Consider the following 57,223-nt stretch of genomic DNA (forward strand, 5'->3'; position numbering starts at 1 on the left):
CCGAGGAGCTCCTCGCGGCGTCGCACTCGTCGTGCTTCACCATGGCGTTCACGAACGAGCTTGGCGGGGCAGGCGCCACGCCGGAGCAGATCGAGGTCACGGCCGACGTGACCCTGGGGCCGGACCCGGCCGGCGGCGTCCGCATCACCAAGAGCGCCCTGACGGTACGCGGGTTCGCGACGGGCATCGACGAGGCCGGCTTCAAGGCCGCCGCAGAGGCCGCCAAGGCCGGCTGCCCGATCTCGAAGGCCCTCACGGGCGTCGACGCGATCACGATTGACGTCACCTTCGAGGGCTGACCCTCCTGCTGGAGCCTTCCCGCTGGTCGAGCGTGTCGAGAGCATTGGGTCTCGACACGCTCGACCAGCGAGGGGAGCGTCGTCCGTGAACGCCTGGCGCGATCCGCCGCCTCGTGGTGCGAGAATCGCGAGGTGCCCTCGCAGACTCACGACGCCCCGTCCCGGAACGGTATGAACGACGACGAACGCGCTGCGCACCGCTCGACGGGCCACACCGCTGACGCCGCCGAGGCCGCCCGCGCGGCCCGCGAGAAGGCCGAGGTCCGTGCCGCCGAGGAGGCGGAACGCCGCCGCGCCGAGAGCGAGGAGCGGCGCAAGGCCGCGCGCCGCGAGGCGGACCACGCCGCCGAGGCCGCGCGTGAGGCGGTCGCCGACGCGCTGCGCACGGCCATGGACGGCGCCGTCGACATCAGCACGCGCCGGCGCGCCGAGTACTCCACCGACGCGTCCAACTACCGGGTGGTCCCCGAGGGTGTGGTCTTCCCTGAGACGGTCGACGACGTCGTCGCCGCGCTCGAGGTGCTGCGCGAGCTCAAGGTCCCGATCACCGCACGCGGCGCGGGCACGTCCGTCGCGGGCAACTCGGTGGGGCCCGGCGTCGTGCTCGACCTGGGGCGCAACCTCAACCGGGTGCTGAGCATCGACCCGGAGCTTCGCACGGCGCGGGTCCAGCCGGGCACCATCATGTCCACCCTGCAAGGGGAGGCCAAGGCCCACGGGCTGCGCTTCGGGCCCGACCCGAGCACCCAGAACCGCGCGACCCTCGGCGGCATGATCGGCAACAACGCGTGCGGCCCGCACGCCGTCGCCTACGGGCGCACCGCCGACAACGTGGTCTCGCTCGACGTGATCGACGGCGCCGGACGCCGGTTCACCGCGGGCTCCGGCGACCCGGAGTTCGTCGACGTGCCCGGCCTCAAGGAGCTCGTCGCGGAGAACCTGGCGCTGATCCGCACCGAGTTCGGCCGGTTCGGCCGGCAGGTCTCGGGCTACTCGCTGGAGCACCTCCTGCCCGAGAAGGGCTCGAACCTCGCCCGCGCCCTGGTGGGTACGGAGGGCACGCTCGTCACGGTCCTGGAGGCAGAGCTCAACCTGGTGGAGACGCCGGGCGCACCCACCCTCGTCGTCCTCGGCTACCCCGACATGCCCACCGCCGCGGACGACGTGCCTCGGCTCCTCGGCCACAAGCCGCTCGCGATCGAGGGGCTGGACGCGCGCCTGGTCGACGTCGTACGGCGTGCCAAGGGCGCGGAGTCAGTCCCGGCGCTGCCCGACGGCGCGGGGTGGCTCATGATCGAGGTCGGTGGCTCGTCGCAGGCCGAGGCCCTGGGGCGCGCGGACGCCATCGTCTCGGCGGCGACGGCGCTGGACTCCGTGGTGCTGCCCGCGGGCTCGGACGCCACCAAGATGTGGCAGATCCGGGCCGACGGCGCCGGGCTCGCCGGCCGCACGCCCGCGGGGGAGCAGGCGTGGCCGGGCTGGGAGGACTCGGCGGTGCCGCCCGAGAAGCTGGGCCCGTACCTGCGTGACCTGCAGGCGCTCATGGACCGCTACGGCGTCGACGGCCTGCCCTACGGGCACTTCGGCGACGGCTGCGTGCACCTGCGGATCGACATCCCGCTGGAGACGTCGGGATCGGTGCTGCGCACCTTCATGATCGAGGCGGCGGAGCTTGTCGCGAGCTATGGCGGGTCGCTGTCCGGCGAGCACGGGGACGGGCGCGCCCGCTCCGAGCTGCTGCCGCTCATCTACTCGCCCGAGGCGATAGCGCTGATGGAGCGGTTCAAGGCCCTGTTCGACCCGAAGGACCTGCTGAACCCGGGCGTCGTCGTGCGGCCGCGGGCCGTGGACGACGATCTGCGCCGCCCCCAGGCCGCGCCGGTGCGGACCAAGCTGCCGCTGGCGGGCAAGGGTTCGGGGCACGGCGTCCGGCGCAAGGCCGGCTACGAGGGGTTCTCCTTCGCGCACGACCACAACGACCTGTCGACGGCCGTGCACCGCTGCGTGGGCGTGGGGAAATGTCGCGTGGACACCACTGCATCGAACAATGTGTCGGGCGATTTTATGTGCCCGAGCTACCAGGCCACGAAGGACGAGAAGGACGTGACGCGTGGGCGCGCCCGCGTGCTGCAGGAGGCGGTGAACGGGACCCTCGTCGGGGGTCTCGCGGCGCCCGAGGTGCGCGAGTCGCTGGACCTGTGCCTGTCCTGCAAGGCGTGCTCGAGCGACTGCCCGGCGGGCGTCGACATGGCGCAGTACAAGTCGGAGGTCCTGTACCGGACCTACCGCGGCAAGCTGCGGCCGGTCGACCACTACGCCCTCGGCTGGCTGCCGCGCTGGGCCCGGCTCGCCGGGGCGGTCCCCGAGCTGGTCAACGGCCTGCTGGGCGTGAAGTGGATAGGCAAGGCGGTGCTGTGGGCGGGCGGCATGGACACCCGGCGGTCGATGCCGAAGTTCGCCGAGGTCCCGTTCCGGCAGTGGTGGGCACGCGGCGGCGCGACGCACGGCGTCCCGGGGCTGCCGGTGGTGACCGACGACGGGCTCGGCGTGCCGGGCCGCGAGGGCGCCACGGCGGCGCGGCTCGCCACCAAGCCCAAGGTGGTGCTCTGGACCGACTCGTTCAGCGACACCCTTTCCCCCTCCGTCCCGCAGGCGGCGGTGAAGGTGCTGACCAAGGCCGGGTACTCCGTGATCGTCCCGGACGAGCAGGCGTGCTGCGGCCTTACCTGGATCTCGACCGGTCAGCTCGACGGCGCCCGGCGCCGGCTCCTCAAGCTGCTCGAGGTGCTCGGGCCCTACGCGGTGAACGGCATCCCGATCATGGGGCTGGAGCCGTCCTGCACGGCGGTGCTGCGCTCCGACCTGCTCGACCTGTTCCCGGACGACCCGCGCGCCCAGGCGGTCGCCCGCATGACGCGGACGGCGGCGGAGCTGCTGACCTCTGACGACGTGCCGGACCAGTGGGAGATGCCGTCACTGGCGGATGTCTCCGCCGTCGTGCAGCCGCACTGCCACCAGCACTCGGTGATGGGGTTCGAGGCGGACCGGAACCTGCTCGAGAAGGGCGGGGCGAAGGTCGAGGTCCTCGCGGGCTGCTGCGGCCTGGCCGGCAACTTCGGCATGCAGAAGGGCCACTACGAGACGTCGGTGGCGGTCGCGGAGAACGCGCTGCTGCCCGCGCTGCGCGAGGCCGCCCCCGGGACCACCTACCTGGCCGACGGCTTCTCGTGCCGCACGCAGGCGCTCGACCTGATGGGCGTGGAGGGCAAGTCCCTGCTGGAGGTCATCGCGGACCGGCTGTAGCAGGTCAGCGTGGGCGGAGGCTGCCGACCTTGTCCCGGATGAGCTCGCGGATCGCCTCGTGGTCCTCGAGCGGGAACATCTGCTTCGGCAGGATGCAGACCGCAGTCGACAGGCCCTGGCCGACGACGAGGTGGAACCTCGACCGGGTCTCGACGGCCCTACGGACCAGGAGCCAGCCGTAGGACACCGACGTCTCCTGGCTGGTGCAGGCGATCCGCTCGGCGTCGAGCCGGACCGTGGCACCGTGCCGCAGCGGGGAGGTGCGCGCCATGCGCCAGGCGAGCAGGTCCGGGATCCACCCGATCACGATGCTCAGTCCGATGAGAGGCAGCCATCCGGTCGCGAGCCGGTACTCGTCGTCCCCGGACTCGCTGCCGAGGTAGGTCAGCGTGAGAGCGGCGAGCAGGACGAGCGCGGCGAGCCCGTGGAACGCCCACAGCAGGGGGAGCCGCAGCAGGCCCTCGCGGTAGTCCGCCGTCGTCAGGTGCGGCTCGGCCTCGAAGACACGCCGGGAGGAGACATCGGCGGCTGGTTCGGTCACGCCCGGAGTCTGGCACGTCTGCCCGGTCGGTGTCCGCTTGAGGGCACTCCGCCCCAGGTGGGAGCCATATCCACCCGGCGGGTGATCCGCGCGAAGGGGTCCGCCGACAGGATGGGAGCACAGCCCAGACGAAGGAGACTCCCATGGAACGCACAACCCGCCGGGCGACGCTCGCCCTGAGCGCGGCGCTGGCGCTCGCGGCACCGCTGGTCGTCGCAGGCTCCGCGCACGCAGTGGACACCGACCGGCCGGCCCCCGCCGTCGCTGCCGTCGTCCCCGACACCGTGTCCACGATGGTGGCCGACGCAGCCCGCCAGGCCCAGCGCGAGGTCGCCACGAACCGGACCCTTGCGCGAGGCGCGAACGCACCGGCCGGCGCCGCCCTCGACGCCGCCCTCGACGACCTCGTGGCGGACGGGGCGATCGCCGTGACGGCGCGCGTCGAGAAGGGGGCGCGGACCTGGAGCGGATCAGCGGGGACCCGGGAGCGCGAGGGTCGGGCGAAGGCCCGGCCGTCCGACCCGTTCCGGGTGGCGAGCAACACCAAGCCGATGATCGCGACGCTCGTGATGCAGGAGGTCGAGAAGGGCACCTGGACCCTCGACACGCCAGTCGAGGACGTGCTGCCCGGCGTCATGCCCGCAGGCGTGACCATCGAGCAGCTGCTGAGCCACCGCTCGGGCGCCCCCACCGCCACCGACTGGATCCTCACCTCGCGCGCGGCGGACCCGTCGTCGTTCGACTCGGTGTTCGCGGTGATGGGCCAGGAGGTCACGGACGCCGACCACGTCGAGGCACTGCAGTCCGCGCCGTGGGTGAACGAGCCGGGGGCCGCCTACTCCTACTCGAACGCCGGCTACGTGGTGCTCGGCATGATGCTGGAGGAGGTCACCGGGCGCAGCGTCGAGCGCCTGCTGGAGCACCGGGTGTTCGCCCCGGCACGGATGTGGCAGAGCGCCTACCCGGACGACCCGGGCGTGCGCGGCCCGTTCCTCCACGAGTCGGCGTACACGGGCCCGGCGGAGGCCGGCTGGTACGACCTCGATCACTTCGACCCGAGCCTGTTCGACGCCGCAGGCGCGGTCACCAGCACCACCGAGGACCTCGCCGACTTCACCGAGGCCCTGGTCACGGGCCGGCTGGTCGATGCGGAGACCACCGCCGACATGCTGGAGCCCCGCACCCTGGGCCAGGCGGACGCCCCCGAGTACGGCCTGGGCGTCTACCGTGTCCCGGACCCGTGCGTCCCCGACGGCTGGCTCTACGGTCACGACGGCGCGTCGTTCGGCACCATCTCGATCAACCTGACGTCGCCCGACGGCGCGCGGCAGGTGTCCCTCGGCATCACCGGGCGGGACCTCGTCTTCCCCGTGCTGACGGACGAGCCGCTGTACGACCCGAGCGAGCTCTTCGTGGGGATGCTGCAGGCTACGTGCTGACTCGCGACCTGCCGACCTCAGAGCCGCTCCCGTAGCCACTCGGGGTTCAGGATCGCGTCGAAGGCGATCTCGGCAGCGCCACGCAGCGGGCCGAGGTCGCCTACCGTCGCCGCCAGGATGCGGGGCGGTCGGGCACGTCTGAACTCCATCAGCCCGTCGGCGCAGGCCTCTTCGATCAGGCCGCGCCGCAGCCGGACCAGCTCCACGCCGAGTCCGGAGAGCGTGATCGCCTCGGGGTCGAGGGCATTGGCCAGGGCGCCGAGCCCTCGCCCCAGGGCAGCGGCGTTGTCGTCGACCGCCCGGCCGGCCTCGGCCTCTCCGGCCTCGGCGCGGGCCAGGACCTGACGCCCCAGCTCCCGCCCGGCCGCGTGCCCTGGCTCCGTCCCGAACCGCCGCACCAGCGCGTTCGTGCCCACGTCCAGGCTCCAGCAGCCCTTGACGCCGCACATGCAGCGCAGCCCGGAGCCGGTGAGCGGCATGTGCCCGAACTCCCCGGCGATGTTGTGCGCGCCGCGCTGGGCGTCCCCGGCCAGCAGCAGGGTCCCGCCGATGTCGAAGTCGATGTGGAAGTGCAGGGCAGTCCCGGTCCCGCGCAGGGCGCCGCGCCGAGCCTCGGCGAGCCCGGCGAGCCTGGCGTCGTTGTCCACCACCGTCGGCGCCCACCCGGCGCCGATGTGCTCGTCGAGGTCCACCTCGTCCCAGCCGAGGTGCGAGATGTGCAGGCGACGGCCGCCCCGGACCGGCCCGGCGACGGCGATGCCGAGCGAGGCGAGCCGGTCGTCGGAATGCCGCAGCGTCGCCCGACGGATCTCGTCGAACACTGCGGGCGTCCGGTCGTGCTCACCGGACTCCAGCTCCGTCAGCTGCCCCCCGAGCTCGATCCGCGCGAGGGTCCAGGAGTCCTCCCGGACATCGGCGGCGAGGACCACCGGGCCCTCGGGGTGGGCGAGCAGCAGGGTCGTCGGCCGGCCGCGACCGGTGCTCTCGGCGCCTACCTCGTGCAGCAGCCGAGCTGCCTCCAGCTCGCCGACGAGCGCTGCCGCGGTGTTGCGGCCGATCCCCAGCAGGCGCGCGGCGGCGGCGCGGGTGAGCGGCTCGTCGGCGTCGTGGACCGCGCGCAGCAGCCGCGCCTGGTTGTGGACGCGGAGGTCGGCGCTCGTCTTCAGCTGCTGCATACCCGGCATTATTCCGGCCCGCGTCCCGCATGTCGCACCTTATGTGCCCGGCGAGGACAAATTTGACGCCACCAGATCCGGGCTATTAGGTTCTCGCCGAGAACAAAATGATCTGACCCCAAGGATGGATATGAATCCCGACAACGTGGCGCTGCGCCGCGCCCGCATCGGAGTGTTCGGCACCTTCGCCACCTCCGGCTTCGTCATGGGCGCGTGGGCGGCCGCCCTCCCGTCGGTGGACGGCCGGCTCGGCCTCGGCGAGGCCCGCCTCGGCATGCTGCTCCTGCTCATCCAGGTGGTCGGGCTGGTCACGATGTTCGCGGCCGGCCGGATCGCCGACCGGATCACGACCCGAGGCCTGCTGCGCTGGACCGGTCCCGCGACGCAGCTGGTGCTCATCGCTCCTGCCCTCGCACCGAGCTACGAGACCCTCATGATCTGCGGCGCGCTGTACGGCGTCGGCGTCGGCTTCGTCGAGGTGGGCCTCAACGCCCACTCCGTCGAGCTCGAGCGCTACTACAAGCGGCCGATCGTCTCGTCCTTCCACGGCTTCTGGAGCCTGGGCGGCGCCATCGCCGGTGCGCTCACCTCCATCGGGCTCACGCTCGGGCTGGGGAACCAGGCGATGCTCGTGATCGCCGCGGTGGCCTGCGCCGTTGCATTCGCGGCCTTCACCCGTCCGCTGCTGCCCCCACCGCCCGCCCCGGCGCAGGACGGCGGAACGGGCGCGCCGGCGAGGGCCGTCCGGATCGGCGCCGTCGCGCTCGGCGCGATGTTCGTCCTCGGGCTCGGCGGTCACCTCGTCGAGTCCGGCGCGATCGACTGGGCCAACCTGCACGCTGCCCGTGTCCTGCATGCGGACGACGTGCTCGCGCCACTGTCGTACACGGTGTTCGCCTGTGCGATGACCGTCTTCCGGTTCCTGGGTGACCCGATCCGGTCCCGGCTCGGGCCCGGACGCGCCATGCTGTGCGCGGGAACGCTCGCCGCCGCGGGCTACGCCCTGGTCCTCGTCTCCGGCTCGGTGGGCGGACTTCCCCTCGCCTGGGCGGGCTGGATCCTGGCGGGCAGTGGCATAGCGCTGATCGTCCCGGTGCTGTTCAGCGCCGTCGGCGAGGCCGGCGGATCGTCGTCGAACATCGCGCTGATCTCGATCTCCGGATCCGCCGGCCTGCTGCTCGGCCCGGCAGCGATCGGGTACATCGGCGAGGCCGCCGGCCTGACCGCCGGCCTGCTGGTACCCGCGGTGCTTGCGGTCTTCGTCGCGGTGGCCGGCCCGATCACCCTGCGCAGCCTGCTGAAGGGACGGGCGCCCGAGCCGAGCGAGGTCGCCGCACCGGTCACCGGGGCAAGTTGATCATCCGGCGCTCAGCGGGTGAGCGGTAGCTCGAACCCGGCTGGTCCGGTGTCTGCGAGGCTGGCTCTCCAGTGGGCCCGACGGCGTCCTTCGTCACCCCTGGGATACGTCAGTCCGGCGTCCCTGGCGGCGTTCTCTATTCCCCGCATGGTGGCTCCGGTCCCGGTGGGTACCGGCGCGTGCCGAACCCAGGTGCCGTCCCGGAGACTCCAGACCTCGCAACGGCTCAGCTCGGCCCGGGGGCCGTGCCATACCCGCAGTACGACGCCGGAGCCGGGTGCGGTGTGGACGGCAGTCTTGAGCTGGGCTGCCAGCCGGGATATCGCCGTCGTGTCGACACCGGCGGGGAGCAACGAGTGGAGGACGGCGACGGCGCCCTGCTGGGCGATGGTGCCGGTGACCTCGTCGGCCGCATCACGCACGCTCTGCTGGGCGTGACCCATCGCGACGGCGCGGGCAGCCCACCGAAACATGTCGACGTCGTTGGCGCCGTCGCCCACCGCGACCGTGGCCGCAGGTGGGATGCCGAGGCGGGTGCGGAGTTGTTCCAGGGCGGTGGCCTTGCTCGTCCTGGGCGCTGTCACATCCGCCCAGTCGGGACCAGCGGGGGTGACGGTCGCTCCGGTAGCGCGGAGCGTGTCGAGGTGGCGGCCGATGCCGGGGGCGTGCACCGCGACCCGGGTCGCGGGCGCGGCGCACAGGTCGGTGACCGGTGTTTGCTTCTGTTCGCCGTTGAGCAGCCCTGCAGGGAACACACGGTTCACGGCCCAGCCCCAGCCGACGTCCTCGACGCCAACGTGGGCCCGCGGTGCCATGGCCAGGACGCGGTGGATGACATGGCTGGGATCGAATCGGCGGGCGTCCTCGATCACGTACCCCGCCGGGACCGCGGGTTCCAGGCGGACGGTCATGGATCCGTTGGAGGACACTGCGTACCCCTCGACCAGACCGAGCCGGATCGCCACCGGCATCAGACCGACCAAGGACCTGCCCGTCGCGAGAACTGCCTCGTGCCCGGCTGCGCGCACCAGGTCCAGGGCGTCGACGGTCCCGGTGGGGATCCTCCGGTCCCGGCCCAGGAGTGTGCCGTCGATATCGAGGGCGATCAGTTTTCGGGTGGTCGTCGATGTCGCAGTTCTCATCGGACCGCCCCATGGTCATGGTGCTGAAGCCCAGTCCCCATCACTTCCCCCTCTGCCCATGGCTGACTGTTCGTTGCCATCGATCTGTCTAGTTCCGCGGCTCCCATCGGCCACGTCGCCAGAAAGTGGAGTACTTCCGCAGATCAAACCTTACTGCGTTTTGAGTAAGGCATCAAGGATGGCGACACGACGAGGTGGACAGGTATCAGCGCTCGGCCACGTAGAGTGAGTGCGCGCCGGCTCTTCGCGCAGGCCGGAGCACGTGAGAACCGGAGCAGAGGAGCAACCCAGAATGAGCGGCCACGAGCAGTGGACCAGCGTGTCGCTGCCGTATGTCACCGGTGAGCCTGGTGATGCCTGGGCTGCCGAAGCCAAGGCCCAGGGCGGCAAGGGCACGCAGCGGCTGGTGACCGTCAGCGAACAACCCGCCCCCGAGCCCGTCGCCGACGCACTGGGACTCCAGCCGGGCGAACAAGCAGTGCTTCGCTCACGCGTGATGCTCCTCGATGAGCGTCCGGTTGAGCTGGTCGACTCCTACTACCCGGCCTCGATCGCCCACGGCACCCGCCTGGCCGAGATGAGCAAGATCCCCGGTGGCGCCGTCGCGCACCTGGCCTCCCTCGGCCACCCGCCCCGGCGCGTCGTCGAGGACGTCACCGCCCGCCTCGCGACCTCGGACGAGGCTCAGAAGTTCGGCCTCGCTCTTCCCGCCGCCGTCGTCGAGATCTTCCGCGTGATCCTGTCCGACGACGATCTGCCCGTGGAAGTTAGTGTGATGACCTCACCCGCTGAGTCCCGCCGCCTGCGCTACGAGATCACTCCGTGAACCATGGCGCACGAGCGGGAGCGGGCCATGCCCCGAGGCGCTGACCAGCGGCCTCGCCACGAGCAGGTTGCCGCCGAACTGCGCGAGCAGATCCTCAGCGGCGACCTGGCACCGGGCGCTCAACTTCCCTCGACCGCTCAGCTCATGGACCGGTTCGACGCGGCAAACGCCACGGTCCAGCGCGCGCTGAAGTCCCTCAAGGACGAGGGCTTCCTTGATAGCCGCGTCGGCAAGGGTGTCTACGTCCGCAACCAGCCGCCGCTGGTCATCGACACTGGCGCCTACCTGCCACCCGACGGCTCGTTCTCCTACCAGCTTCTCGACGTCGGGATCGTCGCTCCGCCAGCCGACGTCGCCACCGCCTTGCGCCTCACCGACGGAGAGCAAGCCGTGCGCCGCCGCAGGATCCTGCTGCACGACGGACAGCCTCTTGAACTATCGGCCTCGTACTACCCGTCGAGTTTCGCAGAGGGCACGCGGCTCGCCGCATCCGGCAAGATCCCGGGCGGCGCACCCAAGATCCTCGCCGACCTGGGTATGCCTCCGCGCGCGTTCGTCGACCGCGTCTCCGCGAGGCCACCGACCCGCGACGAGGTCGAGACGCTCGACCTCCCCGTACGCACCCCGGTGATCCGCCAGCTCCGCGTGGTGCTCTCCGACGACGACCGACCTGTCGAAGCATCCGTGCTGGTCAAGGGAGCCCACCTGTACGAGCTGCAGTTCCGGCGGCTAGTAACCGAATGAGCACCCGTCGGATCGGCTACTGGCATGACCCTGCCGCGCCCAAACCCACCAGCCGCAAGACTTCAGCCTCGGTCTTCGTGCGCAACGACGACGGACATCTGTTGCTGCTCAAGCGGGTCGACAACGACCTGTGGACCATCCCCACCGGCGGAGTCAAGAAGGGCGAGACCGTCGGGCAGGCAGGCGTGCGCGAATGCCTCGAAGAGACCGGCCTCGAAGTTGAGGTCACCGGCCTGGTCGGGGTGTTCTCCACCCCGGACCACGTCATCGTGTACCTGCACGGCGACAAGGTCGACGAGGTGCGCCAACCCATCAACATCTGCCTGCGCGCCCGCCTGATCGGCGGACAGATCACACCCGAGCCCTCCGAAGCCGCAGAAGTGCGGTGGATCGCCCCCGCAGACCTTGACGACTACCCGATCCACCCAGCCCTCCGTCGCCGCATCGACCACGGCCTGAGCTCAACAGAGCCCTACGTCAGTTGAGGTCGACGTCGACCGCGGCAGTGCGCTGATGGCGACGCCTCCAGCCGGCCGTTACTCCAGCCACTCCGTCACGAACCGGTCGTTCGCGTGGACGTGGATCGCCTCGTAGAGATCCGCGCCGACGGTCTTGAACTTGTGCGGCACCATCGCCTCGACCACGAGGATCTGGCCGCCGACGGCCTCGAACTCCCTGCCGTCAACGGTGAACAGAACCCGGCCGGACCGGATCACGAACGTCTCGGAGTAAGGGTGCCGGTGCAGTCGGGGACCCGTACCGTCCTGGGCCACCCGCTCGAAGATCACGGACACCTCCGAACCGTGGAGGTATCCCTCGAAGTTGCCGTGCGGCAGCGTCGCCTGCTCGATCGCCTGGAGAGTCATGCGTCCAGGCTGGCGGGCGCGCCGCCGTCGGGCAACGAGGTTCGTGTTCCGCCGAAGGTCACCTGGCCGAAGGTCGACAATGAGCCCCATGGAATTCCAGGACGTCGTCCGCAAGCGCCGGATGCACCGCAAGTTCACCGCCGAGCCCGTGTCGGCGGCGGCCGTCGACCGGATCACCCGCAACGCCGTCCGCGCCCCCAGTGCGGGGTTCAGCCAGGGGTGGGCGTTCGTGGTGCTGGAGACGCCGGAGGATCGCGACCGGTTCTGGGCGGTGTCGGCGCCGGACGCCTCGGAGCGGTCCGAGCGTGACATGTCGGCCTGGCTCGCGGGGATGCGGACCGCCCCGGTCGTTGTCCTCGCGCTGGCGTCCAAGGCCGCCTACCTGCGGCGGTACGCGGAGAAGGACAAGGGCTGGGCGGACCTCGACGAGGCGCGGTGGCCGGTCCCGTTCTGGCACGTCGACGTCGGCATGGCCTCGCTGCTCATGCTGCAGACCGCCGTCGACGAGGGGCTGGGCGCGTGCTTCTTCGGCGTCCCGCCGGAGCATGTGGCGGCGGTCCGGGGCGAGCTCGGTATCCCCGACGAGTTCGAGATCACCGGCGTCGTCGCCATCGGGCATCCGGCGGACGGCGGGGCGAAGGGCTCGCCCACCCGCCGCCGCCGGAAGCCCGAGGCCGAGGTGATCCACCGAGGCGGCTGGTAGGTCAGGCGTTGTCGAGGCGGGCGCGGGTCTCCTCGTCGAGGACCAGGTCTGCCGCACCGAGGACCTCGTCGAGCTGCGCCACGCTGCTGGCGCCGAACACCGGGATCACCGGCACCTCGCCGCCCAGCAGCCAGGCGAGCGCCACCTGGTTCGGCGTCGCGCCGATCTCGGCGGCGACGGCGCGCAGCACCGCGATCCGTTCCCGCGAGCCGGCGTGGTCCGCCCCGTTGAACAGCGACTTGTCGTCCCGCGTGAACACGCCCTGGTGCAGCGGGGAGTACGCCATGACGGCGAGTCCGGGGCGGTCGGCGGTGCCGGTGGACCGCGCGTAGTCGAGCAGCTCGGCCGTCGCCCAGCCGGTCCGGATCGGCTGCGGCCGCGGGTACGGCGCTGCCGCCCAGCCGGGCGCTCGCCGACACCCTCGGCATCTCACGCTGGGTGGTCACCGAGACGTACGGGCACCTGGTGAACAAGGGGGTCCTCGACGCGCGGACGGGTTCGGCCACGCGGGTCGCGGCGTCGGCGGGGGGCGCCGTGCCGGGGGCAGTAGCTGCGCCGTCGGCCGAGCCCCGGTCTCGACCAGATCGACCTCCGGGGGCGGGTGGGGCGCCCGAACGTGTCCCGCGCCGGGCGACGCACGACCTCGCGCCCGGGGTGCCCGACCTGCGGCACGTCCCCCGCGAGGCCTGGCTACGGGCCGCACGCGACGCGCTGGCTGCGGCGACCAACGAGGACCTGGGCGGGCAGCCGGCCGGCGGGCACCCGGCGGCGCGCGAGGCGGTGGCGGCCCATCTGCGGCGCGCGCGCATGACCGCCGGGCCGGACCGTGCGGTCCTGCTCACCCGGAGCGCCACCGACGGGATGTCGCGGATCGCCGCCGCACTGGCCGACGCCGGCCACACCCACCTGCTCGTCGAGGACCCGAGCTGGGCCCCGCTGCGCGACGTCGCTGCGGCCGCCGGTCTCGTGCCGGTCCCCGTCCCGGTCGACGACGGCGGCATCTCCACCGACCGGCTGCGCACGGAGGCCGCCCGCACGGGGGCCCGGGCGGTGCTGCTCACTCCCGCGCACCAGTTCCCGCTGGGCGCGGCGCTGTCGGACGACCGCCGCGCCGCGGTTCTCGCCTGGGTGCGGGAGGTGGACGGCCTCGTGATCGAGGACGACTACGACGCCGAGTTCCGCTACGACCGTCGTCCGGTGCCCGCCCTGCAGGGGCTGGACGAGGAGCGGGTGGTACTGCTCGGCGCGACGAGCAAGACGCTGTCACCGGCGTTCGGGATCGGCTGGATGGTGGTGCCGGAACGGTGGCGCGCCGCGGTCCTTGGCGTGTCCGTGCGGCGTGGGCCCACGCCCGGCCCGGCGACGCTGGACCAGCTCACGCTCGCACGGTTCGTCGCGGACGGCGCGTACGCGCGGCACCTGCGCGCGGCCCGCGCCCGCTACGCCCGACGCCGGTCCGCCCTGCTGGCCGCCCTCGACGACCAGCTGCCCGGCGCGCGGGTCGGGGGGATCGCCGCCGGGATGCACGTGACAGTAGACCTGGCGGGCCTCGACCTGCCGGGGGTGGACCCGCGAGGCATCGACGCCGCAGCCGTCGCCCGCGAGGGCGCCGCCCGGGACGTCGCGCTGGTCGACCTCCGCCGGTACCAAGCCGCGCCGTCGGCCAGGTCGACGGTGCTCGTGATCGGCTACGGCAACCTGGCCGACGCGCGCCTGGAGGAGGCGGTCCGGAGCCTGCGCGCGGCGGCCGAGGCCGCCGCGCGCTGACCCGGTACAGCAGGCCGGATCACAGCAGGCCGGGCACCTGCTGGCCGACGGCGGCGCGAACCTCGTCCGGGAGCTGCGACCAGTCGTCGGCGGTATCCAGGTCGACGGCGGTGCCGGGCCGGTGCACCACCGTCACCTCCAGCCCGTGCGCCTCCGCCTCCACGACGTGCGCGGCGAGCGAACCGACCCCGAACCGGAACCGGAAGCCGCCCACCTCGGAGGGCTCGGACGGCTCGAAGGCCCCGGAGGGCTCCGCGGCGAGGAGCAGGAGGTTGGTGCCGGACCGGTAGCGGTCCGTCGCGATCACCACCGGCGCGTCCTCGGCCAGGAGCGCCGCGACATCCTCCGGGGTGAGGGCGGGCAGGTCGGCGTGCGCCACGAGCAGCGGCCCGGAACCACCCACCGCGAGCACCTCCCGCGCATGCTCGAGCGCGCCGTTCAGGCCCGGCCGGTCGGCGGGCTGCTCCAGCACCTCCACCTCGAGCCCCGCCAGCGTCTCGCGCGTGAAGACCGGGTCGGCGGTCACCACGACCACCCGCCCGATCCCGTCGGACGCCAGCAGCGTCGTCACCACGTGCCGGGCGAGCACCCGGACGAGCCGCCGCCGCGAGTCGCCGTCGAGCACCGCGGCCAGCCGCGACTTGCCGGAGACGCCGTCGCGGAGCGGCACCACCGCCGTCGTGCCCCGGCCGGACCGCCGGACGCCGGTCACACCAGGGCCAGCAGCTCGCGGGCCAGGCGCTCGCGGCCGGGTGGGCCACCCATGACGGTGTCGGTGACGTGCACGGCCAGGCCGAGGTCGGCGATGGGGCCGGCGAGGGCCGCGTCCCGCTCGTCGATGACCATGACGTCGACGAGGTCCGCGTAGATCCGGGCCACGCCGAGTGCCGAGACCTCGTGGCCGAGCGTCTCCAGGATCTGGGCGGCCGGACCCTTGATCGCCTGTCCGCCCACTATGGGGCTCACCGCCACGCGGCGGCCGGGCGCCGTGGCCAGCGCCTCGCGCACCCCCTGCACCGCGAGCAGCGGCTCGATCGACAGGAACGGGTTCGACGGCGCGAGCACCACCAGCTGAGCCGCCAGCGCGTCGAGCACGCCGGGGGCCGGGCGGGCGGCGTCGGCCCCCTCGAAGTGCAGGCCGAGGACCGCGTCGGCGTGCTGCCTGCCCACGAAGTACTCCTGGAACCCGAGCCGGCCCGACGGGGTGTCGACGAGGGTCGCGAGGTGGTCGTCGGTGACCGGCACGATGCGCGGCCCGACACTCATCGAGGCGGCGAGGTGCGCGGTGACCGCGGACAGCGGCTCGCCGCGGCGCAGGCGCTGTGTGCGGACGATGTGGGTGGCCAGGTCGCGGTCGCCGAGCGTGAACCAGGTGTCCTCGCCGAGGTCCTTGAGCGCCGACAGAGTCGCGTACGACTCGCCGCGCAGGCCCCAGCCGCGGTCCTCGTCGTTCAGCCCGGCGAGGGTGTAGACGACCGTGTCGATGTCGGGGGAGATGGCGAGGCCGTGGAGCTCGGTGTCGTCGCCGACGTTCACGACGACGGTGAGGGCTTGCGGCGAGGTGCCGGCCTGGGCTGATGCGCTGACGGGGGCCGCGCCGAGCGCGAGATCGAGGCCGTGCGCGAGCCGCGCACCGCCGACCCCGCCCGCGAGAAGGGTGACGTTCACGCGTCGAGCCTACGTGTGGGGGCAGACTGGGTACATGGCTGTCTTCGCGTTCTCCGTCGCCCCCATGACCGCAGGCGAGTCCGTCGCCGACCAGGTCGCCGAAGCCGTGCGCATCGTCAGGGAGTCCGGCCTCCCGAACCGCACCACCTCGATGTTCACCGAGATAGAAGGCTCCTGGGACGAGGTGATGCCGGTGATCCAGCGCGCCACCGACGCGGTGGGCCGCGGCGGGCACCGGGTGTCGCTCGTCATCAAGGCCGACATCCGCCCCGGTGCGGCAGACGGGCAGATCAACAGCAAGATCGCCCGCGTCGAGGAGCGGCTCGCGGCCGACCAGTCGGAGACCGGGCACTCCTGATCCCTGTGGTCCGGTTCGCCAACCCCGCGTGAACATTTGTCAGGAGTTATTGACAAGCCCCGACTTTCCGGGACCCTTGTGCCTATGACTCTGACAGACGTTAACGTCAACAGACGGAGCTTTCTGCGCGGTGCGGCCTTCGGCGCCGGCGCGCTCGTCGTCGGGCCGGCCGTCGTCGGCCTGCCCTCGGCGCAGGCGGCTCCCGCCCCGGCGACAGGCAACGCTGCCTGGACGCCGTTCGTCGACTGGTACACCTCGAACGCCCCGGCCAACGTCACCGCCGACACCAACGCCGTCGTCCAGGCACTGTCCGGGATGTCGGACCTGTGGCGGACCGGTGGTGAGTGGAACACCGGGTTCGCCCTGTCCCCGCGGGTGCTGCAGGACAACGTCCGGTACGTCGCCGACGTGACGCGGCGCCGTACCGACGAGGAAGCCAAGCAGTCCTTCGTCTACGACCGCAGGCACCAGAGCTACTCGGTCATCGCCGGTCTCGGCCCGTTCGCCGAGGCGTACCGGGCGGGCTCGCTCGCCGTCACCTCGATCACCACCGCCCCGGACGGGACCCCGCCCACCACCGTCAGCGACGCGGTGCCCGCCGGCGCGCCGGCCGGGTCCGCGATCGGTGCGGGCTCGGACACGTCCGAGCTCGGCGAGATCGTCCGGCTCGTGAACACGGTGCGTGGCAACTACTCGTCCGGCAACCCGGCCAAGGCGGCCTTCCAGTACCCGCGCCCGTGGCGGATGACGGACCGGAGCACCGTCGTGGACACGGGCCGGGTCGACGACCTCGGCTACCCGGTCTACGAGTCCCGCGTGGTGGTCGCACCGCAGCTCCTCCGGCAGCGCAGCACCGATCCGACGACGGACGGCGGCTTCCCCAGCGGCCACACCAACGCCGCCTGGCTGGCCGCGCTCGCCTTCGCGTACGCGGTACCCGAGCGGTTCTCCGAGCTGATGGTCATGGCGGCGGTGCTCGGCGACAGCCGGATCACCGCAGGCATGCACTCGCCGGTGGACGTCATGGGCGGCCGGATCATGGCCACCGCGCTGGCCGCCGCGATCCTCGCCGACCCGGTCAACGCCGAGCTGAAGGCCGCCGCCCGCTCCCGGGCCGTCGAGTACTTCACGGCCGTCACCGGTACCAGCGACCTGTACACCGCCGCCCACACCGGCCCGGACGAGTACGGCGACCGGGCGGCGAACCAGAAGCAGATCCGTTCGTCGCTGACCTACGTCCTGCGCCGCCAGGGCGGGTACTCCACCGACCTCGAGGTGCCGAAGGGTGCGGAGGTCCTGCTCGAGACGCGCTTCCCGTACCTGTCCCCGGCCCAGGTGCGCGACGTGCTGCGCACGACCGCGCTGCCCTCCGGCTACCCGATCCTGGACGGGCCCGAGCAGTGGGGGCGTCTCAACCTGTTCGCCGCCGCCGACGGGTACGCCCGGTTCGACCGGACGGTCGCCGCCGAGCTCGACACGGCCCAGGGCGGCCTGGCCGCTCAGGACATCTGGCGCAACGACATCGACGGCCGGGGCGGCCTGGTCAAGACCGGCACGGGCGTCCTCACGCTCGCGGGCTGCAACTCCTACCGCGGCGGCACGGTGGTCCGGGGCGGCACCCTGGTGGCTGGTTCGGCCGACAGCCTGGGCCGCGGCGCGGTGGCTCTCGGGCAGGGGACGACCCTGCGCTCGAGCCTCGCGACGACCGTCGAGGTACGGGGAACCGTCGAGATCGCGCCCGGTACGACTCTCGAGCTGACCGGCGACGGAAGCCGACAGGGCGGCCGCCACACCGTGCTGCGCGCGTTCCGGGTGGCGGGCAGGTTCGCCCAGGTGCTGGTCGACGGCCGTCCGGCACGCGCCTCCTACCTGGGCGGCAGCATCGTCGTCCACCTCTGACGGGACCCGGCGGCGCCGTCCTGAACCCGCTTCAGGGCGGCGCAGCCGACGCCGGAGAACTCACCCAGCTCGTGACAACTGTCACCACACCTTCACCGGCGTGTTTCCGGTCCCTTGCCCCCGGCCTTTAGGCTAAGGCGGACCAATGCCGCAGGACCCCGGGAGATCACGAGATGCCACTGTTCGAGGTCGATACCCAGCGGCCCCTCCTCGTGACGTCCGCGAACGGCGTGAAGGGTTCGGAACCAGGACTCAAGACCACCGCCAACCAGGTGGTCGACTCGCACATCGACGGGCTCCTCGGTGAAGAGGTGTTCCCGATCGCGCAGGGCTCCGGCCCGGACGAGCCGCACCTGCTCGCGCTCGACGCGTCGGGCTCGCCGGTCGTGGTGGAGCTGGTCGCGGATCTTGACCGCGAGAACCTCGCCAAGGCCCTCGACCACGCCGGAGCGGCCGGCCGGCTGACGCGGTCCGACCTCGCCGCGCGCTACAGCGGCGGCGCGAGCTCCTTCCAGCACGACGTCGCGGCGTTCTACGACAGCGTGCCCATCACGCGAACGCAGGCGGGCAAGAACAGCGGCAACGGTGCGCGGCTCATCATCATCTGCCAGAACGCGCCCGACGAGATCCTCAACGCCGTCGACTTCCTGCGCCAGCCCACGATGCCGGTCGAGGTGCTGAAGATGGGCGTCGTGAACTCGAACGACGGCCGCAAGTTCCTCGACGTCTCGCCGCTCGTGGTGCACCTTCCGCCGGGCCTGCCCGCGGCCAAGTCCGCGCCGATCGGCGGGGCCATCACGGGTTCCATCGACAGCTCGGTCAGCACCTCCATGGACACGGGTGTCACCGGCGGGGTCACCGGCGGTTCCGCCGCGCCCAAGGACGCGTTCGAGGAGGGCGTGAAGGTCGGCTACGCGCTCACGGGCAAGATGCCGGTCGTCGCCCAGGCGCCGCAGGCCCGCGTGCAGCAGGCGCCGCAGTCCCGTGCCGAGCGCTCCGCGCGGCAGACGCCCGTCCGCGCCGACAACCCCACGCCGCTCGCCGACAACCCGGCCTCCAGCCCGACCAACGCGGCGACCGGACTCCGGTCCAGCCTCCGCGGAGGTGCCACACGGGGCGGCACGCCCGAACGCGCCGCGGCCGGCGGCAAGTCCGAGCGGGTGGCCGGTACCCGTGCCGGCCGCCGCGCACAGGCCGCCGCGACCACGCCCGAGACCACGCCGCCTGCCACCAGCGGTACCGGCGGAGGCAGCGCACCGAGCGCGCCGGTCTCCTCCGTGCGCCCGGGCACCGAGTCCCGTCCGACGCAGAGCGCCCCGCCGCGGCTGGCGGCCAGCCGTTCCTCGCTCGGCGAGGTCGCCGCCCCGCCACGGGCCGAGCCCGCCGCTGAGCCGACGCCGTCCGTGCGTCGCCGCTCGCGCACCGACCGGTTCACGGCGTCCGCCCAGCCCGACGGGTCGACGACGGTGTATCCGCCGTCCGACCCCACGCCGGCCGCCGGACCGACCTACCCGCCGCCGCCCGTGCCGCAGCCGCCGTCCACCGACGAGAACTTGTGGCAGCCGGGGTCGTACGACAGCGCTCCCGCGTACCCCGCCACGGGCTCCAACGAGCCTGCCGACTTCGACATCACCCAGCCCCGCTACCCCCAGGAGCCCGGCTACAGCGCGGAGTCGACCTTCGCGCCGGCGTACGACTACACGCCCGAGCCCGCCGTCGGCTACGGCGACCAGAGCGGCTACGGCTACGGCGAGCAGCCCGGGTACGAGGCGCCATACTCCGACGGCGCGGCGCCGGTGGTCACCGAGCAGAACCCGTGGGAGTCCGGCGGCTACATGGCCGGACCTGACGACGGCTACGGGCAGACGGCGTTCGCGGCCGACCCCTACCCGTCGAGCGCCCCCGAGGCGCCGGCCCGGCCGGTGCCGCCGGGCGAGAGCATCCGGGCCAGCACCCCGATGCTGTTCGAGGAGGAGGACGACCCCGACCTGGAGGCGCTCGCCCGCAGCATCGGCACCCCCACGCGCATCGTGTGGTCGCGCCCGCGCCGCAACCAGCACTTCGAGGCGCTGCTCCTGCCGGACGGCGCCATCGAGCTGGCCAACGGCGCTCGCTACCGGCACCCGGACTCGGCGGCCACGGCGGCGTCGGGCTCGTACACCGCCGACGGGTGGAGCGTGTGGCGCCTCGGGGACACCGGCCCCACGCTGGTCGAGGAGTTCTCCCGCCGGTTCGCCTGAGCCGGAGGCTCAGGGCCGCACGACCACCTTGCCGAACTGGTTGCCCTCGTGCATCCGGGCCAGGCCGTCGGCGGCCCGGGCGAGCGGGACCTCGGCGTCGATCACCGGGCGCACACCGGTGCGGGCGCAGAACCGGGCTAGCGCGCCCAGGTCGTCGCGCGAGCCCATGGTGACGCCCTGCACCCGGATCTCCTGGAAGAAGACGCGGGTCAGCTCGGCCGGGGGAGCGTCGCCGGACGTCGCCCCGCAGACCAGCACCGAGCCGCCTGGGCGTACCGAGCGGATCGAGTGGGCCCACGTCGCCTGACCCACCGACTCCAGCACGGCGTCGACACGTGCGGGCAGGCGCGCGCCCGTCTCCACCGCACCCGCGGCGCCGAGCTCGACGGCCCGCTCGCGCTTCTCCGCGGAGCGTGAGGTCACCCAGACCTCCAGGCCGGCCGCCGCCCCGAGGGTGATCGCAGCGGTCGCGAGGCCGCCGCCGGCGCCCTGCACGAGCACGCTGGCACCCGGCTTGAGCCCGCCCGCGGTGAAGAGCATGTTGTACGCGGTGAGCCACGCCGTCGGCAGGCACGCGGCCTCCTCGAACGACAGCTCGGCAGGCTTGGGCACGAGGTTCGCCGTCGGCACCGAGACGCGCTCGGCGAGGGTTCCGGGGTAGCGCTCGGAGAGGAGCGACCGCGGTTCCTTCGGCCCGACGCCGTGCCCGTCGGCGCCGATGACGCCGTGCACGAGCACCTCCGTGCCGTCCGGCGTCACGCCGGCGGCGTCGGTGCCGAGGATCATCGGCAGCTGCTGTTCCCGCAGGCCGACGCCGCGCAGCGACCACAGGTCGTGGTGGTTCAGGCTCGCGGCCCGGACCTCCACGGTGGTCCAGTGCTCAGCGGCCTCCGGTTCGGGGCGGTCACCCACCTCCAGGCCGTCGATCGGGCTGTCGGGCGAGAAGCTGGTCACGTAGGCGGCAAGCATGCGGCGACCCTAGCCGACGCCGGACCAGCCGGCCGGGACGGTGCCCAGCCGCACGCGCTGCGGGTGGTCGCCCACCGGCACCGACGTGACCTTCTGTCCGGTCTCGAAGTCGATGGACGTCACCTGGTCGGATCCGGACTCGGACACGACGCACGCCCCGCCGTCACCGGTCACCGTCGACCAGTACGGCTTGTCGACGTCGACGAGCGGCCCCGCCTCGAGCGTCGCCCGGTCCACGACCACCGCGTAGTCGTCCATGGTCCCGGCCACGCACAGGTGCTCGCCCGACGGCTGCATGGTCAGGCCGTGGTGCCTCGAGTCGTTGACCATCTCGTTGCGTGGCCCGTCGAACACGCCGGGCAGCGTCTTGGTCCGCGTGATCCGGTCGGACGCCACGTCGTACTCCAGGAACCCGCCGAAGAACGACACCTGGAAGTACAGCTTCGACTCGTCCGGGCTGAACGTGGCGGGGCGTACGGCGTCGGAGAGGTGGCTCAGGCCGGCGTCGTCGAGCCTGTCGCGCATGTCGATCTCGCGCACCACCTCGAACGTCTCGGCGTCGGCGACCGTGATCACCCGGTCGCCCTTGAGGAAGTCGAGGGCGGGGTCGTCAAAACCGTTGTTGACCTCGCCGATCGACATGTTCCAGAGCAGGCCGTCGGACGTGTAGACGTTCTCGTGCGGCTTGTCGCCGGTCGGGAACGACCCGGCTTCGACGCCGGTCTCGATGTCCAGCACGTGGACGCGGTTGCCGGTGGACGCCGACACGGCGACCTGCGTGCCGTCGGGCGAGACCGCCATGTGGTCGGCCCGCACCCCGGCGACTCGGAACCGCCACTCGACCTCTCCGGTGGCGAGGCTGATGGAGACGACGTCGGCGAAGCTCGGCCGGGACACCACCAGCGACGAGCCGTCGGGCGTGGTGTACATGTCGTCGGCGAACTGGTCGTGGCCCTCGCCGACGGTCTGGCGGATGACCAGGAAGGCCGCTAGCCGGATCGGGTCGCGGTAGATCTCGCGCATCCGCTGCTCGCGGTCGGGGATCACGTTGATCTCGCCGACCGGCGTGAGATCGGCGCCCGAGGACAGCACGGTCGCGGTGCCGTCCCAGTTGTTGGCGACGAACAGGACCTCTTGCGGGGCGGAGTCGGCCTGCGCGGGGGCGGCGGCGACCGCTCCGGACGCCAGGAGGCCGAGCGAAGCCAGGATGGAGAGAGCACGGCGAGGTGTCACGGAACGCTCCTCTTCGTCGAGCTGATCCGCGGTGATCAGCTCGACGAAGGCTACTGGAGATGGGTTCAGTAAAGAAGGGTCGCCCGGCGGATCAGCTGGCGCCTGCTTGATGGTTACCCGAGGAACTCGCTGACCATCGGGCCGATCTGGTCGGCCTCGACCAGGAACCCGTCGTGGCCCACGTCGCTCGTGACGATCCGCAGCGGCTCCGCGTTCGGGATCCACCGGGCGAGGCGTGCGGACTGCGCGGGCGGGAAGAGGCGGTCGCTGTCCACGGCCACCACCAGGGTCCGGGCGGTGATCTGGCTGAGCGCCGCCTCGACGCCGCCACGGTCGCGGCCCAGGTCGTGCGACAGCATCGACTCGGTGAGCACCACGTAGGAGTTGGCGTCGAACCGGCGCGCGAGCTTGTCGCCCTGGTGCTCCAGGTACGACTGCACGGCGAACCGGCCGCCCGCGAACGGGTCCTCACCGCCCTGCGGCAGCCGGCCGAACCGCCGGTCCAGCTCGTAGCCCGTCCGGTACGTCGTGTGGGCGATCTGGCGCGCGATGCCGAGGCCGGTGTGCGGGCCGTCGTCGTCAGCGGCGGAGTAGTAGTCGCCGTCACGGAAGCGGGGGTCCATCCGGATCGCGGCGAGCTGTGGCTGGGACCACGCGATCTGGTCACCACCGGTCTGGGCGGTCGTGGCGATGGCGCCGACGTTCCGCACCTCGATACCCGCCTCGGGTCCGAGCAGCGCCCACTCCAGCACTCGCAGGCCGCCCATGGACGCGCCGACCACGAGGTCCCAGGACCGGATCCCGAGCTGGCGGGTCAGGGCGATCTCGACGGCGACCTGGTCGCGCGTGGTGACGTACGGGAACCGCCCGCCCCACGGGCGCCCGTCGTGCGCGAGGGACGACGGACCGGTGGTGCCCTGACAGCCACCGAGCGCGTTGGGCGCCACCACGAAGTACCGGTCGGTGTCGATCGGCTTGCCGGGGCCTACCATCTCGCCCCACCAGCCATCGGTCACGTGCCCCGGCCCGGCCTCGCCCGTGACGTGCGAGTCACCGGTGAGGGCGTGCAGCACCAGGACGGCGTTGGAGCCTTCCGCGTTCAGGGTGCCCCAGGTCTCGTACGCCACGCGGACGGCGGGCAGTCGCCCGCCGGCCTCCAGGTCGAACGCGCCGACGTCGGCGAACAGCCGGTGCCCGGGGTCGTCGCCGTCGCGCCACGCTCCGCTCACGGGCACCGGGGGCTTGCTGCGGGAACGCGAGTCCTGGACGGGCTCGGCAGGGGACGGCGGAACTCCGCCGTCCCTGCCGAGCGCCGCGCCGTCCTGCGCGGGGACGAGTGCGCCGTCCGGCGCCGGGAAGGGCACGAGCGCCGAGCGGACCTGTTGGTCCGGGACGTCGTGCGCGGCCTTCGGGGTGGTGATGGCCATTTTCTCTCCTGCGGCTCTGGGTACTGAGCTCGGGGTGTTGGGCCCCGGCGCGGACGGCGTCGTCACATCGCTGCTACTTCGTCTCCTGGCCGAGCTGGCTCTTGGCCGCGGTGAAGCCCAGCTGGAGGTCGGCCAGGACGTCCTCCACGTTCTCCAGGCCGACGGCCAGCCTGACGAGGCCGGGGGTGACCCCAGACAGCGCCTGCTCCTGAGGCGTGAGCTGCGAGTGGGTGGTGGAGGCGGGATGGATCACGAGCGACCGGACGTCGCCGATGTTCGCCACGTTGGAGTGCAGCTCCAGGGCGGACACGAACGCCTGACCGGCCTCGGCGCCGCCGTCGAGCTCGAAGGCGAGCACCGCGCCGGCGCCCTTGGGCGCGTACTTCTGGGCGTTCGCGTGCCACGGCGAGCTCGGCAGGCCCGCGTAGTGGACCGCGCGGACGTCGTCCCGGGCCTCCAGCCACTGCGCGACGTGCTGCGCGTTGGCGACGTGCCGCTCGATCCGCAGCGACAGCGTCTCGATGCCCTGGGCCAGGAGGAACGCGTTGAACGGTGAGATCGCCGCACCGAGGTCGCGCAGGAGCTGGACCCGGGCCTTGAGGACGAACGCGAGGTTCGCCCCGAGCGCGGAGCCGACGCCGAGGTCACGTGCGAAGACGAGGCCGTTGTAGCTCGGGTCGGGCGTGTTGAAGCCGGGGAAGCGCTCCGGGTCGGCGGCGAAGTCGAACCGGCCGCCGTCGATGATCACGCCACCGATGGCGCTGCCGTGGCCGCCCAGGTACTTGGTCGCCGAGTGCACCACTATGTCGGCGCCGTGCTCGAACGGGCGGATCAGGTACGGCGTCGCGACGGTGTTGTCCACGATCAGCGGGACGCCCGCCTCGTGCGCCGCCGCCGCGACACCCTCGATGTCGAGCACGTCGGCGCGCGGGTTCGGGATGGTCTCGCCGAAGAACGCCTTGGTGTTCGGGCGGACGGCGGCGCGCCACGCGTCGAGGTCGTGCGGGTCGTCCACGAACGTGGTCTGGATCCCGAACTTCGGCAGCGTGTGGTGGAGCAGGTTGTACGTGCCGCCGTAGAGGCTGGCGGAGGCGACTATGTGGTCGCCCGCCTCGGCGAGGTTGAGGATCGCGAGCGACTCCGCGGCCTGTCCGGAGGCGACGAGAAGGGCTCCGACGCCGCCCTCCAGGCTCGCGAGCCGGTCCTCCACCACCTGCTGCGTCGGGTTGCCGATGCGCGTGTAGATGGGGCCGAGGTCCTTGAGCGCGAACCGGTCGGCGGCTACCCCGGCGTCGGGGAACACGAACGACGTCGTCTGGTAGATCGGCAGGGCGCGGGCGCCCGTCGTGGGATCCGGCTCCTGGCCGGCGTGGATCTGGCGGGTCTCGAACGACCACTGGGGCTGAGTCATGGCTCTCCTGCTTCCTCGTGCTGGTGGCGAACATCTGGCGGATCTGACCGAGAGGTGCCGCGGCGTGCCCCGAGGGGCCTGCGCATCAAGAGGTGGTCCGCGGCGGGGGAGGCGCGCACGCGAAGTCGGCCTGAAAAGGCCGAGGGCAGGCGAACGTGCGCTGGTTCAGCAACAACACATTCGACGAGTCATGTTGTGACCGTAGACGGCGACGGAGCGCGCCGATAGTCGTGTCTTAGATGGTGAGATTCGGAAATGAGACGGGCCGTAAGCCCTCCGGTAGCGCGAATCTGCGCCTTGAGCCACATTGGAGCGTGACACGGGAGTGATTCACGGGGTCTGCGCAAGGCGACACGCCGGAACAGCGCTGATCAGGAGGGTGATCATGGGGCGGATCCGAGGTCTGGACGAGGCGAGGCACGGCCATGGCGGGGTACTGGCGCTCCGTGCGCTGGGGGCCGCCGTGCTCGCGCTCGGTCTGGTCATCCCGTGGGGGCCCATCGCGGAGGCGGACCCGCCCGCCGACCCGCCGTCCGCCGGGGAGGCCCAGGCGGCCCGGGACGCGGTGGCGGCAGGCGCGCTGGACGTCCGGCAGGCGGAGGCCGCGCTCGGCACGCTCCGTACGGAGCTCGAGGCGGCCCAGGTCCGCGTCCAGGTTGCGGGTGCCGACTACGCGGAGGCGCAGCTGGCCGTCGAGCAGGCCGAGCAGGAGGTGGCTGCGGCCCGTACCGCGGCGAAGAAGGCGCACAGGGGTGAGGTGGCGGCTCGGTCAGGCCTGGCGGAGGTGTACAGGGCGTCGGCACGGGACGCCGACCTGGGCTCGCTGGACGTCGCCTTCGAGGCGGACTCGGTTCCGGACATGGTGGGTCGCAGCGCCGTGGAGCGCGCGGTCCAGCGCAAGCTCGGCGGGGCGATGGCCGCGTACCAGCAGGCGCGTGCGGCGTCGGAGTCCGCCGACGCCCGGTGGAGCGCGGCAAAGAAGCAGCGCGACGTGGCCGCCGAGCAGGCGCGGACGGCGTTCGACGCCGCCCAGGCAGCCGCGGCCGACCTCGCGGCGCGCACCCAGGCGGCCGAGGTCGAACGCCGGGCGCTGGTCGCGCGTCTCGCGCAGCTCCGCCAGACCAGCGTCGAGATCGAGAACGAGCGGGAGGCGGCGCGGGCCGCCGCGGCGGAGGCCGCACGCGAGGCCGCGGCGAAGGCGGAGCTCGAACGGCGGCAGGAGGTCAGGGACGAGGCGGCCGCCGTGGCCAGGGTGCGCACGGAGCGGCCCGGCGGCGGGTCGGCGGACGGCGGCACCGCTGGACCTGACGTCGAGCCGGCTCCCGCGCCCGCCCCGGCTCCCGCCCCGCGGCCCGCGCCCGCAGGATCGCCGACGGAGGGCGTGACGGCGGGTTCGGAGGGCCTTGGAATCGGCGCGGTGACGTGGGCGCGGACCAGGCTCGGCGCACCGTACCTGCTCGGTGCCGCGGGCCCTTCCGCGTACGACTGCTCGGGGCTGACGATGATGTCGTGGGCGAGCCAGGGCGTGAACATCACCCGCACGTCGCGGTCGCAGTACCTCGCCGTCGGCAAGGTGGACTACGGCTCGCTCCGGCCGGGTGACCTCGTCTTCTACGGTTCGGACCCGAGCGACCCGGCGTCGATCTACCACGTGGCGATGTACACGGGCGGCGGCATGATGATCGAGGCGACGCTGCCCGGACACCCGCTGTCGGAGAACCCGCTCCGCCTCTCGGGTGCGATGCCCTACGCGGGCCGCCCCTAGCGGGAGATGCCTGACGCCCAGGTCACGAGGGTGACCTGGGCGTCAGGTACGTTCTGGTGCGACAGGCGTCAGTGCTTGTCGTAGTAGCCCGTGTCCTTGGCGCGCTGGATCGAGCGAACGATCTCGGCCTCGGCGTCGGAGCGGCCCACCCAGTGGGCGCCCTCGACGGACTTGCCCGGCTCGAGGTCCTTGTAGACCTCGAAGAAGTGCTGGATCTCCAGGCGGTGGAAGTCCGAGACGTCGTCGATGTCCTGGCGCCACGCGGCGCGCTGGTCGCCCGTCGGCACGCAGAGCACCTTGTCGTCACCGCCCGCCTCGTCGCGCATGCGGAACATGCCGAGTGCACGGCACTTGATCAGGCAGCCGGGGAACGTGGGCTCCTCCAGGAGCACCAGCGCGTCCAGGGGGTCGCCGTCTTCGCCGAGGGTGCCCTCGATGAAGCCGTAGTCGTCCGGGTAGCGCGTCGAGGTGAAGAGCATGCGGTCGAGGCGGATGCGTCCGGTCTCGTGATCCACCTCGTACTTGTTCCGCTGACCCTTGGGGATCTCGATCGTGACGTCGAACTCCACGCCGATGTGCTCCAGTTCTCGAAAGTGGTCGCCGAAGTGTCTTACCGCGGCGGCGGCCTTGCGCCTGTCCAGTGTGCCATGTGTCCCGTGTCGCGACCGTTACCTGTGGTCAGCACCACTCTCTGTGTTCGGCATAATTCGCAGCGTGCGCACAGCGCGCGCGAACCGGCCTCGCGAGCGGGTGAAATTTCCCATGAATCGCCGTTGCCGTACCCGCCACATGGTTTGCCGCTACTAGAGTTGGCTATGGCTTTTACATGACGATCGAGAGGATGCCCATGGAGTGGGGGTTGCGCTCCGGCGCTGCCGTCGCCGCGGTCGTCGCACTGTTCGGTGGGTACCTGGTCGCCGACGCGTACGACGTCGTTCCCGGCATGCTCACCATGGCCGAGCCATGGCCTGAGCCGAGCCCCTTCCCGTCCGCGCCCGGCGCCGTCGAGGGGCCCGCCCCCGCCGCGCTCCTCGAGAGCCTCCCCGCGGACGCACCCGTCCCGGACAGCATCGAGATGCAGCGCCTCGTGACCGGTCTGGCCAAGGACAAGCGGCTCGGATCCCGGGTCGGCGTGGTGGTGGCGGACGGCCTGTCGGGTGACGTGCTCGGCTCGTCGAGCCCGGACACGCTCATGACCCCCGCGTCCACCCAGAAGCTCCTCACGGGTGTCGCAGCGCTCTCGTCGGGCATCGCGAGCTCCACGCTCGACACCAAGGCGGTCCTCGTCGACGACAACACGGTCGTCCTCGTCGGCGCCGGCGACATGATGCTCTCGGCGGGCCAGGGCGATCCGGACGTGGTGAACGGGCGCGCCGGCCTCGCCGACCTCGCGCAGCAGGTCGCCGCCAAGGTGAAGGTCGACGGCACCACCGAGGTCCGGGTCGCGCTCGACGACACGCTCTTCACCGGTGACGACGTCGCCCCGACCGTGGCCAGCGCGGACATCGCGGCCGGTTACGTGGCGCCCGTCTCGTCGGTCGGTATCAACGTCGGCCTGCTGTCCGACGGGTACGGCGACAACGGGCCCCGCGCGTCCGACCCCGGTAAGTACGCGGCGGAAGCCTTCGCCGCGGCGCTGGAGAAAGAGGGCCTCAGCACCGCCGGAGCCGTGATCGACGCGACCGCCCCCGACGACGCCCGCGTGCTCGGCCAGGTCAGCTCCGCGCCGCTGGCGGAGGTCGTCGGGTTCGCCATGCAGTACTCCGACAACACGATCACCGAGGTGCTCGGGCGCCTGGTCGCCGTGGACGCGGGCCTGCCCGGCTCGAACGACGGCGCCACACAGGCGGTGATCGCGAGCGCGAAGCGGCTCGGCGTCGACATGACCGGCGCGCGTCTGCGCGACTGCTCAGGGCTCGGCGACGGTTCGTACCTGAGCTCGCAGCAGCTCGTGGACCTGCTCGGGGTGATGGTCGACCCCGCGCACCCGAAGCTGCGCAGCGAGGCGGTGGGCATGCCGATCGCGGGCCTGACGGGCACGCTCGACAGCAGCCACGGCCGGTTCACCGGGACCAACTCGGCCCGTGGCGTGGCGCGCGCCAAGACCGGCAGCCTGCCCAAGGTGCGGGCGCTCTCCGGCACCGTGGTCACGGCTGACGACCGGCTGCTCGTCTTCACGGTCCTCGCCGACTCGATCCCGGCGAACCAGACGGTCGGCGCCACGTGGATCTACGACAGCTTCGTCGGTGACCTGGCCGCGTACTCGGTCCAGGGCTGACGGCCCGTCCGCCGGGACCGTTACCGTGGTCCGGTGACCCAGGCATCCACCGCCCCGCAGGTCGTCGACTGGCCGGCCGCAGCACAGATCGCCGGGCGGCTCGCCGCGCCCGGGCCGCATGCACCACGGGACGAGCTCGACTCCCTGGTGAGCGGTCTGCGTGCCGCGGCGGGAGACGCCGTCGGGCACGTGCTGGAGACCACGCGCATGGTGCCGCACGGTGGCGGGTCGACGCTGAGCCCCGTGGTGGTCGTGGACCGTGCGACCTGGGCGCGCGCCAACACGCAGTCCATGGCCGCCATGACCGAGGGGATCGGGGCGGTCGTCGCCGAGATCTCCAAGGGCTCCACCTCGCCCGGCGCGCAGCTGGCCGGCGCCGCCGAGATCGGTGCGGTTCTCGCGCTCCTCAGCGGGCGGGTGCTTGGCCAGTTCGACCCGTACTCCGCTCCGGGCCGGCTCCTCCTGGTGGCCCCCAACGTGCTGCAGGCCGAGGCGGCGCTGCGCGTCCCGGTGCGTGACTTCCGCCTGTGGGTCTGCCTGCACGAGCAGACCCACGCCCTGCAGTTCGCCGCGGCACCGTGGCTCGCAGGGCACCTCAGCGGGCGCACGCAGCACCTGATCACGGGCATGGCGCGGACCTCGGCAGAGCTGGCGAAGGCCCGGTTCGACAAGAAGCTCGTCGCTGTCGGCCGGAACGTCCTCGCCACGCTGCGCGGCGAGAACGGCACCATCATCGACGGCATGCTCACGCACGAGCAGAAGGACGAGCTGGCCGACATCACCGCGGTCATGGCCCTCCTGGAGGGGCATGCGGACGTGATGATGGACGCCGTCGGGCCGCGGGTCGTGCCATCGGTGCGCCGCATCCGCGCGCGGTTCGAGCGGCGGCGCGACGGCGAGGGGCGCAACACCTTCGACGTGGTGGTGCAGAAGCTGCTGGGCATGGACGCCAAGCTCGCCCAGTACCGCGACGGCGCGGCGTTCGTGCGCGCCGTCGAGCGGTCGGTGGGACGCGACGGGCTCAACGCGGTGTGGGCCGCCCCGGAGAACCTGCCCACCGCCCGGGAGATCGCCGACGCCCGCGCCTGGGTGCGCCGGGTGCACGGATGACGGCGGACGGCGCGCGGCTCGCGCCTACGGACGCCGGGAGCTGCTGAGCGTGGCCCGCGTCGATCCCGCCGTCGCCGCGGCGCGCAACGCGGTCCGGGCGGTGCTGGCGCCGCTCGGACCGGACGACCTCGTGCTCGTCGCCTGCTCCGGTGGCGCCGACAGCCTCGCGCTCGCGGCGTCGCTGGCGTCCGAGGCCCGGCGGGTCGGGCGCTCCGTGCGGTCCCGCGGGTACGCGGTGCGGGCAGGGGCCGTGGTGGTCGACCACGGGCTCCAGGCCGGGTCGGCCCAGGTGGCGGCGCGGGCGGCCGAGCAGTGCCGCGAGCTGGGTCTCGACCCCGTCGTGGTCCGGGAGGTCGACCGGTCGAGCGGCGCGGGCGGGCCCGAGGCGGCCGCCCGGGACGCCCGGTACGCCGCGCTGGAGGCGTACGCCGCCGAGACCGGAGCTGCCCGGGTGCTGCTGGGACACACCCTCGACGACCAGGCGGAACAGGTGCTGCTCGGGCTCGCCCGAGGCGCCGGTGCCCGGTCGCTCGCCGGGATGCCGCGCGAGCGGGGGATCTTTCACCGACCGTTCCTCGGGCTCCGGCGCGCGCAGACCGAGGCCGTGTGCGCGGCGTCGGGCCTGGAGTTCTGGACCGACCCCACCAACCTGCTGCCACCCGACGACCGCACCTCGCCAACCCGGGTTCAGCGCGGGGCAACGGACCGGTCTCGCCTGCCGTTCACGCCGCTGCGCTCGCAGGTGCGCGGACGCGTGCTGCCGGTCCTCGAGGACACCCTCGGCCCCGGCGTCGTCGAGGCCCTCGGACGTAGCGCGGGCCAGCTGCGCGACGACGCGGACCTGCTGGACACCCTCGCCACGGAGCTCCTCGAAGAGGCCCGCACTGACCCGGCAGCCCAGGCGGCACACGGCGTGGGCGCCCCCGGTGGGCCGACGGCGGAGAGCGGCGCCGAGCTCGTCCTCGACGCCGGTGTCCTCGAGCGGGCCCACCCGGCGCTCCGGCGCCGGGCCCTCCGGCTCGCCGCCCTCGCGATCGGCTGCCGGCCGACGGACACCACCGCGCGGCACGTCGACGCACTGGACGCACTCGTCGTGTCATGGAGCGGTCAAGGCTCCGTCCACCTCCCGGGCGGCGCACGGGCCCGTCGTGCGTGTGGCAGTCTTTTCCTGCGCGCCGCGCCGACCGGTATCTCGGACGGTGGGACCGGCGCCCGGCCCCCCAGCACAACTCAGGAGTAACTCGTGGACCAGTCCGACGTCGGACCCGACCTCGCAGAGATCTTGCTCTCCGAGGAGCAGCTCACCAAGAAGCTCGACGAGCTGGCAGCCCAGATCGACGCGGACTACGCGGGCAAGGACCTGCTGCTCGTCGGCGTGCTCAAGGGCGCGGTGATGGTGATGGCGGACCTGTCGCGCCGCCTGCACCACAAGGTCCAGATGGACTGGATGGCGGTGTCGTCGTACGGATCTGGCACCAAGTCCTCCGGCGTCGTCCGCATCCTCAAGGACCTCGACGCGGACCTGACGGGCCGCAACGTGATCATCGTCGAGGACATCATCGACTCGGGCCTGACCCTGTCCTGGCTCGTGTCGAACCTGCGCTCGCGGGGCCCGGAGTCCGTCGAGATCGCCGCCATGCTGCGCAAGCCGGACGCCGCACAGGCCGACGTCGACGTGAAGTACCTGGGCTACGACATCCCCAACGAGTTCGTCGTCGGCTACGGCCTCGACTACGCGGAGAACTATCGCAACCTGCCGTTCGTTGCCACCCTGGCACCGCACGTCTACGGAGGCTGATCCACTCAGCGCCGCTCGACTCCGCGGATGCCCATCCCGGGCGGTTCGTCACGTCTGGGCGAGGTGTGGCCCAGGCATCACATGCTCTGGGCGAACACTCGGGGCTCCTGTCAGGGAGACCATGTAGTTTCGACGGAAACATACTGCGCGAGCGGAGGGAAACGGGGCTCGGTCCCCGTCGCCGATGAAGAACATCAAGAAGCTTCTGAGTGGCCCTGTCATCTGGATCCTGGTCGCACTGGTCGTGGTGACACTGGCCATCTCGGCACTGAACCAGCCCAATGTCTCGCGAATCGAGACATCACAGGGCATCGATCTGCTGAGCGGCAGCACGGTCGAGCACGCCCTCATGGTCGACGGCGAGCAGCGGGTCGAGCTCAAGCTCTCCAAGGCGTACTCGTCGACCGAGGGTGAGGGCGAGGACGCCGAGAAGGTCGACCACGGCAAGACCGTCGAGTTCTTCTACACGCTGCCCCAGGGCGAGCGGGTAGAGGCCGCCATAGTGAAGTCGGACCCGGCCGACGGCTTCGACTCGGAGGTGCCGCAGCCCAGCTTCTGGTCCTCCATGCTGTCGGTGCTGATCCCGTTCCTCCTGATCGGTGTCGTGTTCTGGTTCCTGCTCTCGCGGGCCCAGGGCGGCGGCAACCGGGTCATGGGCTTCGGCAAGTCCAAGGCCAAGCTGGCCAGCAAGGACACCCCGCAGGTGACCTTCGCGGACGTCGCGGGTGCTGACGAGGCGGTGGAGGAGCTCCACGAGATCAAGGAGTTCCTCGCCGAGCCGGCCAAGTTCCAGGCCGTCGGTGCCAAGATCCCCAAGGGCGTGCTGCTGTACGGCCCGCCCGGTACGGGCAAGACACTCCTCGCGCGCGCCGTCGCCGGTGAGGCCGGCGTGCCGTTCTACTCGATCTCCGGCTCCGACTTCGTCGAGATGTTCGTCGGCGTGGGCGCGAGCCGTGTCCGCGACCTCTTCGAGCAGGCCAAGCAGAACTCGCCGGCGATCATCTTCGTCGACGAGATCGACGCCGTAGGCCGGCACCGCGGTGCGGGCATGGGCGGCGGGCACGACGAGCGCGAGCAGACGCTGAACCAGATGCTCGTCGAGATGGACGGCTTCGACGTCAAGACGAACGTCATCCTGATCGCCGCGACCAACCGCCCCGACATCCTCGACCCCGCCCTGCTGCGCCCCGGCCGTTTCGACCGCCAGATCGCTGTCGAGGCCCCGGACCTCAAGGGCCGCGCGGCGATCCTGAAGGTGCATGCTCAGGGCAAGCCGATGGTGCCCGAGGTCGACCTCGTGGCCGTCGCCCGACGGACGCCCGGTTTCACGGGTGCGGACCTGGCGAACGTGCTCAACGAGGGCGCGCTGCTCACCGCCCGCAGCGGCGCGCAGCTCATCGACGACCGTGCACTGGACGAGGCCATCGACCGCGTCGTGGCCGGCCCCCAGAAGCGCACCCGTGTGATGAACGTCAAGGAGCAGAAGATCACGGCGTACCACGAGGGCGGGCACGCTCTCGTCGCCGCGGCGATGCGCTACACGGACCCCGTGACCAAGGTGACGATCCTGCCGCGCGGTCGCGCGCTGGGTTACACCATGGTCATGCCGCTCGAGGACAAGTACTCGACCACCCGTAACGAGCTGCTGGACCAGCTCGCATACGCGATGGGTGGCCGCGTGGCCGAGGAGCTCGTGTTCCACGACCCCACGACCGGTGCCTCGAACGACATCGAGAAGGCCTCGGCCATCGCGCGCAAGATGGTCACGGAGTACGGCATGAGCGAGCGGGTCGGCGCCATCAAGCTCGGCACGAGCGCCGGTGAGCCGTTCATGGGCCGCGACTACGGGCACCAGCGCGACTACTCCGAGTCCGTGGCGGGCACCATCGACGACGAGGTCCGCAAGCTCGTCGACGCCGCGCACGACGAGGCGTGGGAGGTACTGAGCCAGTACCGCGACGTGCTCGACGAGCTGGTGCTGGGTCTGCTCGAGAAGGAGACGCTGAACCAGAAGGAGCTCGCGGAGGTCTTCCGCGCCGTCGAGAAGCGCCCCGCACGCGACGTCTGGCTGTCCAGCGAGCAGCGTTCGGTGCACACGCGCGGTCCCGTGCTGACGCCCAAGGAGCTGGCGGCCCAGAACGGGCACTCCGTCGTCCCGCAGGACGAGGCGGTGCTGGACACTGCGCCGCCGGCACCCATGGATCCGCCGAACTAGCAAGTGACTGAGACCGGAGCACCACGATGACCGACAGGTCGATCACCCCTGTGGTTATGCCCGTGCGGCGCGCGGCGGACATCCCGCCGTACGACGCCGCACGGGCCGAGGCGGCCGTGCGGGAGCTGCTCCTCGCCGTCGGCGAGGACCCCGAGCGCGAGGGCCTGCGGGAGACGCCGGCCCGCGTCGCGCGGGCGTACAAGGAGATCTTCGCCGGTCTGCGGCAGGAGCCCGAGGACGTCCTGACCACCACCTTCGACCTCGGGCACGAGGAGATGGTGCTGGTCAAGGACATCGAGGTGTACTCGACCTGCGAGCACCACCTCGTGCCGTTCCACGGCGTGGCGCACGTCGGGTACATCCCCAACGTGGACGGCCGCATCACGGGCCTGAGCAAGCTGGCCCGGCTGGTCGAGGTCTTCGCGCGCCGTCCGCAGGTGCAGGAGCGGATGACCACGCAGATCGCGGACTCCCTGGTCGAGATCCTCGAGCCGCGGGGTGTGCTCGTGGTGGTCCAGTGCGAGCACCTGTGCATGTCCATGCGCGGCGTGCGCAAGCCCGGCTCGCGAACCATCACCTCCGCGGTGCGCGGAGTCATGCGTGACGGCGCGACCCGAGCCGAGGCGATGAGCCTCATCCTGGGGAAGTGACGGTTCCCACCGTGCGCCATCCGACCCGGGATGCCCAGGTGTTCGGCCTGCCGGAGCTCTCCGGCGTGGGCCGGACCCTGGTGATGGGTGTTGTGAATGTCACTCCGGACTCGTTCTCGGACGGTGGGGAGTGGTTCGAGCCGTCGGCCGCCGTCGCGCACGGGCTGGAGCTGCTCGGCGAGGGTGCGGACATCCTGGACGTGGGCGGGGAGTCCACGCGCCCGGGCGCGGTGCGGGTCCCGCAGGAGCAGGAGCTGGCCCGCGTGCTCCCCGTGATCGAACAGCTGGCCGCGCGCGGCGCGGTCGTGAGCGTGGACACCACGCGGGCGGCTGTCGCCGAACGGGCGGTGGCCGCGGGGGCCCGCATGGTGAACGACGTCTCCGGCGGTCTCGCCGACCCGGAGATGGGCCGCGCGGTCGCCGAGACCGGCGCCGCGTACGTGGCGATGCACTGGCGAGGGCACGCCGACGTCATGGACGACCGGCAGGAGTACGACGACGTCGTCGCCGACGTCCGTGACGAGCTCGCCGCCCGCATGGCCGCCCTGCACGACGACGGCGTGCGGTCCGAGCAGCTGATCCTCGACCCGGGGCTCGGCTTCGCCAAGGCAGGGGCGCTGAACTGGCCGCTGCTGGCGCACCTCGACGTCCTGTACCAGCTGGGGCGTCCCGTGCTCGTGGGCGCGTCCCGCAAACGGTTCCTCGGCCACCTGCTCGCGGACTCGGCCGGGCACATGGCGCCGCCGCGCGCCCGGGACGACGCGACCGCCGCGATCTCCGCCCTGTCTGCCGCCGCGGGCGCCTGGTGCGTCCGGGTGCACACCGTCCGGGCGAGTGCCGATGCCGTCAAGGTCGCGGCCGCTTGGACCACAGCGAGCGACGCGCCCCGGGTAGGGTCACCGGGTACCTCTCCCCGATCCGCACCGAAGGCATTGACTTCCACCGTGGCCTTGACCACAGAATCGTGGACGGTCGGGGAACAGGGCATACCGACCTGGCAGGATTCCGGTGCACACGAAGACGACGGTAGGAGACCACGGTGACCACAGCGTTCGGAACGGGCGTCACAGGCCCGGACGGCCGGTCGCTGGACCAGGTCCAGCTGACAGGCGTGAGCGCGCGGGGGTACCACGGTGTGCTGCCGTCGGAACGACAGACCGGCCAGGAGTTCCGGGCCGACGTCGTGCTCTACCTCGACACCCGCCCGGCTGCCGCCGGCGACGACCTCGCGCAGACGGTGAGCTATGCGGACGTGGCGCAGGACGTCCACGACATCCTGGCGGGTGAGCCCGTAGACCTCGTCGAGACGGTTGCCGAGCGCATCGCCGCTGCGGTGCTGGCCCGGCCGCAGGTCGAGGCGGTGGACGTTCGTGTCCACAAGCCGCAGGCGCCCATCCCGGTGCCGTTCGCCGACGTCGAGGTGGCGATCCGGCGTGACCGCGTCCGGATGCCGGTCGTGGCCGCGCCCGCGACCTCGGTCGGCTCCGCCGACACCTCGCTCCTGACGGGTACCGCATCGGCCGCCGCGTCCGCCGACCTCCTCGGCTACGAGGCCGAGCCGCGGGACACGTTCCCGGCGAGCTCACCCATCGACTCGTGGAACGACGCGGCGGAGCAGGCGCGCAACGACACTGCACACAGCGACTCCGAGAGGGCGCCGTACGTCGGCGAGCCCGAGCCGCAGGACCTCGAGCCCGTCACCCGCCCGGCGCACGACGAGCCCGCGCCGTTCGAGCGAGAGCCGTACGAGCCCTACCGGCCCGAGCCCGCCGAGGCGGCGCCGCTCCGGGCGGAGGCGTTCGAGCCGGAGCCGCTCGTGTCGCGGGTTCCTGCCTCGATAGCGCCCGCCGCACCGGTCGGCGAGGCCCCGGAGCCGCTCCCGGTCCCGGAACTCATCGCACCCGAGCCGCTCCAGGTGATTCCCGCCGCGTGGGAGCTGCAGTCCGATGCCCCGGCGCAGGCCGAGCAGCGGGACCAGCTCGGCCAGGAGCCGACGTTCCGGCCGGACGAGCAGTTCCTGCCGGAGCAGGCCTTCGAACCGGTCCAGCAGTACGAGTCGGTCCAGGGCCTCGACCAGAGGCGTGACCAGCCGATCGGCTTCGAGCAGCCGCAGTACGACCAGTTCACGCCGGAGTCGGCACAGGCGCAGCCGCAGCCGTTCGAGCAGGTCCAGCCGTTCGAGCAGGCCCAGCCATTCGAGCAGCCGCAGTCGTTCGAGCAGCCGCAGTCGTTCGAGCAGGCCGGCTACGAGCCGCAGGGCTACGAGCAGCCGACGCCGCAGTTCGAGCAGCCGCAGCGGCTCGAACAGCAGAACCAGTACGAGCAGCTGTTCGAGCAGCAGCAGCAGTACGACCAGGGCGGGACGGAGACCACCCGCGTGTCGGCGGCGGTCCCCGACTCCGCCGTCGCGCAGCCTGAGCAGTACGCGTCCGAGCAGTACCAGGTGGAGCCGCGCGACCGGTTCGACGAGATCCCTGCCGGATACGTGGACGTGGTCATCGCGATCGGCGCCAACCTGGGTGACCCGCAGGCGACCATGCGGTCCGCGGTCGCCGAGCTGGACCGCATGCCCGGCCTGCAGATCACCGACGTGTCGCCCCTGGCACGCACGGCCGCCGTCGGTGGACCCGAGGAGCAGCCCGACTACCTCAACGCGGTGCTGCTGGCCCGTACGACGCTCTCGGCGCGCGGGCTGCTGCACCTCTGCCAGGACGTCGAGAACGTGCACGGCCGTACCCGTGACGAGCGCTGGGGTCCCCGCACGCTGGACGTCGACGTGATCACCTACGGCAACCTGACGGACGCCGCCGAGGACCTCGAGGTGCCCCACCCCCGCGCGCACGAGCGGGCGTTCGTCCTCGAGCCGTGGTCGCAGATCGCGCCCGACGCGGTGCTGCCCGGCCTGGGCGGTGGCCCCGTGGCCCAGCTCGCGGCCACGGCGCCCGACCGGGCCGGCATCCGCTGGCTCGCGCTCGACTGGCTGACCGACCCGGAGCCGGAGCAGGGTGGCGGAGCCACCGGCTCGAACCATTCACCGGTGTCCGATGACGGTGGCAACGCCGGCCAGGACTCCCACCCCGCCGAGATGCCGCCGGCCCTGCCGCCCTCGGTCCCGCCGAGCGGCCGGCCTCCGGTCCTGCCCGCAGGCCCCGTGGTCGAGGTCCCGGGCGGTGGGCACCCGCAGGGGCACCACAGCGGTCAGGTCGAGCTCGATCGTCAGCCGCAGTCCGCTGTCCCGCAGCAGGAGGCGTACCCGGCCGGGTCGCCTCTGCAGGGCTACTCCAGCGGACCGGTGCCTGGTTCGGGCGGCTCGGTGCCGATCCCGCAGGCTGCGTCCGCGGGCCCGTTCGGCGCCCCGCCGGCCGGGATGCCGGTCAACGGATCGGTGGTCCCGCCGCCGGAGGAGGCGCTGGTCCCGGCGCCGCAGGCACCCATAGCGCCCCGCGCGGTGCGAGACACCGCCCACGAGGCCCCGGCGCATGAGCTGCTGCCGTCGTCGCAGGCCAAGCCGGTGTTCGCACCGGTGAACCCGTCGCGCCAGCAGAGCGGCGTGTTCCCGCCCTCGAACGGCGCGCCGCAGGAGCCGGCCAACCCGCTCTTCGCCCCGATCGGCGCGCCGCCCATCGGCGCGTCGGACCAGGTGCCGAACGGGCACGCCAACGGGCAGCCGAACGGTCAGCCCAACGGGCAGCCGAACGCTCAGCAGGACGCCTACGACAACGACCACACGGTGATCCGGGTGCCGGGGTTCGTTGCCGAACAGCGGGCCGCGGCGGCGGACGGTCCGATCGACTCGGTTCCCTCGTGGGTTCCGGTAAGGGACGAGCGGGGGCGCGAAGCCTGACATGCGCAGAACGCCGATCGGATCCCTGATCGCAGTTCTCGTCGCCGTCGCGATCGTCGGCTGGCTCGTGCTGCGCGCCCTCGAGGCGCGCAGCGTGTACCTGCCGGTCGTGCCGTGGCTGGTCGACGTGGCGGTCCTCGCGCTGGCCGGAGCCGTCTTCTGGTCGGGCTGGACCGTGCGGTCCTACCAGAAGGGCAAGCGACCGTCGCTCGACGGGCTCCGGGCCGCCCGGACGCTCGTCCTGGCCAAGGCCGCCGCGCTGACGGGTGCGCTGCTCGGCGGCTGGTACCTCGCGCAGGTGCTGGTGGTGCTGGGAGACCTTGCCATCGAGCCCCGGCGCGACCGTGCAGTGGCCGCCGGTATCGCAGTGCTGTGCTCGGTGGGGCTCGCCGTGGTGGGTCTGGTCGCGGAGAAGTTCTGCGAGCTGCCGCCGTCCGACAAGGACCGCGCCAGCTCCGACGAGGGCGAGTCTCCGGCCCCGGCCTGAGGTATCGGTGTCGAGGGCTTGCCCTCTGCGGAACAATGGCCATCATGACCAGCCCCTTCGAACCGCACGACGTGACCTGGAGCCGCGTGTCCCCGCGTCTCGTGACGGCCATGTTGGTGCCGGCCACCATCACCCTCGGCATACCCGCGATCGTCGGCGTAGTGCTCGCCGTGACGGTCAGTCCCTGGTTCTGGCTCCTCGCAGGATTCCCTGCGCTGTTCCTGGTGTGGTCGATCCTCCTGGTCCCGCGCCAGGTCAGGGCCATCGGCTACGCCGAGCGCGACAACGATCTCCTGATCCGCAAGGGGGTCATGTTCAGGTCGATGGTCGTGGTGCCGTACGGCCGGATGCAGTACGTGGACGTCGAGGCGGGCCCCCTGGACCGCAAGCTCGGCCTGGCGAAGGTCCAGCTCCACACGGCGTCCGTCGGTACGGACGCCCAGATCCCTGGTCTGCCGCCGGACGAGGCGGCGCGCCTGCGCGACCGTCTTGCGTCCCGTGGTGAGGCCCGTCTGGCGGGGCTGTGAGCACGCCCGAGGGCGGCCTCGACAAGATCGACCAGCACGGCGCGGACGCCGGCCGGCAGGACGACCACGGCCAGCCCGAGGCCGAGGAGCTGGACTGGCGGCGCGTGCACCCCGTCACGCCGCTGGTCCGGGGCTGGGCGGTGGTCGGTGCGGCCATCGTGATCCTCGGCCAGCAGAGCCTCGACGGCGGGCCACGCGGCGGCCTCATCGCCCTCATCTCCAGCGAGTACTGGTGGACGCTCTTCGTCGCGCTGGCCGCCATCGCGCTCGTGGGCTGGGGCTACTCGGTGCTGGCCTGGCGCATGACCACCTACGCCATCGGCGAGGAGACCGTGCACCTGCGGCGCGGCATCCTGTTCCGCCAGCAGCGGCACGCCCGCCTGGACCGGCTCCAGTCGGTGGATATCCGGCAACCGCTCGTGGCGCGCTTCTTCGGCCTGTGCGAGCTCACCCTGGAGACCGCGGGCGGCACCGACTCCGGCATCGCCATCGGGTTCCTGAAGGGGTCCGACGCCGACGAGCTCCGCGCCGAGCTCCTCGCCCGCGCGGCGGGTCTCAAGGTGGCCAGGACCGGCCCGGCCGTCGGCGCCCACCCGGCGCCGGGTGCGGTGACCGCTCCCGCCGGGACCACCCCGCAGGACCAGATCTACGCCGCCGGGCCGCAGGACGAGAGCCAGGACGTCGCCGTGCCCGCTGGAGGGCCGTACGGCCCGCTGGACGCGCCGGCGGCACCGGTGAGCCTCGAGGCGCCCCAGGTGCCCGTGCTGAGCGTGCCCCTGGGCCGGCTGATCGCCTCGGTCGTGCGGTCCGGGGCCATGATCACGCTGGTGCTGTGGGCACTGGCTGTGCTGGTGGTCATGATCGCCACCGGCGAGTTCGCCGTCATGTCCGCGTCGCTGCCAGCGGTCCTGGGCGCCGGCGGGTACCTGTTCGGCCGTCTCACCGGCGAGTTCGACTTCCGCGTGGCCATCTCGCCCGACGGCGTCCGGCTGCGGCACGGGATGCTCGAGACGCGCTCCCAGACCATCCCGCCCGGCCGCGTGCAGGCGGTGCGCCTGGTGCAGAGCGTGCTGTGGCGTGGGCGCGACTGGTGGCGCGTACAGGTGAACGTCGCGGGCTACGGCGGCGAGAGCGAGGAGAAGAACAGCGTGCTCCTGCCGGTCGGCACCCGTGAGGAGGCGCTGACGGTGCTGTCGCTGGTGCTGCCCGACCTGGGCGTCGACGAGCCGCGCCGGATCCTCGACGCGGGCCTGGACGGCGACTCCCGGACCGAGAGCTCGTACGTCACGGCCTCCCGGCGGACGCGCATACTTGATCCGGTGGCATGGCGCCGCAACGGGTTCGCCGTGACCGGTCGCGCGCTCCTGCTGCGCCGGGGCCGCATGGTGAAGATCCTTGACGTGGTGCCGCACGAGCGGACGCAGTCGCTGGGCCTGAGCCAGGGCCCGTGGCAGCGCAGGCTGGGCGTCGCGTCGTTCCAGGTGCACTCCACGCAGGGTCCGGTGCAGCCGGAGGTGCCGCACCTCGACGCCGCCGACGCCGCGCGGCTCATGGCGGAGCAGGCCATGCGGGCCCGCACGGCACGCGCTGCCGCCGGTCCGGAACGATGGATGGAGAGACAGGGTGAGTGACCGGTGATGTCCCGTGAGTGAATCCGCAGACCCGGGCCGGCGGCCCGGCAGGCTCGGCGTCGGAGTGATCGGCGCGGGACGCGTCGGCGCGGTGCTCGGCAGCGCCCTGCGCGCCGCTGGCCACGCCGTCGTCGGCGCGAGCGGTATCTCCGAGGACTCCCGGGAGCGCATCGAGATGCTCCTGCCGGGTGTCCCCAACCTCGAGGTGCCCGACGTCGTCGAGCGCGCCGAGCTCGTGCTCCTCGCGGTGCCCGACGACGCACTGGGCCCCCTGGTCGCCGGCCTCGCCGAGACCGGGGCCTGGCAGCCCGGCCAGCTCGCGATCCACACGTCGGGCCGCTACGGGACCGCAGTCCTGGAGCCCGCCCGCCTGGGCGGCGCGATCCCGCTCGCCGTGCACCCCGCCATGACGTTCTCCGGCACGTCGCTCGACCTGGCCCGTCTGGAGGGCTGCACGTTCGCCGTGACCGGTCCGGCTCCGGTGCTGCCGATCGGGCAGGCGCTGGTGGTCGAGATCGGCGGCGAGCCCGTGATCGTCGACGAGCAGCTCCGCGGGCTGTATCACGCGGGCCTCTCGCACGGCGCGAACCACCTGGTGGTGCTCGTCGCGCAGGCCGCACAGGCGCTGGAGGCCGCGGGGATCGAGTCGCCCGGCAGGGTGCTGGCACCGCTGCTCACGGCGGCGCTCGAGTCGGCCACGCGGTCGGCCGACGCGCGTGACGGCATGGGGCCGGGGGCCATCGCCGCCCTCACCGGACCGGTCTCGCGGGGCGACGTCGGTACCGTGCGCCGCCACCTGACCGAGCTCAGCGCACTCGCCGCCGCCAGCGGCGCCACCGACGTGCCGGACAGCTACACAGAGCTCGCCCGCGGGGCCACCCGCCGTGCGCTGGCGAGCCACCGTATCGACGACTCCACCGCACAGAACCTGCTGGACGCGCTGGACGGCGCCACGGGGGAGTCGCGCGCAGGAAGGAACACGCAGTGAGCACCGAGGCCGTCACCACGCCCGACATCCCGGCCGATATCCCGGCCGATATCCCGGCCGATACGGAGTCCACGCAGCGCACGCCGCTCGTGGTCCGCACCCGCTCCGAGCTGCGCGACGCGCAGATGCGCTGGGCGATCGCGGGTCCGCCGGAGCCGTCCGGGCTCGATGCGGAACCCGGCAGGCGCGCGGTGGTCATGACGATGGGCGCGCTGCACGACGGGCACCTGGAGCTCGTGCGCCGGGCACGCGCGGAGGCCGGCCCGAACGGCCAGGTGATAGTCACCATCTTCGTGAACCCGCTGCAGTTCGGCGCGGGCGAGGATCTGGAGACCTACCCGCGTGACCTGGACGGCGACGTCGCCAAGCTCGCCGGCGTCGGGGCCGACGTCGTCTTCGCGCCGACGCCCGACGTCGTCTACCCGGACGGCGACCCCGTGGTGCGGGTCTCCGCCGGGCGCATCGGCGACGTGCTGGAGGGCGAGCACCGCCCCGGCCACCTGGACGGTGTGCTGACGGTGGTGCTCAAGCTGATGCACCTGGTGCGGCCCGACGTCGCGCTGTTCGGCGAGAAGGACGCCCAGCAGCTCCTGGCCGTGCGCCGTATGGTGCGCGACCTGGAGGTGTCGGTAGAGGTGGTGGGCGTGCCGACGGTGCGAGAGGGCGACGGCCTCGCGATGTCCTCGCGCAACGCGTACCTTTCCGCCGCGGAGCGCGAGCAGGCCCTGGCGCTGTCGCGCGCGCTGCGTGCGGGCGCGGTGGCGGCCACCAGTGGAGCGGCGGGTGTGATCAACGCCGCCCGTCAAGTGCTGGACGAGGCCGACGGCGTCGTGATCGACTACCTCGCGCTCGTCGATCCGGTGACCGCCCGCGCGGTGACCGACGACTTCTCCGGCCATGCGCTGCTGCTCGTGGCCGCACGGGTGGGTACCACCCGCCTGATCGACAACCAGGCCGTCGAGGTCTCGCCAGACCAGAGGTAACGCCATGAGCTCCACCGAGCACCGCCCGCCCGTCGGCCGCCCCGCATCGTTGCAGCGGCCGATGATGATCGCGAAGATCCACCGCGCCACCGTGACGCAGGCGGACCTGCACTACGTCGGGTCCATCACCGTCGACGCCGACCTGCTCGACGCCGCCGACCTGATCCCCGGCCAGCAGGTCGACGTCGTCGACGTGACCAACGGCGCCCGGCTGACCACCTACGTGATCCCCGGCGAGCCCGGCTCGGGCCAGATCTGCATCAACGGCGCCGCCGCCCACCTGGTCAGCCCCGGCGACGTCGTCATCCTGATCGCCTACGGCATGCTCTCGGACCACGACGCGCGGACGTTCCTGCCGCACGTCGTGTTCGTCGACGACCAGAACCGCGTGGTCGAGATCAGCGACGAGCCCGGACAGGTGCCCGACGGGTACGGCCTGGAGGAGAGTGGCATCGCGATCGAGCCGTTCCAGCAGGCCGGCCTGGTGCGGACGGCGTCGGGCCGCGCGTGAGCAGCATTTCCGGACCTGGACCGCGCCTCTTCCGCTCCCTCGCCGCCCCGGCACCCGGCTGGACCTCCGAGGCCGACGCGATAGTCGTCGGCTCCGGCATCGCCGGGCTGACGGCGGCGCTCGAGCTGCGCACGCACGTACCGCGGGTGCTGCTCGTGACGAAGGGCAGGCTCCTGTCGGGGTCGACGGTGTGGGCGCAGGGCGGGATCGCCGCCGCGCTCGACCCGTCGGACTCGCCCGAGGCGCACCTCGCGGACACGCTCGCCGCGGGCGGCGGACTGTCGGACCCGGACGCCGTGCAGGTGCTGGTCACCGAGGGCCCGGAGCGCGTGCGCGAGCTCGTGGCCCGCGGCGCGGTCTTCGACAAGGCGGCCGACGGCGACATCGCGCTCACCCGCGAGGGCGGTCACCACGCCGACCGGATCGCGCACGCCGGCGGGGACGCCACCGGCGCGGAGATCTCCCGGGCGCTCGTGGCGCAGATCGAGGCGGTCCGGCACGACCCGGGCATCGAGGTCGTGGAGAACGCCCTGGTGCTGGACGTGCTGACGACCCTGGACGGCCGGGCCTGCGGGGTGACGCTGCACGTGCGGGGCACGGGTTCGCGGGACGGCGTCGGCGCGGTGCTGGCCCCCGCCGTCGTGCTGGCGACCGGCGGGATCGGTCAGGTGTTCCGGTCCTCCACCAACCCGGCCGGCGCGACGGGCGACGGCATCGCCGCAGCGCTCCGGGCCGGCGCGGTGCTGGGTGACCTGGAGTTCGTCCAGTTCCACCCGACGGTCCTGTGGCTGGGCACCGGCGCGAAGGGCCAGGTGCCCCTCATCTCGGAGGCCGTGCGCGGCGAGGGCGCCCTCCTGCTCGACGTCGACGGGCACCGGTTCATGCCCGCGGTGCACGAGATGGCGGAGCTGGCGCCGCGGGACGTCGTCGCGCACGCGATAGTGCGGCAGATGGCCGCGACCGGGGCCGACAACGTGCTGCTCGACGCCCGCCACCTGGGCCGCGAGTTCCTGCGGACGCGGTTCCCGACGATCAACGCGCGGCTGCTGGAGGCCGGCATCGACTGGTCCGAGGAGCCGGTACCCGTGGCGCCCGCCCAGCACTACCACTCGGGCGGCGTGGTGACCGACCTCGACGGGCGGTCCTCGGTGGACGGGCTGTACGCCGTCGGCGAGGTCGCGTGCACGGGCGTGCACGGGGCGAACCGGCTCGCTTCGAACTCGCTGCTGGAGGGCCTGGTGTTCGCCTCCCGCGCGGCGCGCGACGTCGCGGCCCGGTTCGACGCCGGCGAGCTCAAGCCGGGCGAGCCCGCCGAGCGTTCCGGCGGGTCAGGGCTGGTCGCGGCCGCCGCCCGGTCACGCATCCAGAAGGTGACGTCCGCCGGGTCCGGCGTGATCCGGTCCGCGCGCTCGCTCGCCGAGGTCGACGAGCGGCTCGCCGCCGTCCGCGCCGACGCGCACCTGGCCGCCGAGGTGGTGGCCGAACCCCAGGCCGCCGAGTGGGAGACCACCAACGTGTACCAGGTGGCCCGCGCCCTGACCCGGGCGGCCGCGCTGCGCGAGGAGACCCGTGGCGGCCACTACCGCACGGACTTCCCGAAGCCGGACGGCGCGTGGAAGCGCCGGGTCCAGGTCCGGCTGGACGATGCCGGGGTCCTCCAGGTCCGCTGACCGGGCCGAGTCCGGATGCGGCACCGACTTCGGTCGGTTGCACCAGGCCCTGCAGCGAGATCGGTCGGTTGCCTCGAGATCGGTCATTTAATGGACCGATCTCGAGGCAATTGACCGAAGTCATGAGCGGACGTCAGCAACTGACCGAACTCGGCCACGAAGCTGTGGTCGGTCAGCGCGTGATGTAGCCGACCGGGTCGCCTGTTGTGATCTGGGCGCCTTCCGCTGTCGCGTGCTCCAGGGTTCCTGCGACCTCCGCGACGAGCTGCGACTCCATCTTCATCGCCTCGACGACGGCGACGGGCTGGCCGTCGGCCACGGTCTCGCCGTCGGCCACCAGCCAGCGGATCAGGGTGCCGGGCATCGCGGGGAGCAGCGGCACGCGCCCGGCGTCCGCTCCGGGGGCCGATGCCGGTGGCGTGGCCTGCGCCGTCGTGCCGCCGGGCAGTCCGGAACCCGGGAACCCGATGCCGCCCGGCGTGCGCACCCGGTGCCGCTTCCCGTCGATCTCGACCCACGTCTCCACGACCCCGGGCTCGACGACCGGAGCGGCGAGGGTCTGCGGATCGATCGATGCCATTAGCTCGGTCTCTATCCACTGGGTGTGGACGGCGAACCCGGACCCGTCCGCCGAACCGCCGCCTGACCCCGTGAACGCCAGGTCGGCCAGGACCGCGCGGTGGAACGGCAGCACGGTCGGCACGCCCTCGACCACCGTCTCGGCGGCGGCCCGTCGCGCCCGAGCGAGTGCGACCTCTCGGGTGGGCCCCCACACGACGATCTTGGCGAACAGCGAGTCGAACTCGCCGGGGATCACCGACCCGGACTCCACCCCGGCGTCCACCCGGACGCCCGGGCCGGAGGGGGGCACGAACCGCTCGATGCGCCCGGGGCCGGGCAGGAATCCGCGCGCCGGGTCCTCGGCGTTGAGCCGCAGCTCGATGGCGTGGCCGCGCGGCTCCGGGTCCTCGGTCACGGACAGCGGCAGGCCGCTCGCGACGCGGAGCTGCTCGACGACGAGGTCCAGTCCCGTGGTCTCCTCCGTGACGGGGTGCTCGACCTGCAGCCGTGTGTTGACCTCCAGGAAGGACAGGGTGCCGTCCGCGCCGAGCAGGAACTCGACGGTTCCCGCGCCGCGGTACCCGGCAGCCGCGCAGAGGTCGCGCGCGGACTCGTGGACCCGCTTGCGCACCGCGGGGTCGAGGAACGGGGCGGGCGCCTCCTCGACCAGCTTCTGGTTGCGCCGCTGCAGGGAGCAGTCCCGGGTGCCCGCCACGACCACGTGCCCGTGGTCGTCGGCGATGATCTGCGCCTCCACGTGCCGGGGCCGCTCCAGGAACCGTTCGACGAAGCACTCGCCGCGCCCGAAGGCGGCCTCCGCCTCGCGGCGCGCGGCCTCGAACAGCTCGGGCACCTCCTCCAGGGTCCTGGCCACGCGCATGCCGCGCCCGCCGCCGCCGTGCGCCGCCTTGATGGCGAGCGGCAGACCGTGCTCCTCGGCGAAAGCGAGCGCCGCGGCGGCGTCGGGCACCGGGCCGTCCGATCCGGGCACCAGGGGCGCGCCGACGGTGCGGGCCAGGTCACGCGCGGCGATCTTGTCGCCGAGCAGCTCGATCGTCGCCGACGTCGGCCCTACCCACACGAGCCCCGCCTCCTCGACGGCCCGCGCGGCGGCTGCGCGCTCGGACAGGAAGCCGTAGCCGGGGTGGACGGCGTCCGCGCCCGACCGGCGGGCGACGTCGAGCAGCTTCGCTACCGACAGGTACGTCTCGGCGGCGGTGCGGCCGTCCAGGGACCAGGCTTCGTCGGCAAGGCGGACGTGCGGCGCGTCGGCGTCGCCGTCGGCGTACACGGCGACGGAACGGATCCCCAGGTCAGCGCATGCGCGGACGATACGGACCGCTATCTCGCCCCGGTTCGCGACGAGCACGGTGCGGATCATGGGGTGCCTCCTGGGTGGTTCTGGCATGGGTGGTTCTGGATCGTGAAACGGACGCGCGCGCCCGCGGGGAGCTGTCCGGCGAGCGGCACGTGGTCGGCGACTACCGCCCCGACCACCGGGTACCCGCCGGTCAGCGGGTGGTCGGCGAGGAAGAGGACCGGCTGACCGTCCGGCGGAACCTGGATCGCGCCGGTGACGCAGCCCTCGCTCGGCAGCTCGGCGCCCTCGCGTTCGGGGGTGCGGACCAGCGGCTCGCCGTCCAGGCGCAGCCCGATCCGGTTGGAGCGCGGGGTGACCAGCCAGTCCTGGCCGGTCAGCCGCGCGATGGTCGCGGCGTCGAACCAGTCGTCGCGCGGCCCCAGGACCATCTGCAGCTCTGTCACCTCGTCGGGTGCCGGCAGGCCGCCCTGCCTGTCGGACGACGGCGGTGCCGTCGGTGTCCCCGGCGATGGGGCCGCGTGTGGTTCGACCGTGGGCACTCCGCGCTCCGGGGCGCCGACGGGCAGCAGGTCGCCGGACCCTAGCGGGTCGGGCCCCAGCCCGGCCAGCACATCGGTCGCGCGGCTGCCCAGCACGGGCGGCACGTCGATCCCGCCGCGTACCGCGACGTAGGCGCGCACGCCCCGGGCGGGCGGCGCGAGGCGCAGCTCGTCGCCGTCGTCCAGCGCGAACGGTTCGCCCGGCCGCGGACGGCGGTCGGGGCGTGCCGGTTCGGCAGCGCTCGGCCGCACCACGATCTCGCCTACCGCCCCCGTCACCGCGAGCACCTGCGGGCCGTGGGCGCGCAGCCGTAGCCCGCCCACGGACTCGACGACGGCGGCGTCGGACGGGTTGCCTACCGCGCGGTTGGCCGCTCGCAGGCTCGGCCGGTCGAGCGCACCGGACGCCGAGACGCCCGCCCCCTCGGACCCGGGCCGCCCGAGATCCTGGACCAGCGCCTGCACCCCGGCCCCGACCACCTCGAGCCCGTGACGGACGTCGGCAAAGTCCGCCTCGACCACGCGGTTGGGCATGGTTTCGAGCGCAGAAGCATGCCCAACCGCGTGGTCGAGGCGGACTTCTGCAGTAGCGGCCAGCGCGCGGACCGGTGTGAAGCGGACCTCGTCGCCCGGGAGGAGGAGGGCCGGGCGCTCGCGGGTCACGTCCCAGACCGGGGCGTCGGTGCGGCCGAGGAGCTGCCAGCCGCCGGGGCTCTCCCGCGGGTAGACGCCGCTGTACGGCCCGGCGAGCGCCACCGACCCGGCCGGGACCCGGGTGCGCGGGCTCGGCCGTCGCGGGACCACCAGCTCGGGGTCGTCGCTGGTCAGGTAGGCGAAGCCGGGCGCGAACCCGACGAACCCGACGGTCCACGCGGCGCTCGTGTGCCGCCGGACCAGCTCCTCCGGGCTCCAGCCCAGCAGGTCTGCCGCCTCGGCGAGGTCGGCGCCGTCGTACACGACGTTGATCTCGACGGTCCGCGCGGTATCCGCGGCACGACGTTCCAGCGGTCGCGTCCGCAGCTCGGCGGCCAAGGCCGACGCGGACACGGCCGAGGGGCGGAACGGCACGAGCAGCGTCCGCGCGCCGGGCACGGGCACGCCGACGCCCCGCACGGGATCGCTCAGGAGGGACTCGTACAGCGCGACCGCCTGGTCGAGGTCGTCGAGCTCGACCAGGAGAGCGTCGTCGCGGGCGGTCAGTACCCGCATCACGCTGCGGAGCTGCTGCCCGCCGGGGCGAAGGCCGTGAGCTCTATGCCCTCGGCGTCGAACACCTCGCGGATCCGCCGGGCCATGGCGACGGCGCCGGGGGAGTCGCCGTGCACGCACACCGAGTCGGCGCGCACGGCGACGTCGGACCCGTCCACCGCCGTCACCATGCCCTCGGTGACCAGGCGGAGCATGCGCCGGGCCACGTCGTCGGCGTCGTGCAGCACGGAGCCCGGCTCGCGCCGGGAGACCAGGCCGCCCTCCGGTGTGTACGCGCGGTCCGCGAAGGCCTCGGTGGCGGTCGTGAGCCCTGCGGCGGAGGCCGCCGCGAGGGCCACGCTGCCGGGCAGGCCGAGCAGGACGAGGCCCGGGTCGACCGCGGCGACCGCCGCCGCGACCGCCCGGGCCACCCGCTCGTCCACCTGCGCAGTGTTGTACAGCGCGCCGTGCGGCTTCACGTAGGTGACGACGCCGCCCTCGGCGTCTGCCAGGCCGCGGAGCGCACCGATCTGGTAGGCGACGTCGGCCTCGAGCTCGTCGTCCGGCACGTCCATGTTGCGGCGGCCGAACCCGGCCAGGTCGCGGTAGCCGACGTGCGCGCCGATCGTGACGCCGCGCGCCACGGCGGAGCGCACGGTGCGGCGGATGGACGCCGGGTCCCCGGCGTGGAAACCGCAGGCGACGTTGGCGCTGGAGACGATGGCGAGCATCTGCTCGTCGTCGCCGAGCGTCCAGCGGCCGAAGCCTTCCCCGAGGTCGCTGTTCAGGTCGACGGCGCTCATGGTGCGGGTGTCCTTTCGGTGGTGCGAGGTGCCGAGCCGGAGGCTCAGGTGGACAGCAGGTCGAAGATCGGGCCCACCGCGTTGACCGCCATGTACCAGGTGACCACGGCGGCCAGGGTGCCGACCACCAGGAGCCACCGCGGGTAGCGGACGCTGCCCAGCAGCGAGCCGCGGAACCAGCCGATGTACATGAACAGGGTCAGGCCGATGGGCAGGATGAGGCCGTTGACGCCGCCGACGAACACGAGCAGCGTGGCGGGCGCGGTGCCGATCGCCAGGTAGATCGCCAGCGAGACGAGGATGAAGCCCACCGTCCACAGGTCTGCGGTGCGGCCGGCGATCTTCGCGGAGAACACGGGCAGGAACGAGACGGACGTGTAGGCGGCGCCGATGACGCTGGTGATCGCGGCGATCCAGAACACCGCGCCGAAGATGCGCAGCCCGGCCTCGCCGGCGGCGGCGGAGAACGCGTCGGCACCGGGGTTGCCCGCGACGTCGAGCACGACGCCGGAGGCGACGACGCCGAGGACGGCCAGGAACAGCACGTACCGCATGATGCCGGTGACGAGGATGCCGCTGACGGCTGCCCGGTTGACCTCGCGGATGTTCTCGGGGCCTGCGGTACCGGAGTCGAGCAGCTTGTGCGCGCCTGCGTACGTGATGTACCCGCCGACGGTGCCGCCCACGATGGTGGTGATGGTGGCGAAGTTGATGGTGTCGGGCAGCACCGTCTGCTTGAGCGCCTCGCCGACGGGCGGGTCGGACAGGATCGCGACGATCACGGTGAGCACGATCATCACCACGCCGGCCACGATGACCACCCGGTCGACGACGGCCCCGGCGCGCTTGGCGAGGAAGATCGCGATGGCGATGACGGCGCTGATCGCCCCGCCCACCCGGGGGTCGAGGCCGAACAGGGCGTTCAGGCCCAGGCCGGCGCCCGCGGTGTTGCCGATGTTGAAGACGAGCCCGCCGAGCACGATGAGCACGGCCAGCACGTAGCCGCTGCCGGGCAGGGCGTCGTTGGCCAGCACGCTCGCACGCTTGCCGGTCAGCGTGATCATGCGCCAGACGTTCATCTGGACGGCGAGGTCCAGCAGGATCGAGACCAGGATGCCGAACGCGAAGGCGGCGCCGAGCTGCTGGGTGAAGGTGGCGGTCTGCGTGATGAAGCCGGGGCCGATGGCGGAGGTCGCCATGAGGAAGAGCGCGCCCAGCAGGGAGCGGCTGCGCGCTGACGCGAAACGTCTGACCTTGGCGGCCGGGGGGCTCGTCGGCGTCTCTGCCGGCGAAGTGGCGGGCTCGTGGCTCGTGTCGGACATGGCGTCCTCCTGGTCAATGTGTTGAGCCGGATTGTTCAACAGTCAGGATGTTCCTCGTCGGATGTTTCCGCCGCATTGCGGAACATTGTCGATCATGACACGCCTCCGGCGCTCGAGAACAGCCCGGGACATCAGATATTTACGTGGCGGACCCTGTCGGATTGTTCAACGAACCTCTACGGTCGTGACGACCACCTCCGAGGGGAGAAGTGATTCATGATGTCCAGACCACGTACCGCGGTCAGGGTGCGAGCAGGCGCCGTCGCCCTCGCACTCTGTGCCACCACCGCACTGGCGGCTCCGGTCGCCGCCCAGGCCGCACCCGCGCAAGGGCCCGGCTCCGGAGCGGCCTGCCTCGACCCGAGCCTCCAGCTCTCGGTCGAGGAGAGCCGTCTCGCGGCCCGCCTGCCCGACGCCGCCGATCCGACCGTCCCTGCCGAGAGGACCTACGCCCGCACAGTCATCGAGGGCGCCGGGTTCGGCGGCTACACGGCAGCCTTCACCGCGGCCCTGTGCCGCACGCGGACGCTCGACGCCGCGACGGCACTGGCCGAACGCAAGGGCGAGGCTCTGTGGGACGCCGCCGTCCGCCGGGCCCAGTCCGACGGTCACGTGCGCGGCGACCTGCCCGCGAGCGACGACCGGCCGCTGTACTGGACCCGCGTCGAGGCCATGTCGGTGCTGCGCCAGTGGGCGCCGCGGGGCGGCCTCACCGACGCCGAGCGGGCCGAGCTGATCGAGACGTTCGACAAGGCGGCGCGCGGCATGTTCGACATCGACCTGCCGCCCGGCGACGACGTCCTGCGCGTGATCGTCAGCGGGTTCGACGTCTTCACGCTCGACGGCGGCACCACCTCGTCGGCGCCGGGCACCGTGGGCAACAACATCCGGTACGGCAACCCGTCGGGCGCCACTGCCCTGTCGCTGGACGGCACCACCTACCGCACCGACGACGGCACGCTCGCCTATGTCGAGGCATACACGCTGCCGGTGAGCTTCCCGGAGTTCGAGCGGGGCTACCTCGAGGACACCGTCGGCCCGTTCATGGAGCCGGGACCGCGTCAGGTCGACGCGTCGATCACGGTGAGCCAGGCCGGCGGGTCCCAGTTCAACCTGGAGCAGTGGAACGCCCGCTACCACGGCACCTTCGCGGGCAACGACAGGAGCCTGCCGTGCCCCGCGATCGGCGGTGTGCCGCAGCTCGCGGTCGACAACCCGGGCTGCAACATCCAGGTCGTCGACCGCTGGGGCGGCGGCGACGGGCTGACCGACCCGCCGCAGTGGACCACTGCGAGCCTGCCGATCGCGGAGATGATCGCCGCCGACACCGGGGCCGACGTGCCGCGCCCGCCGGGTGACACCTGGCCCGACCCGTCGGTGGCCTTCGGCGTCGTCTGGAACACGAGCTACACCCAGTTCCCCGACTGCGCGTCGCCCGCGCGCCGGACCTTCAACAGCCCGCCGTCCGTCACGTACCCGCCCGCGACGCCGCCCGTGCCGCCCGCGGAGGGTTCGTGCTCGTACAGCGGGGGCGGCGGTAACTACCTCTCGAACGAGAGTGCCTACCGCAACACGCTGCTGCGCGACCGCGCCGGCCTCGACATCCCGGCCGGGCACATCCACACGCCAGGCATGCAGCACTTCGAGACGGACTTCGGCGTGAGCGACCCGACGTTCGACGCCTGGCGCACCTCGATAGCCGCCCAGTCCCGCAACCTGGTCCACGCGGTCCTGGACACGGTCGACTGACCTCCGATCGTTGAGTGCTGGGTATTTGCGTGTTCCCGGGGCGATTTCGCGCAAATACCCAGCACTCAACGATCAACGGGGGTCCGTACGATAGGGCGGTGACAACCGACCGGGCAGAGCGCAGCGCGGACGCCATCCGCGAGCTCATCGTCACCGGCCGGCTGACACCCGGGCAGCGGCTCTCGGAGCAGGCGGTCAGCGAGACGCTCGACGTCTCCCGCAACACCCTGCGCGAGGCCTTCCGGATCCTGGTCCACGAGGGCCTCCTGGTCCGCCGCCCCAACGCGGGCGTCGCCGTGGCCCGTCCCACCCTCGCCGACGTCGTCGACATCTACCGGGTGCGGCGGCTCATCGAGGTCCCGGCGCTCGCGGCGGGCGATCCCGCCCATCCCGGCGCCCGCACCATGCGTGACGCCGTCGACGCGGCCCTCGCGGCCCGGCTCGGCGGCGACTGGCGGGACATCGCCGCGGCGAACATGCGGTTCCACTCGGGGATCGTCGCGCTCGCGAGCAGCCCGCGCCTCGACCGCGTGCACGCGAACCTCTCCGCAGAGCTCCGCCTGTCGTTCGGCCTGCTGGGCGAGAACGGCGCGTTCTTCGACGGTTTCGTCGACCGCAACGCGGGCCTCCTGCGCCGGTTCCTGTCGGGCGACGCCGACGGCGCTGCGGCCGACCTCAACAGGTATCTCACGGACTCGGAGCGCATGCTCCAGGACATCGTCGACGGCGCGGGGGCGCCCGGCGCGGCGGATACGGTGAGCCCGTGAGCACTCTCCCCGTCTTCGACACCCCCAGCACCGTCAACCCGGGGCTCGACGCCGCCTGGGTCGCCCGGACCGTCGAGATCGCCCTCGACGAGGACCTCGGGCCCGTCCCGGGCCGCGACGTGACCTCGCAGGCGACCATCCCGCCGTCGGCCACGGGGGTTGCCGAGCTGGTGGCGCGCCAGGACGGCGTGGTCGCGGGCCTCGTGGTGGTGCGGGAGGTCCTCGACCAGGTGGCGGCCCGCCTGGCCCTGGCGGGCCCGAGCGTCACGTTCCACGCGCAGGACGGCGACGCCGTCACCGCAGGCCAGGTCCTTGCGGTGCTGGAGGGGCCTACCCAGGTGCTGCTGGTCGCCGAGCGGACCCTGCTCAACCTGGCGAGCCGCGCGTCCGGCGTCGCGACGGCGACCCACGCCTTCGCCAGGGAGCTGGCGGGTACGGGCGCGCAGGTCCTCGACACCCGCAAGACGACGCCGGGCCTGCGCGCCCTGGAGAAGTACGCGGTACGCGCCGGCGGCGGCACGAACAAGCGCATGGGCCTGTACGACGTCGCCATGGTCAAGGACAACCACGTGGTCGCCGCTGGGTCGGTCGCCGCCGCGGTCGCCGCCGTCCGCGAGAGGTTCCCGGACGTGCAGATCCAGGTAGAGGCCGACACGACCGACCAGGCCCTGGAGGCCCTGGCCTCGGGAGCGGACTTCCTGCTGCTGGACAACATGGAGCCGGCGCTGCTCGCCGAGACCGTGGCCGCCGTCCGCGAGCGGGAGGGGCACGACGGCGTCCCCGCGCACGTCGAGCTCGAGGCGACCGGCAACCTGACGCTCGAGAAGGCGCGAAAGGTCGCGGCAACGGGTGTGGACTTCCTCTCGGTGGGAGCCCTGACGCACAGCGCCCCCATCCTGGACCTGGCCCTGGACCTCCTCCGCCCCTGACGCACGCGACCAACGGCCGGGGCGCGGGAAAAATGAGCTGGTGGCCCCGATAGAATCTTGTCCGTGACGACCGAGAACTCCGCCGCCGAGAACGCCGCGACCCCGCCGACCGACGACCTGCCAGAGCAGCTGCGGATCCGGCGCGAGAAGCGGGAGCGCCTCCTGGCACAGGGCACGGAGGCGTACCCCGTCAGCGTCCCGGTCACGCACACCATCGCCGACGTCCGCACGACGTACGGCCACCTCGAGGCCGGCCAGGAGACCGACGACGTCGTGGGCATCGCCGGCCGGGTGGTCTTCGTCCGCATCGGCGGCAAGCTCTGCTTCGTCACGCTGCAGGACGGCGAGGGCAACCGCCTCCAGGGCATGCTGAGCCTCGCCGTGCTCGGTGAGGAGGCACTCGCCGCCTTCAAGACCGACGTCGACCTGGGCGACCACCTCTTCCTGCACGGCCGCGTCGGTGCGTCGCGCCGGGGCGAGCTGAGCGTCTTCGCCGACGAGTGGCAGATGGCGGCCAAGTCGCTTCGCCCGCTCCCGGTGCTGCACAAGGACCTGTCCGAGGAGGCGCGCGTGCGGCAGCGCTACGTCGACCTCATCGCGCGCCCCGCGGCGCGCGACATGGTGCGCCTGCGCGCCGGCGTGGTGCGGTCCCTGCGCGAGAACTTCCACCGCCGCAGCTTTCTCGAGGTCGAGACCCCGATGCTGCAGACCATTGCGTCCGGCGCGTCCGCGCGGCCTTTCTCGACGCACATGAATGCGTACGACCTGGACCTCTTCCTGCGTATCGCGCCGGAGATCTTCCTCAAGAAGGCAGTCGTCGGCGGCGTCGAGAAGGTCTTCGAGATCAACCGGAACTTCCGGAACGAGGGCGCCGACTCGTCGCACTCGCCGGAGTTCGCGATGCTCGAGGCGTACGAGGCCTACGGCGATTACAACACCATCGGCGCACTCACCAAGGATCTGGTGCAGACCGCCGCGCAGGACGTTCTCGGTACCACGCTCGTGACCCTTCCTGACGACTCCGAGTACGAGCTCGGCGGAGAATGGGCAAACCTGCGTATGTACGACTCGCTCTCCGAAAGCCTGGGCGAGGAGATCACGGGCGACACGTCGGTGGAGGAGCTCGAGAAGATCGCGGGCCGTCTTGATGTCGAGGTCGGCAACAAGAAGATCCTGAATCACGGAAAGCTCGTCGAGACGCTCTGGGAGCACCGGGTGGGCGACCACCTGTGGGCACCGACCTTCGTGCGGGACTTTCCCGTGGAGACGTCGCCGCTCACGCGCGACCATCGCACCGAAAAGGGGCAGGTCGAGAAGTGGGACCTGTACATCCGCGGCTTCGAGCTGGGCACGGGCTATTCGGAGCTGGTCGACCCGGTGATCCAGCGGCAGCGCCTCGAGGCGCAGGCCAGGTTGGCCGCGGCTGGTGACGATGACGCCATGCTGCTCGACGAGGACTTCCTGACCGCGATGGAATTCGCGATGCCCCCTTCGGGCGGAATGGGCATGGGCATCGACCGTCTGCTCATGGCGCTGACCGGCCAGGGCATCCGCGAGACCATCCTTTTCCCGCTGGTGAAGCCGCAGGCCTGAGGAATTCGAACCACTCGATGAGTTTGTGAGGATCTTGTGATGGATACGACGCTTGCGGTGCTCGCCGGGCTCACGCCCTCGGTGGGCGTCGGCCTGTTGTTCTGGTTTGCCATGCGCAAGATCCTTCGCGCGGACCGTCACGAGCGAGAGGCCCTCGAGCGAATGGATCGCGAGGGCATGGTGGCGACAGCAGAAAACACGGAGAATTCCCCTTCGCGCTGATCCGCGCGGCCGAGGTTATCCCTGGTGGCCTTCCGGATCAAAATCCACGCAGTTCAACTGCGCCGGGTGAAGTTTTGGTGATCGGTGTCACACGACCATTATTGACATGTCAATATTGAGTGCGGCATGCTCACGAACTAACCCCGGAAATTGTGGCTCGGAAGGGAAGTACCCGCATGGTTCAGAAGGTTCAGCTTGTTCTCGAAGATGACATCGATGGCGGTGCCGCCGACGAGACCGTGAACTTCGGCCTCGACGGCGTCTCCTACGAGATCGACCTCAATGCCGAGCACGCGGCCCAGCTGCGTGACGCACTCGCTTCGTGGGTCGGCCACGCACGCAAGGTGAAGTCGCCGGTCGCACGCGCTGCCGGCACCACGCGTCGGTCGCGTTCGGGCAGCGACA

The 57,223-nt window shown here is 72.4% G+C and carries 50 protein-coding genes (2 of these 50 cut by a window edge); 34 read left to right on the plus strand and 16 right to left on the minus strand.

What is annotated here, in order from left to right:
- A protein-coding gene (locus AB0F70_RS17360; protein WP_357450614.1) for an OsmC family peroxiredoxin crosses the window boundary here: on the plus strand, positions 1-299 show its 3' portion. 145 nt of this gene lie to the left of the window's left edge; the window shows 299 of its 444 coding nt (coding positions 146-444); its start codon lies beyond the left edge, outside the window; the stop codon is at positions 297-299.
- Positions 300-689: 390 nt separating this feature from the next.
- The gene (locus AB0F70_RS17365) at positions 690-3,602 is read left to right on the plus strand and encodes an FAD-linked oxidase C-terminal domain-containing protein (protein WP_357450814.1); all 2,913 of its coding nucleotides are present in this window, start codon (positions 690-692) and stop codon (positions 3,600-3,602) included.
- A gap of 4 nt (positions 3,603-3,606) precedes the next feature.
- Here the strand turns inward: AB0F70_RS17365 and AB0F70_RS17370 are convergent, their stop codons facing one another.
- Positions 3,607-4,143 carry a hypothetical protein gene (locus AB0F70_RS17370; RefSeq protein ID WP_357450617.1) on the minus strand — a complete coding sequence of 179 codons (537 nt, stop codon included), beginning with the start codon at positions 4,141-4,143 and terminating at the stop codon, positions 3,607-3,609.
- A gap of 143 nt (positions 4,144-4,286) precedes the next feature.
- On the opposite strand from AB0F70_RS17370, the gene AB0F70_RS17375 reads away from it, so the two are divergent.
- Positions 4,287-5,582 (plus strand): serine hydrolase domain-containing protein, encoded by a 1,296-nt coding sequence (locus tag AB0F70_RS17375; protein WP_357450620.1) that lies wholly within the window; start codon positions 4,287-4,289, stop codon positions 5,580-5,582.
- A 17-nt stretch (positions 5,583-5,599) separates the two neighbouring features.
- Here AB0F70_RS17375 and AB0F70_RS17380 read toward each other — a convergent pair whose 3' ends face one another.
- The gene (locus AB0F70_RS17380; RefSeq protein WP_357450623.1) at positions 5,600-6,757 is read right to left on the minus strand and encodes an ROK family protein; all 1,158 of its coding nucleotides are present in this window, start codon (positions 6,755-6,757) and stop codon (positions 5,600-5,602) included.
- Between the two features lie 130 nt (positions 6,758-6,887).
- Between AB0F70_RS17380 and AB0F70_RS17385 the strand changes: the two genes are divergently transcribed.
- The gene (locus tag AB0F70_RS17385; RefSeq protein ID WP_357450626.1) at positions 6,888-8,114 is read left to right on the plus strand and encodes an MFS transporter; all 1,227 of its coding nucleotides are present in this window, start codon (positions 6,888-6,890) and stop codon (positions 8,112-8,114) included.
- A gap of 11 nt (positions 8,115-8,125) precedes the next feature.
- Here the strand turns inward: AB0F70_RS17385 and AB0F70_RS17390 are convergent, their stop codons facing one another.
- Complete coding sequence (locus AB0F70_RS17390) at positions 8,126-9,256, minus strand: HAD family hydrolase (protein WP_357450628.1); 1,131 nt, start codon at positions 9,254-9,256, stop codon at positions 8,126-8,128.
- 292 nt (positions 9,257-9,548) lie between these two features.
- Between AB0F70_RS17390 and AB0F70_RS17395 the strand changes: the two genes are divergently transcribed.
- Genes AB0F70_RS17395 through AB0F70_RS17405 form a run of 3 tightly spaced genes read left to right on the plus strand, consistent with a single transcriptional unit; the run spans position 9,549 to position 11,311 of the window.
- Positions 9,549-10,082, plus strand: a complete 534-nt coding sequence (locus AB0F70_RS17395; protein WP_357450631.1) for a UTRA domain-containing protein — start codon at positions 9,549-9,551, stop codon at positions 10,080-10,082.
- A gap of 27 nt (positions 10,083-10,109) precedes the next feature.
- Positions 10,110-10,826: a GntR family transcriptional regulator gene (locus tag AB0F70_RS17400; protein ID WP_357450634.1), complete on the plus strand. Its 717-nt coding sequence runs from the start codon at positions 10,110-10,112 to the stop codon at positions 10,824-10,826.
- Positions 10,823-11,311: an NUDIX domain-containing protein gene (locus AB0F70_RS17405; protein ID WP_357450636.1), complete on the plus strand. Its 489-nt coding sequence runs from the start codon at positions 10,823-10,825 to the stop codon at positions 11,309-11,311. Before AB0F70_RS17400 ends, AB0F70_RS17405 begins: the two co-directional genes overlap by 4 nt.
- A gap of 51 nt (positions 11,312-11,362) precedes the next feature.
- Here the strand turns inward: AB0F70_RS17405 and AB0F70_RS17410 are convergent, their stop codons facing one another.
- A complete protein-coding gene (locus AB0F70_RS17410) occupies positions 11,363-11,692 on the minus strand; it encodes a cupin domain-containing protein (RefSeq protein WP_357450639.1) in 330 nt (109 codons plus the stop codon).
- 88 nt (positions 11,693-11,780) lie between these two features.
- Here AB0F70_RS17410 and AB0F70_RS17415 point away from each other — a divergent pair, with 88 nt between their 5' ends.
- On the plus strand, positions 11,781-12,395 hold the full coding sequence (locus AB0F70_RS17415) for a nitroreductase family protein (RefSeq protein WP_357450642.1): 615 nt from the start codon (positions 11,781-11,783) through the stop codon (positions 12,393-12,395).
- Position 12,396: 1 nt separating this feature from the next.
- Here AB0F70_RS17415 and AB0F70_RS17420 read toward each other — a convergent pair whose 3' ends face one another.
- Positions 12,397-12,828 carry an aldo/keto reductase gene (locus AB0F70_RS17420; RefSeq protein WP_357450645.1) on the minus strand — a complete coding sequence of 144 codons (432 nt, stop codon included), beginning with the start codon at positions 12,826-12,828 and terminating at the stop codon, positions 12,397-12,399.
- On the opposite strand from AB0F70_RS17420, the gene AB0F70_RS17425 reads away from it, so the two are divergent.
- The gene (locus AB0F70_RS17425) at positions 12,822-14,162 is read left to right on the plus strand and encodes a PLP-dependent aminotransferase family protein (RefSeq protein ID WP_357450817.1); all 1,341 of its coding nucleotides are present in this window, start codon (positions 12,822-12,824) and stop codon (positions 14,160-14,162) included. The genes AB0F70_RS17420 and AB0F70_RS17425 overlap by 7 nt on opposite strands.
- A gap of 19 nt (positions 14,163-14,181) precedes the next feature.
- Here the strand turns inward: AB0F70_RS17425 and cofC are convergent, their stop codons facing one another.
- Both cofC and cofD read right to left on the minus strand, forming a co-directional pair.
- Entirely contained in the window at positions 14,182-14,874 is a 693-nt protein-coding gene (gene cofC, locus AB0F70_RS17430) for a 2-phospho-L-lactate guanylyltransferase (RefSeq protein WP_357450648.1), read from the minus strand.
- Positions 14,871-15,830, minus strand: coding sequence for a 2-phospho-L-lactate transferase (gene cofD / locus AB0F70_RS17435; protein ID WP_357450652.1), 960 nt, complete (start codon positions 15,828-15,830; stop codon positions 14,871-14,873). The genes cofC and cofD overlap by 4 nt, the downstream gene beginning before the upstream one ends.
- A 34-nt stretch (positions 15,831-15,864) precedes the next feature.
- Here cofD and AB0F70_RS17440 point away from each other — a divergent pair, with 34 nt between their 5' ends.
- The 3 genes from AB0F70_RS17440 (at position 15,865) to AB0F70_RS17450 (ending at position 20,327) form a co-directional block, all read left to right on the plus strand.
- Positions 15,865-16,188 (plus strand): thiamine-binding protein, encoded by a 324-nt coding sequence (locus AB0F70_RS17440; RefSeq protein WP_357450655.1) that lies wholly within the window; start codon positions 15,865-15,867, stop codon positions 16,186-16,188.
- Positions 16,189-16,272: 84 nt separating this feature from the next.
- Positions 16,273-18,087: a phosphatase PAP2 family protein gene (locus AB0F70_RS17445; protein ID WP_357450657.1), complete on the plus strand. Its 1,815-nt coding sequence runs from the start codon at positions 16,273-16,275 to the stop codon at positions 18,085-18,087.
- Between the two features lie 173 nt (positions 18,088-18,260).
- Entirely contained in the window at positions 18,261-20,327 is a 2,067-nt protein-coding gene (locus tag AB0F70_RS17450; protein ID WP_357450659.1) for a hypothetical protein, read from the plus strand.
- Positions 20,328-20,336: 9 nt separating this feature from the next.
- Here the strand turns inward: AB0F70_RS17450 and AB0F70_RS17455 are convergent, their stop codons facing one another.
- From AB0F70_RS17455 to AB0F70_RS17470, 4 genes are all read right to left on the minus strand, one after another.
- A complete protein-coding gene (locus tag AB0F70_RS17455; RefSeq protein WP_357450661.1) occupies positions 20,337-21,296 on the minus strand; it encodes a zinc-binding dehydrogenase in 960 nt (319 codons plus the stop codon).
- Positions 21,297-21,305: 9 nt separating this feature from the next.
- Positions 21,306-22,529: a YncE family protein gene (locus tag AB0F70_RS17460; protein ID WP_357450663.1), complete on the minus strand. Its 1,224-nt coding sequence runs from the start codon at positions 22,527-22,529 to the stop codon at positions 21,306-21,308.
- A gap of 113 nt (positions 22,530-22,642) precedes the next feature.
- A complete protein-coding gene (locus AB0F70_RS17465; protein ID WP_357450666.1) occupies positions 22,643-23,956 on the minus strand; it encodes a homoserine O-acetyltransferase in 1,314 nt (437 codons plus the stop codon).
- Positions 23,957-24,029: 73 nt separating this feature from the next.
- On the minus strand, positions 24,030-25,367 hold the full coding sequence (locus tag AB0F70_RS17470) for a bifunctional o-acetylhomoserine/o-acetylserine sulfhydrylase (protein ID WP_357450668.1): 1,338 nt from the start codon (positions 25,365-25,367) through the stop codon (positions 24,030-24,032).
- A 385-nt stretch (positions 25,368-25,752) separates the two neighbouring features.
- Between AB0F70_RS17470 and AB0F70_RS17475 the strand changes: the two genes are divergently transcribed.
- Entirely contained in the window at positions 25,753-27,132 is a 1,380-nt protein-coding gene (locus AB0F70_RS17475) for a C40 family peptidase (RefSeq protein ID WP_357450670.1), read from the plus strand.
- Between the two features lie 68 nt (positions 27,133-27,200).
- On the opposite strand, the gene AB0F70_RS17480 is transcribed toward AB0F70_RS17475, so the two are convergent.
- The gene (locus tag AB0F70_RS17480; RefSeq protein WP_108493354.1) at positions 27,201-27,701 is read right to left on the minus strand and encodes an inorganic diphosphatase; all 501 of its coding nucleotides are present in this window, start codon (positions 27,699-27,701) and stop codon (positions 27,201-27,203) included.
- Positions 27,702-27,958: 257 nt separating this feature from the next.
- On the opposite strand from AB0F70_RS17480, the gene dacB reads away from it, so the two are divergent.
- The 15 genes from dacB to AB0F70_RS17555 all read left to right on the plus strand — a co-directional run bounded on the left by dacB (position 27,959) and on the right by AB0F70_RS17555 (position 45,824).
- Positions 27,959-29,410 carry a D-alanyl-D-alanine carboxypeptidase/D-alanyl-D-alanine-endopeptidase gene (dacB, locus tag AB0F70_RS17485; protein WP_357450674.1) on the plus strand — a complete coding sequence of 484 codons (1,452 nt, stop codon included), beginning with the start codon at positions 27,959-27,961 and terminating at the stop codon, positions 29,408-29,410.
- A gap of 33 nt (positions 29,411-29,443) precedes the next feature.
- A complete protein-coding gene (locus AB0F70_RS17490) occupies positions 29,444-30,520 on the plus strand; it encodes a zinc-dependent metalloprotease (protein ID WP_357450677.1) in 1,077 nt (358 codons plus the stop codon).
- 49 nt (positions 30,521-30,569) lie between these two features.
- Positions 30,570-31,760, plus strand: coding sequence for a tRNA lysidine(34) synthetase TilS (gene tilS / locus AB0F70_RS17495; RefSeq protein ID WP_357450681.1), 1,191 nt, complete (start codon positions 30,570-30,572; stop codon positions 31,758-31,760).
- Between the two features lie 3 nt (positions 31,761-31,763).
- On the plus strand, positions 31,764-32,318 hold the full coding sequence (gene hpt, locus AB0F70_RS17500) for a hypoxanthine phosphoribosyltransferase (RefSeq protein ID WP_116677043.1): 555 nt from the start codon (positions 31,764-31,766) through the stop codon (positions 32,316-32,318).
- Positions 32,319-32,502: 184 nt separating this feature from the next.
- Positions 32,503-34,533: an ATP-dependent zinc metalloprotease FtsH gene (gene ftsH / locus AB0F70_RS17505; RefSeq protein ID WP_357450686.1), complete on the plus strand. Its 2,031-nt coding sequence runs from the start codon at positions 32,503-32,505 to the stop codon at positions 34,531-34,533.
- A 56-nt stretch (positions 34,534-34,589) separates the two neighbouring features.
- Entirely contained in the window at positions 34,590-35,183 is a 594-nt protein-coding gene (gene folE / locus AB0F70_RS17510; protein WP_357450820.1) for a GTP cyclohydrolase I FolE, read from the plus strand.
- Between the two features lie 11 nt (positions 35,184-35,194).
- Positions 35,195-36,226 carry a dihydropteroate synthase gene (folP, locus tag AB0F70_RS17515; RefSeq protein ID WP_357450823.1) on the plus strand — a complete coding sequence of 344 codons (1,032 nt, stop codon included), beginning with the start codon at positions 35,195-35,197 and terminating at the stop codon, positions 36,224-36,226.
- On the plus strand, positions 36,223-39,027 hold the full coding sequence (folK, locus tag AB0F70_RS17520) for a 2-amino-4-hydroxy-6-hydroxymethyldihydropteridine diphosphokinase (RefSeq protein ID WP_357450689.1): 2,805 nt from the start codon (positions 36,223-36,225) through the stop codon (positions 39,025-39,027). Before folP ends, folK begins: the two co-directional genes overlap by 4 nt.
- A gap of 1 nt (position 39,028) precedes the next feature.
- Complete coding sequence (locus AB0F70_RS17525) at positions 39,029-39,514, plus strand: DUF3180 domain-containing protein (RefSeq protein ID WP_357450692.1); 486 nt, start codon at positions 39,029-39,031, stop codon at positions 39,512-39,514.
- 35 nt (positions 39,515-39,549) lie between these two features.
- Positions 39,550-40,041, plus strand: coding sequence for a PH domain-containing protein (locus AB0F70_RS17530; RefSeq protein WP_357450695.1), 492 nt, complete (start codon positions 39,550-39,552; stop codon positions 40,039-40,041).
- Complete coding sequence (locus tag AB0F70_RS17535; RefSeq protein ID WP_357450699.1) at positions 40,038-41,672, plus strand: PH domain-containing protein; 1,635 nt, start codon at positions 40,038-40,040, stop codon at positions 41,670-41,672. The genes AB0F70_RS17530 and AB0F70_RS17535 overlap by 4 nt, the downstream gene beginning before the upstream one ends.
- Positions 41,673-41,685: 13 nt before the next feature.
- Positions 41,686-42,660, plus strand: coding sequence for a DUF2520 domain-containing protein (locus AB0F70_RS17540; RefSeq protein WP_357450702.1), 975 nt, complete (start codon positions 41,686-41,688; stop codon positions 42,658-42,660).
- Positions 42,661-42,785: 125 nt separating this feature from the next.
- Complete coding sequence (gene panC, locus AB0F70_RS17545) at positions 42,786-43,643, plus strand: pantoate--beta-alanine ligase (protein ID WP_357450825.1); 858 nt, start codon at positions 42,786-42,788, stop codon at positions 43,641-43,643.
- Positions 43,644-43,647: 4 nt separating this feature from the next.
- Complete coding sequence (gene panD, locus AB0F70_RS17550) at positions 43,648-44,154, plus strand: aspartate 1-decarboxylase (protein ID WP_357450705.1); 507 nt, start codon at positions 43,648-43,650, stop codon at positions 44,152-44,154.
- Positions 44,151-45,824, plus strand: a complete 1,674-nt coding sequence (locus AB0F70_RS17555; RefSeq protein WP_357450709.1) for an L-aspartate oxidase — start codon at positions 44,151-44,153, stop codon at positions 45,822-45,824. Before panD ends, AB0F70_RS17555 begins: the two co-directional genes overlap by 4 nt.
- 172 nt (positions 45,825-45,996) lie before the next feature.
- On the opposite strand, the gene AB0F70_RS17560 is transcribed toward AB0F70_RS17555, so the two are convergent.
- Genes AB0F70_RS17560 through AB0F70_RS17575 form a run of 4 tightly spaced genes read right to left on the minus strand, consistent with a single transcriptional unit; the run spans position 45,997 to position 51,558 of the window.
- On the minus strand, positions 45,997-47,766 hold the full coding sequence (locus AB0F70_RS17560; RefSeq protein ID WP_357450711.1) for a biotin carboxylase N-terminal domain-containing protein: 1,770 nt from the start codon (positions 47,764-47,766) through the stop codon (positions 45,997-45,999).
- Positions 47,763-49,454 (minus strand): urea amidolyase family protein, encoded by a 1,692-nt coding sequence (locus AB0F70_RS17565; protein WP_357450714.1) that lies wholly within the window; start codon positions 49,452-49,454, stop codon positions 47,763-47,765. Before AB0F70_RS17565 ends, AB0F70_RS17560 begins: the two co-directional genes overlap by 4 nt.
- Positions 49,454-50,236 carry a 5-oxoprolinase subunit PxpA gene (locus AB0F70_RS17570; protein ID WP_357450717.1) on the minus strand — a complete coding sequence of 261 codons (783 nt, stop codon included), beginning with the start codon at positions 50,234-50,236 and terminating at the stop codon, positions 49,454-49,456. Before AB0F70_RS17570 ends, AB0F70_RS17565 begins: the two co-directional genes overlap by 1 nt.
- Positions 50,237-50,280: 44 nt before the next feature.
- A complete protein-coding gene (locus AB0F70_RS17575; RefSeq protein WP_357450720.1) occupies positions 50,281-51,558 on the minus strand; it encodes an NRAMP family divalent metal transporter in 1,278 nt (425 codons plus the stop codon).
- Between the two features lie 216 nt (positions 51,559-51,774).
- On the opposite strand from AB0F70_RS17575, the gene AB0F70_RS17580 reads away from it, so the two are divergent.
- The 6 genes from AB0F70_RS17580 to AB0F70_RS17605 all read left to right on the plus strand — a co-directional run.
- Positions 51,775-53,307, plus strand: a complete 1,533-nt coding sequence (locus AB0F70_RS17580) for a hypothetical protein (protein WP_357450723.1) — start codon at positions 51,775-51,777, stop codon at positions 53,305-53,307.
- 98 nt (positions 53,308-53,405) lie between these two features.
- Positions 53,406-54,074 (plus strand): GntR family transcriptional regulator, encoded by a 669-nt coding sequence (locus tag AB0F70_RS17585; protein WP_357450727.1) that lies wholly within the window; start codon positions 53,406-53,408, stop codon positions 54,072-54,074.
- Entirely contained in the window at positions 54,071-55,003 is a 933-nt protein-coding gene (gene nadC, locus AB0F70_RS17590; RefSeq protein ID WP_357450730.1) for a carboxylating nicotinate-nucleotide diphosphorylase, read from the plus strand. The genes AB0F70_RS17585 and nadC overlap by 4 nt, the downstream gene beginning before the upstream one ends.
- A 63-nt stretch (positions 55,004-55,066) precedes the next feature.
- Positions 55,067-56,596, plus strand: a complete 1,530-nt coding sequence (gene lysS, locus AB0F70_RS17595; protein ID WP_357450733.1) for a lysine--tRNA ligase — start codon at positions 55,067-55,069, stop codon at positions 56,594-56,596.
- A 39-nt stretch (positions 56,597-56,635) separates the two neighbouring features.
- The gene (locus AB0F70_RS17600) at positions 56,636-56,818 is read left to right on the plus strand and encodes a hypothetical protein (RefSeq protein WP_357450736.1); all 183 of its coding nucleotides are present in this window, start codon (positions 56,636-56,638) and stop codon (positions 56,816-56,818) included.
- Positions 56,819-56,994: 176 nt separating this feature from the next.
- On the plus strand, positions 56,995-57,223 hold the 5' portion of the coding sequence (locus AB0F70_RS17605; RefSeq protein ID WP_357450739.1) for an Lsr2 family protein. Its footprint extends 104 nt past the window's final position; 229 of the gene's 333 nt are visible here — the first part of the coding sequence; its start codon is at positions 56,995-56,997; its stop codon lies off the right edge, out of view.

Origin of the sequence: Promicromonospora sp. NPDC023805, assembly GCF_040639635.1 — a bacterium.
Classification (GTDB): Bacteria; Actinomycetota; Actinomycetes; order Actinomycetales; family Cellulomonadaceae; genus Promicromonospora.

Bases quoted from the DNA above. Each gene is read 5' to 3' on its own strand.
- AB0F70_RS17575 (WP_357450720.1), bottom strand. From the start codon at position 51,558: ATGTCCGACACGAGCCACGAGCCCGCCACTTCGCCGGCAGAGACGCCG.
- AB0F70_RS17580 (WP_357450723.1), top strand. From the start codon at position 51,775: ATGATGTCCAGACCACGTACCGCGGTCAGGGTGCGAGCAGGCGCCGTC.
- AB0F70_RS17445 (WP_357450657.1), top strand. From the start codon at position 16,273: ATGACTCTGACAGACGTTAACGTCAACAGACGGAGCTTTCTGCGCGGT.
- AB0F70_RS17400 (WP_357450634.1), top strand. From the start codon at position 10,110: ATGCCCCGAGGCGCTGACCAGCGGCCTCGCCACGAGCAGGTTGCCGCC.
- AB0F70_RS17565 (WP_357450714.1), bottom strand. From the start codon at position 49,454: ATGCGGGTACTGACCGCCCGCGACGACGCTCTCCTGGTCGAGCTCGAC.
- AB0F70_RS17405 (WP_357450636.1), top strand. From the start codon at position 10,823: ATGAGCACCCGTCGGATCGGCTACTGGCATGACCCTGCCGCGCCCAAA.
- AB0F70_RS17365 (WP_357450814.1), top strand. From the start codon at position 690: ATGGACGGCGCCGTCGACATCAGCACGCGCCGGCGCGCCGAGTACTCC.
- AB0F70_RS17410 (WP_357450639.1), bottom strand. From the start codon at position 11,692: ATGACTCTCCAGGCGATCGAGCAGGCGACGCTGCCGCACGGCAACTTC.
- folE (WP_357450820.1), top strand. From the start codon at position 34,590: ATGCCCGTGCGGCGCGCGGCGGACATCCCGCCGTACGACGCCGCACGG.
- AB0F70_RS17465 (WP_357450666.1), bottom strand. From the start codon at position 23,956: ATGGCCATCACCACCCCGAAGGCCGCGCACGACGTCCCGGACCAACAG.
- AB0F70_RS17475 (WP_357450670.1), top strand. From the start codon at position 25,753: ATGGGGCGGATCCGAGGTCTGGACGAGGCGAGGCACGGCCATGGCGGG.
- panC (WP_357450825.1), top strand. From the start codon at position 42,786: ATGCGCTGGGCGATCGCGGGTCCGCCGGAGCCGTCCGGGCTCGATGCG.
- AB0F70_RS17380 (WP_357450623.1), bottom strand. From the start codon at position 6,757: ATGCAGCAGCTGAAGACGAGCGCCGACCTCCGCGTCCACAACCAGGCG.
- AB0F70_RS17450 (WP_357450659.1), top strand. From the start codon at position 18,261: ATGCCACTGTTCGAGGTCGATACCCAGCGGCCCCTCCTCGTGACGTCC.
- AB0F70_RS17530 (WP_357450695.1), top strand. From the start codon at position 39,550: ATGGCCATCATGACCAGCCCCTTCGAACCGCACGACGTGACCTGGAGC.
- AB0F70_RS17455 (WP_357450661.1), bottom strand. From the start codon at position 21,296: ATGCTTGCCGCCTACGTGACCAGCTTCTCGCCCGACAGCCCGATCGAC.
- AB0F70_RS17385 (WP_357450626.1), top strand. From the start codon at position 6,888: ATGAATCCCGACAACGTGGCGCTGCGCCGCGCCCGCATCGGAGTGTTC.
- AB0F70_RS17415 (WP_357450642.1), top strand. From the start codon at position 11,781: ATGGAATTCCAGGACGTCGTCCGCAAGCGCCGGATGCACCGCAAGTTC.
- AB0F70_RS17560 (WP_357450711.1), bottom strand. From the start codon at position 47,766: ATGATCCGCACCGTGCTCGTCGCGAACCGGGGCGAGATAGCGGTCCGT.
- AB0F70_RS17440 (WP_357450655.1), top strand. From the start codon at position 15,865: ATGGCTGTCTTCGCGTTCTCCGTCGCCCCCATGACCGCAGGCGAGTCC.
- AB0F70_RS17390 (WP_357450628.1), bottom strand. From the start codon at position 9,256: ATGAGAACTGCGACATCGACGACCACCCGAAAACTGATCGCCCTCGAT.
- AB0F70_RS17395 (WP_357450631.1), top strand. From the start codon at position 9,549: ATGAGCGGCCACGAGCAGTGGACCAGCGTGTCGCTGCCGTATGTCACC.
- dacB (WP_357450674.1), top strand. From the start codon at position 27,959: ATGACGATCGAGAGGATGCCCATGGAGTGGGGGTTGCGCTCCGGCGCT.
- AB0F70_RS17470 (WP_357450668.1), bottom strand. From the start codon at position 25,367: ATGACTCAGCCCCAGTGGTCGTTCGAGACCCGCCAGATCCACGCCGGC.
- AB0F70_RS17600 (WP_357450736.1), top strand. From the start codon at position 56,636: ATGGATACGACGCTTGCGGTGCTCGCCGGGCTCACGCCCTCGGTGGGC.
- ftsH (WP_357450686.1), top strand. From the start codon at position 32,503: ATGAAGAACATCAAGAAGCTTCTGAGTGGCCCTGTCATCTGGATCCTG.
- AB0F70_RS17570 (WP_357450717.1), bottom strand. From the start codon at position 50,236: ATGAGCGCCGTCGACCTGAACAGCGACCTCGGGGAAGGCTTCGGCCGC.
- panD (WP_357450705.1), top strand. From the start codon at position 43,648: ATGAGCTCCACCGAGCACCGCCCGCCCGTCGGCCGCCCCGCATCGTTG.
- AB0F70_RS17375 (WP_357450620.1), top strand. From the start codon at position 4,287: ATGGAACGCACAACCCGCCGGGCGACGCTCGCCCTGAGCGCGGCGCTG.
- AB0F70_RS17525 (WP_357450692.1), top strand. From the start codon at position 39,029: ATGCGCAGAACGCCGATCGGATCCCTGATCGCAGTTCTCGTCGCCGTC.